The organism is Bradyrhizobium sp. USDA 3256 (genome assembly GCF_054058275.1).
Genome location: NZ_JBSSAE010000002.1, coordinates 731766 through 789436 on the forward strand (window position 1 = coordinate 731766; position 57671 = coordinate 789436).

Annotated in this window: 48 protein-coding genes, 4 pseudogenes and 1 riboswitch (1 of these 53 only partly in view); of the genes and pseudogenes, 29 read left to right on the plus strand and 23 right to left on the minus strand. The window is 59.7% G+C overall.

The window, feature by feature from the left end; genetic code table 11:
- Nucleotides 1-283: 283 nt before the first annotated feature.
- On the minus strand, nt 284-958 hold the full coding sequence (locus ACVWY5_RS05125; RefSeq protein WP_051376288.1) for a secretin N-terminal domain-containing protein: 675 nt from the start codon (nt 956-958) through the stop codon (nt 284-286).
- Nucleotides 959-1186: 228 nt separating this feature from the next.
- On the opposite strand from ACVWY5_RS05125, the gene ACVWY5_RS05130 reads away from it, so the two are divergent.
- From ACVWY5_RS05130 to ACVWY5_RS05200, 15 genes are all read left to right on the plus strand, one after another.
- On the plus strand, nt 1187-1696 hold the full coding sequence (locus tag ACVWY5_RS05130; RefSeq protein WP_160321708.1) for a nodulation protein NolB: 510 nt from the start codon (nt 1187-1189) through the stop codon (nt 1694-1696).
- 189 nt (nt 1697-1885) lie between these two features.
- On the plus strand, nt 1886-2839 hold the full coding sequence (locus tag ACVWY5_RS05135) for a class I SAM-dependent methyltransferase (RefSeq protein ID WP_321177042.1): 954 nt from the start codon (nt 1886-1888) through the stop codon (nt 2837-2839).
- Between the two features lie 411 nt (nt 2840-3250).
- Nucleotides 3251-3466, plus strand: a riboswitch (cobalamin riboswitch).
- Nucleotides 3467-3676: 210 nt separating this feature from the next.
- A complete protein-coding gene (locus ACVWY5_RS05140) occupies nt 3677-5509 on the plus strand; it encodes a ribonucleoside-diphosphate reductase subunit alpha (protein WP_321177026.1) in 1833 nt (610 codons plus the stop codon).
- On the plus strand, nt 5500-6573 hold the full coding sequence (locus ACVWY5_RS05145) for a ribonucleotide-diphosphate reductase subunit beta (RefSeq protein WP_028336676.1): 1074 nt from the start codon (nt 5500-5502) through the stop codon (nt 6571-6573). The genes ACVWY5_RS05140 and ACVWY5_RS05145 overlap by 10 nt, the downstream gene beginning before the upstream one ends.
- Nucleotides 6574-7467: 894 nt before the next feature.
- On the plus strand, nt 7468-7974 hold the full coding sequence (locus ACVWY5_RS05150; protein WP_028336675.1) for a nodulation protein NolB: 507 nt from the start codon (nt 7468-7470) through the stop codon (nt 7972-7974).
- A gap of 9 nt (nt 7975-7983) precedes the next feature.
- On the plus strand, nt 7984-8850 hold the full coding sequence (gene sctJ, locus ACVWY5_RS05155; protein WP_028336674.1) for a type III secretion system inner membrane ring lipoprotein SctJ: 867 nt from the start codon (nt 7984-7986) through the stop codon (nt 8848-8850).
- Nucleotides 8851-8861: 11 nt separating this feature from the next.
- Nucleotides 8862-9494, plus strand: a complete 633-nt coding sequence (locus ACVWY5_RS05160; protein WP_080667207.1) for a nodulation protein NolU — start codon at nt 8862-8864, stop codon at nt 9492-9494.
- Nucleotides 9491-10114, plus strand: a complete 624-nt coding sequence (gene sctL / locus ACVWY5_RS05165) for a type III secretion system stator protein SctL (RefSeq protein WP_028336673.1) — start codon at nt 9491-9493, stop codon at nt 10112-10114. Before ACVWY5_RS05160 ends, sctL begins: the two co-directional genes overlap by 4 nt.
- Nucleotides 10111-11466 (plus strand): type III secretion system ATPase SctN, encoded by a 1356-nt coding sequence (sctN, locus tag ACVWY5_RS05170; RefSeq protein ID WP_028336672.1) that lies wholly within the window; start codon nt 10111-10113, stop codon nt 11464-11466. Before sctL ends, sctN begins: the two co-directional genes overlap by 4 nt.
- Nucleotides 11442-11978 carry a hypothetical protein gene (locus tag ACVWY5_RS05175; protein WP_080667206.1) on the plus strand — a complete coding sequence of 179 codons (537 nt, stop codon included), beginning with the start codon at nt 11442-11444 and terminating at the stop codon, nt 11976-11978. The genes sctN and ACVWY5_RS05175 overlap by 25 nt, the downstream gene beginning before the upstream one ends.
- Nucleotides 11979-12034: 56 nt before the next feature.
- Nucleotides 12035-13093 carry a type III secretion system cytoplasmic ring protein SctQ gene (sctQ, locus tag ACVWY5_RS05180; RefSeq protein ID WP_028336670.1) on the plus strand — a complete coding sequence of 353 codons (1059 nt, stop codon included), beginning with the start codon at nt 12035-12037 and terminating at the stop codon, nt 13091-13093.
- Nucleotides 13086-13751 carry a type III secretion system export apparatus subunit SctR gene (sctR, locus tag ACVWY5_RS05185; RefSeq protein WP_028336669.1) on the plus strand — a complete coding sequence of 222 codons (666 nt, stop codon included), beginning with the start codon at nt 13086-13088 and terminating at the stop codon, nt 13749-13751. The genes sctQ and sctR overlap by 8 nt, the downstream gene beginning before the upstream one ends.
- A 2-nt stretch (nt 13752-13753) precedes the next feature.
- Nucleotides 13754-14029: an EscS/YscS/HrcS family type III secretion system export apparatus protein gene (locus ACVWY5_RS05190; protein ID WP_028336668.1), complete on the plus strand. Its 276-nt coding sequence runs from the start codon at nt 13754-13756 to the stop codon at nt 14027-14029.
- Nucleotides 14030-14039: 10 nt separating this feature from the next.
- Nucleotides 14040-14861, plus strand: a complete 822-nt coding sequence (sctT, locus tag ACVWY5_RS05195; protein WP_028336667.1) for a type III secretion system export apparatus subunit SctT — start codon at nt 14040-14042, stop codon at nt 14859-14861.
- Nucleotides 14858-15895, plus strand: a complete 1038-nt coding sequence (locus ACVWY5_RS05200; RefSeq protein WP_028336666.1) for an EscU/YscU/HrcU family type III secretion system export apparatus switch protein — start codon at nt 14858-14860, stop codon at nt 15893-15895. The genes sctT and ACVWY5_RS05200 overlap by 4 nt, the downstream gene beginning before the upstream one ends.
- Before the next feature lie 232 nt (nt 15896-16127).
- Here ACVWY5_RS05200 and ACVWY5_RS05205 read toward each other — a convergent pair whose 3' ends face one another.
- From ACVWY5_RS05205 to ACVWY5_RS05220, 4 genes are read right to left on the minus strand one after another with little or no spacing between them, the layout of a single operon-like run.
- Nucleotides 16128-16793, minus strand: a complete 666-nt coding sequence (locus ACVWY5_RS05205; RefSeq protein ID WP_028336665.1) for a CpaD family pilus assembly lipoprotein — start codon at nt 16791-16793, stop codon at nt 16128-16130.
- Nucleotides 16794-16803: 10 nt separating this feature from the next.
- Nucleotides 16804-18258 carry a type II and III secretion system protein family protein gene (locus ACVWY5_RS05210; protein ID WP_028336664.1) on the minus strand — a complete coding sequence of 485 codons (1455 nt, stop codon included), beginning with the start codon at nt 18256-18258 and terminating at the stop codon, nt 16804-16806.
- Nucleotides 18259-18286: 28 nt separating this feature from the next.
- Nucleotides 18287-18976: a response regulator gene (locus tag ACVWY5_RS05215; RefSeq protein ID WP_028336663.1), complete on the minus strand. Its 690-nt coding sequence runs from the start codon at nt 18974-18976 to the stop codon at nt 18287-18289.
- A 41-nt stretch (nt 18977-19017) separates the two neighbouring features.
- Nucleotides 19018-19323 (minus strand): hypothetical protein, encoded by a 306-nt coding sequence (locus tag ACVWY5_RS05220; protein WP_321177027.1) that lies wholly within the window; start codon nt 19321-19323, stop codon nt 19018-19020.
- 1744 nt (nt 19324-21067) lie between these two features.
- Between ACVWY5_RS05220 and ACVWY5_RS05225 the strand changes: the two genes are divergently transcribed.
- The gene (locus ACVWY5_RS05225; RefSeq protein WP_028336662.1) at nt 21068-21508 is read left to right on the plus strand and encodes a VirK family protein; all 441 of its coding nucleotides are present in this window, start codon (nt 21068-21070) and stop codon (nt 21506-21508) included.
- A gap of 182 nt (nt 21509-21690) precedes the next feature.
- On the opposite strand, the gene ACVWY5_RS05230 is transcribed toward ACVWY5_RS05225, so the two are convergent.
- The 3 genes from ACVWY5_RS05230 to ACVWY5_RS05240 all read right to left on the minus strand — a co-directional run bounded on the left by ACVWY5_RS05230 (nt 21691) and on the right by ACVWY5_RS05240 (nt 26104).
- Nucleotides 21691-22857, minus strand: coding sequence for an acyl-CoA dehydrogenase family protein (locus ACVWY5_RS05230; protein WP_028336661.1), 1167 nt, complete (start codon nt 22855-22857; stop codon nt 21691-21693).
- A 1361-nt stretch (nt 22858-24218) separates the two neighbouring features.
- Nucleotides 24219-24887 (minus strand): hypothetical protein, encoded by a 669-nt coding sequence (locus ACVWY5_RS05235; protein WP_321177028.1) that lies wholly within the window; start codon nt 24885-24887, stop codon nt 24219-24221.
- Nucleotides 24888-25048: 161 nt separating this feature from the next.
- Entirely contained in the window at nt 25049-26104 is a 1056-nt protein-coding gene (locus ACVWY5_RS05240; protein WP_038377795.1) for a hypothetical protein, read from the minus strand.
- A 513-nt stretch (nt 26105-26617) separates the two neighbouring features.
- Between ACVWY5_RS05240 and ACVWY5_RS05245 the strand changes: the two genes are divergently transcribed.
- The gene (locus tag ACVWY5_RS05245; protein ID WP_028336660.1) at nt 26618-27901 is read left to right on the plus strand and encodes an NAD(P)/FAD-dependent oxidoreductase; all 1284 of its coding nucleotides are present in this window, start codon (nt 26618-26620) and stop codon (nt 27899-27901) included.
- 140 nt (nt 27902-28041) lie between these two features.
- Here ACVWY5_RS05245 and ACVWY5_RS05250 read toward each other — a convergent pair whose 3' ends face one another.
- The gene (locus ACVWY5_RS05250) at nt 28042-28926 is read right to left on the minus strand and encodes a radical SAM/SPASM domain-containing protein (protein WP_028336659.1); all 885 of its coding nucleotides are present in this window, start codon (nt 28924-28926) and stop codon (nt 28042-28044) included.
- A 399-nt stretch (nt 28927-29325) separates the two neighbouring features.
- On the opposite strand from ACVWY5_RS05250, the gene ACVWY5_RS05255 reads away from it, so the two are divergent.
- The 6 genes from ACVWY5_RS05255 (at nt 29326) to ACVWY5_RS05280 (ending at nt 38274) form a co-directional block, all read left to right on the plus strand.
- Nucleotides 29326-29508, plus strand: a complete 183-nt coding sequence (locus tag ACVWY5_RS05255) for a hypothetical protein (protein ID WP_321177029.1) — start codon at nt 29326-29328, stop codon at nt 29506-29508.
- Between the two features lie 459 nt (nt 29509-29967).
- Nucleotides 29968-31209: a cytochrome P450 gene (locus tag ACVWY5_RS05260; RefSeq protein ID WP_051376287.1), complete on the plus strand. Its 1242-nt coding sequence runs from the start codon at nt 29968-29970 to the stop codon at nt 31207-31209.
- Between the two features lie 256 nt (nt 31210-31465).
- Nucleotides 31466-31837 (plus strand): hypothetical protein, encoded by a 372-nt coding sequence (locus ACVWY5_RS05265; RefSeq protein ID WP_321177030.1) that lies wholly within the window; start codon nt 31466-31468, stop codon nt 31835-31837.
- 649 nt (nt 31838-32486) lie between these two features.
- Entirely contained in the window at nt 32487-34763 is a 2277-nt protein-coding gene (locus ACVWY5_RS05270) for a hypothetical protein (RefSeq protein WP_028336656.1), read from the plus strand.
- A gap of 1629 nt (nt 34764-36392) precedes the next feature.
- Nucleotides 36393-37592, plus strand: coding sequence for an IS256 family transposase (locus ACVWY5_RS05275; RefSeq protein ID WP_028336654.1), 1200 nt, complete (start codon nt 36393-36395; stop codon nt 37590-37592).
- Nucleotides 37593-37668: 76 nt separating this feature from the next.
- Entirely contained in the window at nt 37669-38274 is a 606-nt protein-coding gene (locus ACVWY5_RS05280) for a helix-turn-helix domain-containing protein (RefSeq protein WP_321177031.1), read from the plus strand.
- Between the two features lie 471 nt (nt 38275-38745).
- On the opposite strand, the gene ACVWY5_RS05285 is transcribed toward ACVWY5_RS05280, so the two are convergent.
- A complete protein-coding gene (locus ACVWY5_RS05285) occupies nt 38746-38967 on the minus strand; it encodes an immunoglobulin domain-containing family protein (RefSeq protein WP_028352309.1) in 222 nt (73 codons plus the stop codon).
- A 200-nt stretch (nt 38968-39167) separates the two neighbouring features.
- On the opposite strand from ACVWY5_RS05285, the gene ACVWY5_RS05290 reads away from it, so the two are divergent.
- Complete coding sequence (locus ACVWY5_RS05290) at nt 39168-39473, plus strand: hypothetical protein (RefSeq protein ID WP_321177032.1); 306 nt, start codon at nt 39168-39170, stop codon at nt 39471-39473.
- A 321-nt stretch (nt 39474-39794) separates the two neighbouring features.
- On the opposite strand, the pseudogene ACVWY5_RS05295 reads toward ACVWY5_RS05290, so the two are convergent.
- The 3 genes and pseudogenes from ACVWY5_RS05295 to ACVWY5_RS05305 form a co-directional block, all read right to left on the minus strand.
- Nucleotides 39795-40012, minus strand: a pseudogene (locus tag ACVWY5_RS05295) (IS5/IS1182 family transposase); the annotation flags it as partial.
- 65 nt (nt 40013-40077) lie between these two features.
- Entirely contained in the window at nt 40078-40332 is a 255-nt protein-coding gene (locus ACVWY5_RS05300) for a hypothetical protein (RefSeq protein ID WP_321177043.1), read from the minus strand.
- 175 nt (nt 40333-40507) lie between these two features.
- Nucleotides 40508-41839 (minus strand): MFS transporter, encoded by a 1332-nt coding sequence (locus tag ACVWY5_RS05305; RefSeq protein WP_051376286.1) that lies wholly within the window; start codon nt 41837-41839, stop codon nt 40508-40510.
- Nucleotides 41840-42712: 873 nt separating this feature from the next.
- Between ACVWY5_RS05305 and ACVWY5_RS05310 the strand changes: the two genes are divergently transcribed.
- Both ACVWY5_RS05310 and ACVWY5_RS05315 read left to right on the plus strand, forming a co-directional pair.
- Entirely contained in the window at nt 42713-46114 is a 3402-nt protein-coding gene (locus tag ACVWY5_RS05310) for an autotransporter family protein (protein ID WP_321177033.1), read from the plus strand.
- Between the two features lie 463 nt (nt 46115-46577).
- Nucleotides 46578-46989: pseudogene (locus ACVWY5_RS05315) on the plus strand (Hsp20 family protein).
- A gap of 311 nt (nt 46990-47300) precedes the next feature.
- Here the strand turns inward: ACVWY5_RS05315 and ACVWY5_RS05320 are convergent.
- Nucleotides 47301-47519, minus strand: a complete 219-nt coding sequence (locus ACVWY5_RS05320; protein WP_051376285.1) for a hypothetical protein — start codon at nt 47517-47519, stop codon at nt 47301-47303.
- Between the two features lie 388 nt (nt 47520-47907).
- Between ACVWY5_RS05320 and ACVWY5_RS05325 the strand changes: the two genes are divergently transcribed.
- Complete coding sequence (locus ACVWY5_RS05325) at nt 47908-48132, plus strand: hypothetical protein (protein ID WP_321177034.1); 225 nt, start codon at nt 47908-47910, stop codon at nt 48130-48132.
- A gap of 691 nt (nt 48133-48823) precedes the next feature.
- On the opposite strand, the gene ACVWY5_RS05330 is transcribed toward ACVWY5_RS05325, so the two are convergent.
- The 8 genes and pseudogenes from ACVWY5_RS05330 to ACVWY5_RS05365 all read right to left on the minus strand — a co-directional run bounded on the left by ACVWY5_RS05330 (nt 48824) and on the right by ACVWY5_RS05365 (nt 54161).
- Nucleotides 48824-49261, minus strand: coding sequence for a hypothetical protein (locus ACVWY5_RS05330; protein ID WP_028336649.1), 438 nt, complete (start codon nt 49259-49261; stop codon nt 48824-48826).
- A gap of 303 nt (nt 49262-49564) precedes the next feature.
- Nucleotides 49565-50155, minus strand: a complete 591-nt coding sequence (locus ACVWY5_RS05335; RefSeq protein ID WP_321177035.1) for a hypothetical protein — start codon at nt 50153-50155, stop codon at nt 49565-49567.
- 128 nt (nt 50156-50283) lie between these two features.
- Nucleotides 50284-50733: an ATP-binding protein gene (locus ACVWY5_RS05340; RefSeq protein ID WP_028336648.1), complete on the minus strand. Its 450-nt coding sequence runs from the start codon at nt 50731-50733 to the stop codon at nt 50284-50286.
- 9 nt (nt 50734-50742) lie between these two features.
- Nucleotides 50743-51474: pseudogene (locus ACVWY5_RS05345) on the minus strand (Mu transposase domain-containing protein); the annotation flags it as partial.
- Between the two features lie 26 nt (nt 51475-51500).
- A pseudogene (locus tag ACVWY5_RS05350) lies at nt 51501-51641 on the minus strand (helix-turn-helix domain-containing protein); the annotation flags it as partial.
- 521 nt (nt 51642-52162) lie between these two features.
- Nucleotides 52163-52795 carry an eCIS core domain-containing protein gene (locus ACVWY5_RS05355; RefSeq protein ID WP_080667204.1) on the minus strand — a complete coding sequence of 211 codons (633 nt, stop codon included), beginning with the start codon at nt 52793-52795 and terminating at the stop codon, nt 52163-52165.
- On the minus strand, nt 52725-53192 hold the full coding sequence (locus ACVWY5_RS05360; protein ID WP_051376284.1) for a hypothetical protein: 468 nt from the start codon (nt 53190-53192) through the stop codon (nt 52725-52727). The genes ACVWY5_RS05355 and ACVWY5_RS05360 overlap by 71 nt, the downstream gene beginning before the upstream one ends.
- Before the next feature lie 738 nt (nt 53193-53930).
- Nucleotides 53931-54161 (minus strand): hypothetical protein, encoded by a 231-nt coding sequence (locus tag ACVWY5_RS05365; RefSeq protein WP_028336644.1) that lies wholly within the window; start codon nt 54159-54161, stop codon nt 53931-53933.
- Between the two features lie 13 nt (nt 54162-54174).
- On the opposite strand from ACVWY5_RS05365, the gene ACVWY5_RS05370 reads away from it, so the two are divergent.
- Both ACVWY5_RS05370 and ACVWY5_RS05375 read left to right on the plus strand, forming a co-directional pair.
- Complete coding sequence (locus tag ACVWY5_RS05370) at nt 54175-55086, plus strand: hypothetical protein (protein WP_028336643.1); 912 nt, start codon at nt 54175-54177, stop codon at nt 55084-55086.
- Nucleotides 55068-55673, plus strand: coding sequence for a hypothetical protein (locus tag ACVWY5_RS05375; protein WP_028336642.1), 606 nt, complete (start codon nt 55068-55070; stop codon nt 55671-55673). Before ACVWY5_RS05370 ends, ACVWY5_RS05375 begins: the two co-directional genes overlap by 19 nt.
- Before the next feature lie 506 nt (nt 55674-56179).
- Here ACVWY5_RS05375 and ACVWY5_RS05380 read toward each other — a convergent pair.
- Nucleotides 56180-57671, minus strand: partial view of a PAS domain S-box protein gene (locus tag ACVWY5_RS05380; RefSeq protein WP_028336640.1) — the 3' portion only. It continues 1199 nt past the right edge of the window; 1492 of the gene's 2691 nt are visible here — the last part of the coding sequence; its start codon lies beyond the right edge, outside the window — the gene reads right to left on this strand; its stop codon occupies nt 56180-56182.

A 57671-nucleotide genomic window follows, 5' to 3' on the forward strand; every position in this document is an offset into this window, starting at 1 on the left:
GAAGCCCGTTTACTCCTGACAGCGGAACGTCTCTCATCCTTCGACGAATTTCATCCGCATGACGAATCTTGGAGAGCAATTCGCATCAGGAATAAATCCGCAAGCCGCAATCTAGAATGCCGCTTCCTTCTAGCTCGGACAGCTGCTGCTCGGAGCCTGTAGCGTCGTTACGATACGCGACTGCTTCGCCGTTTCAACACCGGCGCGCTCATACCGGGCAGCACCAGCTTTCTAAAAGCGGAGACGCACTGAATTTCTTCGCAAGCGACTTTTTGTGATCGAGTCATTGTCGGCCAGAGTTGGTCGCATGGACCGGGCTGTCTTGATGCGGTGCCTGCGGCGAAGCAGTGGCATCCGGTCGTCCGTCGCGAATGACCGTGCTTGAGGATCCCCGAAACAGCATCAGAACCGACTCGTGCGGCGACCTATCGACACCGGCCGTACTCTGCCGTGCCTGTGTCTCCGCCAGCAGTCCTTTCAGCGTTTGCTCCACAAGTGTGATAAATCGAGGCGGACCATAGGCGAAGACGAGACCATCTCCTGGTGCAGCTCTCACGATATAACGCTCGTCTGAGATGTTGAGTGCATCGAGTGCCGTCTTGAATGCATCGAAGCTTATCGGATTCAAGACCAGTAGTCGGCTTTGCGCCTCGTGGGCATCGGATATGTAGAGCACCAGCCCATCGTAGTACCATTGAAGGTTATAAAGATGGATCAAGCGGTCGAGAAACCCTCGCGGTGGGAGCTCCGGTATCCGCCCGCGAATCCGCCCCTTCACCTCAGTACTTACATTGACCCGGATATTCAGATTGTTGCCGAATTCCTGCAGTGCGGCCGCGAGGTCCTGATCCAGAACCGTGTAACTGTAAGGCGTCGATGGCAGCGTCAGCGGCGCGCCGAGCGTCCTGCCGACGTTCAAGCAGATGAAAACAACAGCACATAGCACTTTCTTCAAGATGACAGCCTCCGAGATCGGATGAGTATTCCTGCGATTTTTTCACGACAGGATCGACACCAAAATTCGTTCCAAATTTGGAGATCGATGCTTCTTCCTAAATGGAAGCCAACCGTGATCATCAGGTGACGAACGCTCGTCAGGTTTCGGTCAGCTCGCTTCTCTAGGGTACTGGCCCATTCGCGCTCACGAAGCTGCCAATCTCATCACGTGACAAAAGCGGTCCTTCTCATGTTGCCTGCCGTTGCCTTGATCGCTCTCAACCCGGCCGAATGTCTCTCCAGCGGCTGTTCATCGGTGCGGGACCAGTTTCATGATAGTCTTGCGCAGGCGGCTTCGAAGCAAGGTGCAGCTTCTTCGGCAGCCGATCGCCCGCCAGCTCCGGCGCTGTCGGAGGTTCAGCGTACGATCACGCCGGCGAGCCCGCTTGGCGATCGCGTCCTGCAGAATATTTCTGCAATCCACCGGCGCAAACCATCTTCTCCGGGTGCGGTTCCGCCGACGCTTGTCACTGAGCCCGCTCCTGCGAAAAGTCTTCAGCTCGGGCCGGCCGCGCAGCCGCTGTTGCGCTCGCAGCAAGTCGAGGTGTATCCGGCAGGTAAACCGGAAGGTGGGGATCATTTCGATTCGGCCTTGACGAACCTACGGGATGTTTACGATCGCGTCATTCAGGTTTCGCTCATCTCTAAGGGCGCCGGCGCCGTCAGCTCATCTCTGAACAAGCTTCTATCGGCGGGCTGAACGGGCTGATGGGTTCTTCATACAACAGCAGGATCGCTCACGGCGCGACGGCGGGACGGTGGTTTGATGCTCTTGTCCGCTCGCCGCTTCTGCTATCGCATCGGCGGATGTAAGACCGATCTATATGCCCTATATATCAAAGTGCGGGCGAGTACGAAGGCAACAGCCGTCGAGTCGCTTGCAAATGAGATGGGAGACATTGCGTTGCGGATAGAGTTTTCGCGTATCAATCGGTCTAAAGCTATATTCCACGATATTTATGCTTCGGATGATCCGAGGGCATATTTCTCGGTCCTCGGAGACTTGGATTATATGATACCGGACGTGGCTGAGCCAGTTGTACGCCAAATCCTGGCAGCGAAAGCTTCGGCAACCGGCCTTAAGCCCATCGTGCTCGATGTTGGTTGTTCATACGGCATCAACGCAGCGGTGCATCGCTTTCCGCTGACCTTCGGGGGCTTGCGTCACCGCTACGCCCGGCGTGAGATGAGAGCGATCAGTTCTGAGACACTCGTGAGTCTCGATCGCAATTTTTATGCAGCCTGGCCTGATGTCGGGTTAGCGAGCTTTATCGGCCTCGATGTGTCGGCACGGGCGGTCAGCTATGCAAAGAGTGTTGGCCTCTTGGAGCAGGGCATTGTCGCTGACCTTGAAAAGGAGACGCTATCGACCGACAGCGCGCGCATTCTCCGCTCCGTGGATGTTATCATGTCGACCGGATGCATCGGCTACGTTACCGAGAAGACGTTCAGCGAGATTCTCGATGCGACAGAGAAGCAACCATGGATCATCTCCTTCGTGCTACGAATGTTCCCATTTGAGGCGCTGGCCGCGACGTTCGCAAAGCGTGGTCTTGTGACAGAACGTCTTACCGGCGCGACGTTTATCCAGCGTCGCTTTCGCGATGCTGAAGAGTTTGAAAGTTGTTTGGCCAGCTTGGTGGCCCTTGACGTGGATGCCACCGGTCTCGAATCGGAGGGGCTGTTTCACGCTGATCTGATCTTGTCTCGCCCCGAGGCGGATGCGCGCGCCACGCCTCTGGAAGACGTTGTCACCGTCGCCAGCGGCAGGGGACGGCCGATCGGACCGCGTTACGTTCATGTTGAAAGTAAGGAGGGCTTGCAGGTCGCGCTGGAGCCGTGACAGGTTAGGGACCACTGGGCAGCGCGCGAGTCTCTTTGGCGCTGGATCAAGACGTCGAGAACGAGGCCATTCTGGTCGCCGGCGCGCCGGAGCTGATGTTGTTCGCCCGCGTGTGGATAACGACTCGTCCAGATGCCATTTGTCCCGGCGAGCGGGAGCGCTGCGCTTCAGATCGGAGAGCGCCTTGCCGAATTGCTTCTCCACTGACGCGCGGTTCGTAGGTCGCATCAATGCGACGCGCGGGCCAGAATTTCCTTGACCATGCGCAAGCTTAACGGAAACCGGACATGCCGCCAACGGCATCTCACCTGCAGCGGAAGCGACAGCGGTGATAGAGTAGGCCGGGCGGTCAGCATGGTTTTGCCTTATAAATTTTGATCTCTCCGGTTGACGAATCCCGGCGAGTGGTGCCTATGTCTAGCCAGTCACGGTCTTCCGTTCCCCACATCTTGTAGGTCGGAAGCTAAGAGGGAACCCGGTGCGCCGAAACGGCTACTCCGGGGCTGCCCCCGCAACTGTAAGCGGCGAGCGGGTGTCATCATGGCCACTGGCGCGAAACAGCGCCGGGAAGGCCGACAGCCGTAGCGACCCGCGAGCCAGGAGACCTGCCGCGACTGAACGAAAGTCCTCGGGCGGGGTGCCCCGGTGGGTCGCTTGCAGCCGGGGACATTTGCCAACTCTCCTCGCAAGTCGTCCGCGCGGGCCCCAGCGTCTAACATCGCGGGGTTGCCGATGTCGCCGTCTTACGATTTCGATCAGCATGGTCATCTCGTCGCGCCGCCGAGTGTGCGGCCGCGCCTAGCGCAGGCAAAGCCTACCGCGCCTGAGCCGTGTCTGGTGCCCCTTTCGCCATCGCCGGCTCCGCTGCCGCGGCCCCTCGCGCCATCGCCAAAGCCGGCCGACCTTACGCTCGATCCGTCGCGCGACGACCTATTGACGTCGTTCGGCAAGCTGATGTTGAGCGACCGGTATCTGCTCGCCGGCGAAACTTACCAGGACATGTTCGCGCGGGTGTCTTGCGCTTTCGCGGACGGTGTTGCGCATGCCCAACGTCTCTATGATGCGATGTCTCGGCTGTGGTTCATGCCGGCCACACCGGTGCTCTCCAACGGAGGGACCACGCGCGGCCTGCCGATCTCCTGCTTCCTCAACTCGGTGTCGGACTCGCTCGAAGGCATCGTCGGTACCTGGAACGAGAACGTCTGGCTTGCTTCCAACGGCGGCGGCATCGGCACCTACTGGGGCAATGTTCGCTCGATCGGCGAGAAAGTAAAGGGCGGGGTCACCTCAGGCATCATCCCGTTCATCCACGTCATGGACGGCCTGACGCTGGCGATTAGCCAGGGCTCGTTGCGGCGCGGCTCGGCGGCGGTCTATCTCGATATTCACCATCCCGAGATCGAGGAGTTCCTCGAGATTCGCAAGGCGTCCGGCGACTTCAACCGCAAGAGCCTCAACCTGCATCACGGCGTCAACGTCACCGATAAGTTCATGCGTGCCGTGGGCGCCGGCACCGCGTTCGCTCTGCGCAGCCCGAAGACTAACGAGGTCGTCCGCGAGATCGATGCCCGCCAGCTGTGGCAACGCATCCTTGAGAACCGGCTCCAGACCGGCGAGCCTTATCTCTTGTTCATCGACACCGTGAACCGCGCGCTCCCCAAGCATCAGCGCGAGTTGGGCCTCAAGGTCTCGACCTCCAACCTGTGCAGCGAAATTACCCTGCCGACCGGCATCGATCATCGCGACGAGGAGCGCACCGCGGTCTGCTGTCTGTCGTCGCTCAACCTCGAGACCTGGGACCAGTGGAGTGAGGAGCCCATCTTCATCGAGGATGTCATGCGCTTCCTCGACAACGTGCTCAGCCACTTCATCACGGTGGCGCCGGACGGCATGAAGCGTGCCCGCTACGCCGCCCTGCGTGAGCGCTCCGTCGGCCTCGGCGTCATGGGCTTCCACTCCTTCCTGCAGGCCAAGGGCATTCCAATGGAAAGTGTCATGGCCAAGTCTTTCAATCTGAACATGTTCCGAAAAATCCGTCGCGATGCCGACGCGGCATCCGTGACGCTCGCGCGCGAGCGTGGCCCGTGCCCGGATGCCCTGGAACGCGGCGTGATGGCGCGCTTCAGCCATAAGATTGCGATCGCGCCGACCGCCTCGATCAGCATCATCTGCGGCGGCACCAGCGCCTGCGTCGAGCCGATCCCGGCCAACATCTACACCCATAAGACGTTGTCCGGCGCCATCTCGGTGCGTAATCCGCATCTCACCAGGGTGCTGGCCGCGAAAGGCGTAGACACCTCGGCGACCTGGCATTCGATCATCGCGCACGAGGGGTCGGTCGCCCATCTCGACGTCCTGTCAGAGCACGAGAAAGCGGTCTTTCGCACCGCCTTCGAGATCGACCAGCGCTGGGTCGTCGAGCTTGCCGGCGACCGCGCCGCGTTCATCTGCCAGAGCCAGTCGATTAACCTCTATCTTCCGGCTGACGTCGACAAGTGGGATCTCCACATGCTGCACTGGACGGCCTGGAAGCACGGGGTGAAGAGCCTCTACTACTGCCGTTCAAAATCGATCTCGCGCGCGGCGTTCGCCGGCAGGATCGGCGACGGCGACAAGGCCGCGCCACCGCGGCCGCGCACCGACTATGAGGAGTGCCTCGCATGTCAGTGATCGATCTCTCGTCCGTCGATCCACGCACGCTGATCGGCAAGGGGCGCGTCGGCCTTCTCGACTCGGCCGGCAGCTATGACGTCGATCGCTACGCCTGGGCTTACGAGTTCTGGAAGCGCCAGCAGCAGACCCATTGGATGGGCGAGGAGGTGCCGCTCGGCGCCGACCTCAAGGACTGGGCGTCGGAGCGCGTCACCGCCAGCGAGCGCGCGCTGCTCACCCAGATCTTTCGTTTCTTCACTCAGTCGGACATCGAGGTCGGAGACAACTATCTCAAGCGCTACATCCCGATCTTCCAGCCGCTCACTGTTCAGATGATGATGGCGGCCTTCAGCAACATGGAGACGGTCCACATCGACGCCTATGCGCTGCTGCTCAAGACGCTCGGCATGCCCAAGACCGAGTTCGAGGCATTCCGCGGCTATGACGAGATGCGCGCCAAGGCTGACTACATGCACGAGTTCGGCGTCGATAGCGTGGCCGATGTCGCTCGGACCTTGGCGATGTTCGGCGCCTTCACCGAAGGCATGGCGTTGTTCGCGAGCTTCGCCATGCTGCTCAACTTCCCGCGCCACAACAAGATGAACGGCATGGGACAGATCGTAAGCTGGTCAGTGCGCGACGAGAGTCTGCATTGTGAGGGTATCATCAAGCTGTTTCACGAATGGCACCGCGAAACCGGCGCGGTGACGCGCGCTGTCCGTGACGACATCGTCGACGTCGCGAAGACCATGGTGAAGCTGGAGGAGAACTTCGTCGACCTCGCCTTCGGCCTCGGCAAGATCGAGGGCATGCGAGCTGAGCAGATCCACGCCTACGTCCGCTATGTCGCCGACTGGCGACTGACCCAACTGCGGATTGACCCGGTCTTCGGCTTCTTCGAAGCCAAGGAGGGCGGATTCACCCAGCTCAAGACGCATCCGCTGCCGTGGCTTGTCGAGATTCTCAATGGTGTCGAGCACGCCAATTTCTTCGAGCAGCGCGCCACGGAGTACTCCAAGGCGGCGAGCCGCGGCAGCTGGGACGGCGAAGACGGAGTGTGGGCAGCTTTCGGCCGCATGTAGGCAGCCGGAACAGCGCTTTGGTGCGTCCGCTCGTACATCCCGGGCGTTCGCGAAAGGAGGCTCCGCCGCTGCTTGCGGGGGGCGCAGCGGACATCAGTGGCATGATTTACGCCGCTCGAAATTATGATGGGTGGGCATCGGCGTTCGGCATCGATCGGCCAAATTGGAGGCGGTGAGCACCATTTAACGGTTCCACCAGTATCAGAGCTTATCACAAGGCTCTCGGCGGGATGAGCGGAGACGCGCGGTATAGGGCAACCGATCGAAGAAAACTGCGTCCGTTGACGTGCCGATGTGCAAATGCACTCAAGCCCAAGTTGCGTTCGCTTGAGGTGCAGGACGTAATCGATGTCGAGGCTGCTTGCATCGAGGCCTGCGATGCGGCTTGGGAAGGAGGGGTTGCACGCTCGCCGTTTTTTTGAGAAGGGCCGACGGAACAGCTTTACGCATCTTGGCCAAAGGCTTCGCGGCCCCGTACAAACGCAAGGCGGAGAGGCCAAAAGCGAGAAGAGGGCGGACTGGTGATCGTTCGTCAGGTTTTCGCCGTCCTTGCCGAGGCACGGGCTATGGTCGCTAGCGGGTAGTCCGATCTTCCCCAGAGTCTGCGGGTCGATCTTCAGCGGGATCTTCGGGCTAAAGGGTCGGGTCCAGCTACTCTGTGATACGAATGAAGCCCTCTTCTCCATTCGGATCTTGGGGGACAAGCATTCCCGAAGGCCTTCCGCCTGAGAATCAACCTGGAATTTCGTTCCAGCTTGGAAGTCAACGCAATCTTTAGAGGACGCAACCAGCGCAGTTTTTCGTCAGGTTTTCGTCAGCTCACCAATCTACGATCTTGATCCGTTCATCGGTCAACAACGCCTAGTCTCATCAACGAGCACAATGACTCCTTATATGATGTTAGGCGCAACGCCGATCTCTCCCAGTCCAGCCCACTGTCTTTCCAATGCCTGCTCGCCGGCGGCTCCCGGCGAGCAGGCGCGCTTTGAGCAGTCCCTTGGGCAAGTGGCCTCCAATCAGGATGCCGCCTCATCAGTTGCAGATAGAGCCGCAGTGGTTCCGACGGTATCGGAAGTGCAGCGCGCGAGCACGCTGGCGAGTCCATCGGGTGACCGCGTCCTTCAAGCCCTTTCCAGCATGTGCCACAGCCATGCCGTTGCTCCGGCGGCCGGCAGCGCGCGGTCTGCGCCGAACGGCATGCAGCCTGGACCTGCCGTGCAGCCGCTGTTGCAACCGGTCGACATCGGCGGGCATGCGGCGGTTAAGCCGGTGGATGCGGATTTCGATGCGATGGTGGTGAATCTGAGGGATGTCTACAGGGGGGGCGTTCAGGTTTCCCTCGTCTCCAAAAGCACCGGTGCCGTCAGCTCGTCATTGAACAAGCTGCTATCGGCGGGCTGAGTGAAGCTGATGACTGGTGCGATGCGCAGCGGGGGCAACGGCGGTCGTCAATCTTGGCGGCAGCTTCGCATTTGCCTTGCTCTGCCGCTTCTTCTTCCGTTGATCGGCTGCAAGGCTGATCTCTACAGCAAGATTCAGGAGCGTGAGGCCAATGAGATGCTTGCGCTTCTCTTGGGCAAGGGTATCGATGCCGTTCGTGTTGTCGCCAAGGACGGAACCAGCACGATCCAGGTCGAGGAAAGGCAGCTCGCATATTCGATCGACTTGCTAAATATTGAGGGGCTGCCGCGCCAATCTTTCAAGAATCTTGGCGAAGTGTTCAAAGGATCGGGTCTCGTTGCCTCCCCGATCGAGGAGCGCGCCCGTTACGTTTATGCGCTGAGCGAAGAATTGTCGCGCACCATTAGCGATATCGATGGCGTCCTTTCCGCCCGCGTGCACGTGGTTCTGCCGAAGAACGATCTGTTGCGGCAAGATGCGACCCCGTCTTCGGCGTCGGTTTTCATCCGGCATGGCTCGAATGCGAAGCTCTCGGCGCTGTTGCCTCAGATCAAGATGCTCGTCGCCAACAGCATCGAAGGGCTGTCTTACGACAAGGTGGCGGTGGTCTTCGTGCCGGTTGAGCGGGCTCCACTTGAGCAGCCGGCGCCGCCGGCAGCCGCTTCGGCTCAATCAGCAAAGTCGGCTTCAACTCCGTGGCTTGCGCTCGGGGTGGGGGGCGCCGGCGCCACATTCGTCATTGCATCTTATGTGTTGCTTGGCGCGCGTCTTCGTCAGTTCGGGCAATCATCGCGCAAACTGATCATGTTCGGCAGGCGTTCGAATGTGCCCGCTGTCCAGGCTGCTGGTAAAAAGATCACGTCTGATGCGGCATAGCTGGGACGCTCATGTCGGCATCAATATCACCCACCGAACCCAATCGTTCGTCCCCGCTAGCTTCCGATCGGCTGCGCAAGTTTGTTGCCGCGATCCATCCGAGCCGTTTTGCTGCGGGTCTTGATCCGCTGCTTTCGCCTTCGACATTACTCCGACTACAGCAGAGTTCCAGGCTGCAGCCAAGACTGGCCGAACTGCTGCTCGGCAGCGAAGTGGATGTGAGCGGATCTGGCTGGAATGACGACCTTCTGCTCGGACATGATCCGCGTCGGGCTGCCCTGCTCGCGGGCAGTATCTGGCATGCACGCTCCGTCCTGAAGCTGGTTTCAAAGCGCGATCTTTCGATTTTGGTCGAGATGATCGGTGCTGAAGCGCATGCATTCGCTATCCGGCAACTATCCACGGCGGTTGCAACGACGCCCGTTGCCGATCCGGAACAGTTGTCGCGACACATTGAACACGATGGACATGCCTGTCTCGGCGCCTGGCTTGACGAGGCTCCGGCGCTTGACCGTATCCGCGTGCTTCTACGTCTGCCTATTGGGACCGCCGTGGACAATCCCGCGGCTGAGCATCGCAGTGTCGCAGCTCCACTGCTTTCCCTGGTCGTTTCCCATTTGGGGATGGAGGCTGCCGCGGTATGACAGTCGACGTCCCAGCACTGCCCGTGGCGCCGCAGATCCGCCCGCTCGGCCCCCTGATTCCGGCGGCCGAGCTCAAGATCTGGCATGACGCCGTACACGCGCGGGCCACTGCCGAGCGGCATCTGCAGCGCGTTCGAAGTTGGGGGCGCAAAGCATATGAGCGCGAGCGGGCGCGCGGCCATGCTGAGGGCGTAAAGGCGGGCGCAGAGGAGATGGCGCGGTTGATTGCGCAGGCTGCTTGCGAACTCGCGCAGCGAAAGGCCGTTTTGGAACGGGAATTGCCCGAACTGGTCATTGAGATCGTGCGCGATTTGATTGGCGCCTTTGATCCGGGCGAGATGCTCGTGCGCAGTGTTCGTCATGCGATCGAGCAAAAGTACAAAAACACAGAAGTTTACCTTCACGTATCCCCCCTGAAAGCCGATCTGCTTGCCAGGGAATTCGCCGCCTATAACGGACAGGACGGTCGGCCCAAGGTCCGGATTGAGCCGGATCCGGCGCTGGCGGCGGACCAATGCGTTTTGTGGAGCGAGTTTGGCAATGTCGATCTCGGACTTGCCGCACAGCTCCGCGCGCTTCGGCTGGGGCTTGGCCTGTCTTCGCAGGAAGGTGAGCCGTGACCACGCAACGACCGACCCACGATGCCACGGCTGAAGAGGGGGCTGTCCACGCCGCACTCTCATCCTTAAGATCTTCCGCCACGCATATCGATACGCGTGCCGTCCGGGGGCGGATCACGCGGGCGATTGGCACGCTGCTCCATGCCGTCTTGCCGGAGGCCCGGGTCGGGGAACTATGCCTCTTGCGGGATCCCCGCAGCGGATGGTCGCTCGAGGCCGAGGTGATCGGTCTATTGCCGGACGGGGTGTTACTCACGCCGATCGGCGACATGGTCGGGTTGTCCAACCGGGCGGAAGTCGTCACGACCGGGCGAATGCAGGAAGTGCCAGTCGGCCCCGACTTGCTCGGCCGCGTGATCGACAGTTTCGGCCGCCCGCTCGATGGTAAGGGCCCAATCAAGGCTGGCGAGGCTCGCCCGCTGCGCGGCAGGGCCCCCAATCCCATGAAACGGCGCGATATCGAACAGCCTTTTCCGCTCGGCGTTCGTGTCTTGGATGGGCTTCTGACCTGTGGAGAAGGCCAGCGGATCGGAATCTACGGCGACGCCGGTTGCGGCAAGTCGACGCTGATGTCGCAAATCGTCAAAGGCGCAGCCGCCGACGTCACGATTGTCGCGCTGATCGGCGAACGCGGCCGAGAGGTGCGTGAATTCATCGAGCGTCATCTTGGCGAGGCGCTCCGCCGTTCAGTCGTCGTCGTTGAGACATCCGACCGTTCGGCGATGGAGCGGGCACAATGCGCCCATATGGCGACGGCGCTTGCCGAGTATTTTCGTGATCAGGGACTTCGCGTCGTCCTGATGATGGACTCTTTGACGCGCTTTAGCCGCGCGATGCGCGAAATTGGCCTTGCCGCAGGAGAGCCTCCGACCCGGCGCGGATTTCCGCCCTCCGTCTTTGCGCTACTGCCGGGCCTGTTGGAGCGCGCCGGCATGGGCGAGCATGGCTCCATCACGGCCTTCTATACCGTACTTGTCGAAGGTGATGGTACGGGCGATCCAATCGCAGAAGAATCACGCGGCATTCTTGACGGCCACATCATTCTCTCGCGCGCGCTGGCCTCGCGAGAGCATTTTCCGGCGATCGACGTGCTGTCGAGCCGAAGCCGCGTCATGGATGCGATCGTGTCTGTGCCGCATCGAAAGGGGGCGTCCGTCTTTCGTGATCTGCTCTCGCGCTACGCGGAGGCGGAGTTCTTAATCAAGGTCGGCGAATACAAGCAAGGCTCCGATCCGCTGACCGACCGGGCGATCGCCTCGATCGAGGAGTTGCGGGCGTTCCTGCGGCAGGGCCAGGACGAGTCATGCAACTTTGAGGAGACAGTCGCATGGATGTCGCGTCTGACCGCCTGAATCTCGTTCAGGTGTCGAAATTGCGGCTCGTGAAGGATATGAGAGAGCGGAGTGCCCTTCGTGAACTGTCCAGCATGGAAACCAAGCGCCGCGTCGCAGGTGAAGCCGTCGAACGAGCTTCGGAGCAGCTTGCAAATGCCGAAAGACACCGTGCAAGGGTCGAAACTGAGCTTTATCGGAAGATGTTATCGGCCGATGCGATATCCGTCAGCGAACTCGAGCGCCGCCATCATCTCATCATCGGGCGGCTCACAGAGGACATCGCGGCGGCGCAGCGGGTTCTTGACGAGGCGCGCACCGCTCAAGATCAAGCCGAGGCAGCGGTCCTTGAGGCGCGGACGCTTTGGGCCAAACGTTCGGCGGCGTGCCACAAATGGCAGGAGATCGGGCGTGACGTTGAGCGCATCACCAATGCTCATGTTGAAGCCGCGGCGGAAATCGAAGCCGATGATGAGATCTTGCTTCGCTATCGGAGCGGCGCGCCCGCCCAAAGGGGAGGCGAGCCGAGCTGATGGCCGATTCTCCTTTGCCGGCGCGGACGTGCCGTGATGGGCAGGCGCCGCCTGCGATGCAGAGGCCGGGTGGATCCGCACCATTCAGACCGGCGCTGAGCCTCTCTCATGCTGTGGTCTCGTGGCTCAATGAGGTCGCAGCTTTCCGCGGACCTCTGCAAAGCCGTCTCGGTGATAAGCCGCTATCGCTGCGTATGAACCGGCTTGTCTGGCAAATCGAGCCGCCTGAGACATCGATGCTTGACTGCGTCTTTGATGCTGGCGGCGAAAAGCTCGTCCTATCCTTACCTGGTCCGCTTGCCGAAGTGCTGATTGCGACCGTGCAAAATGGCCTGACCTTACCTTCCGAGCCGACGCGTTCGCTGGTCCTTGAACTGGCGCTAGAACCGTTGCTGTCCTCGCTGGAGAGACTAATGCGGCGGCATTTGCAGCTTATCCGCACCGATGAAGCGACGAAATCAGGCCCATACCTGGAATTCGACGTCGCCTATGGTCTGCTCACGAGCAAGGCGCGCCTGCTCCTATTCTCGTCTCTCGACGGTCCAGTTCCGCCCGCGTTCACCGCCCTTGGGGAACTGCTTGGCCGATTGCCGCGACAGACGCCCAAGCTTGGTTCTGAACTCCCTGTCATCGTTGCAGGCGAGATTGGCTCGCTCCGGGTCACAATCGGCCTTGTTCGTCAAGCTCGGCGAGGCGATGCGCTGCTGCCGGACGAAATTCCCCTAGCCCGTGGCCGAGTCATCCTCACCGCCGACCGATTGTGGGCCCCTGCCGAGATTGCTGGCGACCGGCTGGTCCTGCGGGGGCCATTCCGCTTGCAAACCCACCCCCTGAAAAGTGGACACATGACGACACAAACCGAAGCGCAGCAGCTCCCTTCCGAGGCCGATATTGACGCTCTCGAGGTCACACTCGTATTCGAATGCGGCCGCTGGCCGATGCCGCTGGGAACTTTGCGAAGCATCAACGAAGGCCATGTGTTCGAACTTGGCCGGCCGCTCGACGGCCCCGTCGATATCCTTGCCAACGGCCAACGTATCGGCCGCGGCGATATCGTGCGGATCGGCGAGGAACTTGCCGTCAGGTTACGCGGCAGGTTGGCGGTCAATGACTGACATTCAACCCAGCATTCTCGCGCTTCTTGCGATCACGGTCGGCCTCGGCCTGCTCGCCTTCGCAGTCGTGACAACGACCGCCTTCATAAAGGTCTCGGTTGTTCTTTTCCTGGTGCGCAACGCCCTCGGGACCCAGTCGATACCGCCTAACATCGTCCTGTACGGCGCTGCGCTGATCCTGACCGTCTTCATCAGCGCCCCGGTTTTCGAGCAGACCTACAAGCGCCTGACGGATCCGCAACTTCGCTACCAAACGTTTGATGACTGGGTGACGGCCGCCAAGGAGGGGCAGGAGCCGCTGCGCGCCCATCTGAAGAAGTTCACCAATGAAGAGCAGCGCCGGTTTTTCCTGTCCTCGACCGAGCATGTCTGGTCGGAAGAGATGCGCGGCAGCGCCACGGCTGATGATTTTGCCATTCTTGTGCCGTCGTTCCTGATCTCGGAGCTCAAGCGTGGCTTCGAAATCGGCTTTCTTCTCTATCTTCCCTTTATCACCATCGATCTGATCGTCACGACGATTTTGATGGCCATGGGGATGTCGATGGTGTCGCCTACGGTGATATCTGTCCCCTTCAAGCTCTTTCTGTTCGTCACCATCGACGGCTGGTCACGTCTCATGCACGGCTTGGTGTTAAGCTACGCGACGCCGGGAGGCTGACAATGGACGAAGCCAGCATCCTCATGCACCTGAGCCAATCGCTCGTGCTTTTCATGATCTGGGTTCTGCCGCCGCTCCTCGCAGCTCTCATCTCGGGATTGATCATTGGCCTCATCCAGGCGGCAACCCAGCTCCAGGATCAAACCTTGCCCCTGACGGTGAAGCTTCTGGTCGTCGTCGCCGTGCTCGCCGGGTTTTCTCCGGTGCTCAGCGCCCCACTCATCGAACAAGCCGAGCGTATTTTCCGGGAGTTTCCTGCACTCACCTCAAGATACTAGCAGGGCTTGGATGGCTGGCTTGTCACCCTCAGATGCGCACGCTCTTGTCCAGGGCGGAATCGAACTTGTCGCCGCAACCGGCCTGAGCGCGGCCCGCGCCTTAGGCATCATGCTCGTTCTTCCCGTCTTTACCCGGCCGCGTATCAGTGGCCTGATCCGCGGAAGCCTGACGATTGCGATCGGACTACCGTGTCTGGCGCAGATCAAACTCGGCCTCCAAGCGCTGGACCCGAACACGCGTCTGGTCAGCGTCACCATGCTCGGTCTGAAGGAGGTGTTCGTCGGCCTTCTGCTCGGCATCCTGCTCAGCATTCCCTTATGGAGTATCCAGGCAGTCGGCGACATCATCGATACCCAGCGAGGAATCTCAAGCCAGGTCGCGGCGGAAGATCCTGCGACGCGCAGCCAGGCGTCGGGAACCGGGCTTTTTCTCGGTGTCACTGCGGTCACGATCTTCGTTCTGGTTGGCGGCCTCCAGACCATGGTGAGCAGCCTTTATGGCAGCTATCTGATCTGGCCCGTGTATCAGTTCTTGCCTGCGGTGACGGAACAAGGGGCAATGGAATGCCTCACCCTTCTCGATCATATCATGCTCACGACGCTATTGGTCGCCGGGCCGGTGCTGGCTCTGCTGCTGCTGATCGACATATCGGTCATGATGCTCGGCCGCTTCGCATCGCAGCTCAAACTGAACGATCTTTCGCCTACGATCAAGAATGTGGCCTTCGGCGTCATCATGGTCAGCTACAGCGTCTATCTCCTCGAATACGCGGGAGCTGAATTCCTCACCTCGAACAATCTGCTCGAGTATTTCAAGAAGCTCTTGAAATGAGCAGCACGAGCGAGGAGAAAAAGCTTCCTCCGACCCCCAAGAAGCTGCGCGATGCGCGCAAGAAAGGGCAGAGCGCGCGCAGCTCCGATCTGGTGAGCGGGGTCAGCGCCTGCGCCGGCTTTTCCTGTCTGTGGTGGAGAGCGGGGGCGATCGAAGACAAGTGGCATGAAACGGTCCGGCTGATCGACAAACTGCAGGAGCAGCCCTTCTCGAGTGCGGTTCCGCAGGCACTCAACGGCTTACTGGAACTCTCGGTTGCGGCGGTCGGGCCATTGCTTGCGGCTGCCGTGGTAGCAGGCCTTCTGGCCAATGTTCTGGCCAATGGCGGCTTCATGTTTGCTTTGGAACCGCTCAAACCGCAACTTGAGAAACTGGATCCGATCAAAGGCTTGAAGCGGATCGCATCGAAACGTTCGGCCATCGAGCTTGGCAAGACGCTGGTTAAGGTGATGCTCCTGGGGACGTGCTTTTTCCTCACCGTGACCGCAAGCTGGAAAGCGCTGGTGTACTTTCCTGTCTGCGGCATCGGCTGTCTCGCAATAGTCTTCAGCGAGGTCAAGCTGCTGGCAGGAATCGCTGCTGGGGCCTTTCTCGTGGGCGGATTGGCCGACCTTCTGATTCAGCGCTGGTTGTTCATGCAGGAGATGCGCATGACCGAAACCGAGGCCAAGCGCGAGAACAAGGAACAGCAAGGCGATCCGCAGGTGAAGGGTGAACGACGGCGTCTGCGCCAGGTGTCGGCGAACGAGGGTCCGCTTGGCGTCAATCGCGCCAACTTGATACTGAGGGGGGCCGCAGCTTTGATTGGGCTGCGCTATGTTCGCGGCGAAACCGGCGTGCCGGTTCTGGTCTGTCGGGGTGAGGGCGAAGCTGCTTCCAGGTTGCTTGGCGAGGCGCGGGCGCTGCGCCTCAAGATAGTGGATGACGACGTCCTGACGCGTCAGTTGCTCGGCAAAGCAAGACTCGGCAATCCGGTTCCGTCGCAATATTTCGAGTCGGTCGCAAAAGCGCTTTACGCTGCCGGGCTGGTTTAGAGCGGTTTCCGGCGAAGTGGACACCGGTTGTCGCGAAGAAGACGCGTCAAAACAAGAATCTAGAGCTCCGTTCCGATTCAATCGGAACGGACAAGGCTCCAGGGTGTTTTCGAGTGAAGTGGGGTACCGGTTCGCGGAAGAAAACGCGCCAGAACAAAAATCCAGCCTGCGATTCAATCGGCACGGAAAAGCGCTAGATCGTTTTGATCAGACGGTAGCGATGCAACTCCCGTCATCGAGGAGGCTGTACGTCCCTCGTTGCCACCGCGGGGGCTTCCGACGCGGCCCCACTGCTCTGTCCGCCATCTCCGTTGCTCTTGTTGCCTGGGCCAAACGTGCCATAGCTGGCAACCGGTATGGCAGCGCGATCGCCTTTGCTCGTCATGACCGACCGATTGTCCAGCAAGTCGATCGGATCGTTGACCATGACTGCCAGATTGCTTCTGGTCGAGCAGCCAAGCGTCGGGTCGAACGAATTATCGTTGACCGCAGGCCCGACGATGGAAAGCGACGGACAGACAGGAGAGTGGGCTTCAAAGGTGATCGCCTCGATCCTTACCCCGAAACGGGAGGGCAGATCGAGAGCTGAGGCGGATAGCCGGATATTATAGGGGGCAACGCCCATGGCACGGGCCTCATGGGCCACCTGTGCAATGAGCCGGGGCGAGCCGGTGACATCGACATGGAGTGCGTCCCGCCGGCCGCCACTTGCACTCGCAATGAAACTCCGCAGCCGATGTCTTTCCGAGCCACGAAGGCTCTGTAGGAACAAAACGCTGTTCTTCTGCTCCACCTGGATCGCCTGTTCAGCCGGCCCGGGAGGGATCGAAGCACTGTTTGCGCATCCGCCCAATGTTGCCGCAACAACGACCAAATGGCACAAACGTCGCAAGGTCATTTTACGATCCTCATTCGATGATAAAGCCGGCGCTGCCGGTCAATCCTGGTGCGCTCGTGCGGGGAGCATCTCGGTCTTTTGGTGGCCGCGCCAGCGTGTTCGTCAAGATCCGGCCTGTGTCTGAGGGCGGTGCTATGCGGTCGGTCGGCGCACTCATCCGGGTCGGGTTCGATCCCGGCCGCACGATGTAGGGCGTGACAATAATAACCAGCTCGGTCTCGCGCTTTTGAAACGATGAGGAGCGAAAAAGGGCGCCGAGGATCGGCACGTCGCCGAGCCAAGGAAACTCGCCAATGTCATTGTTGAAGTTGCGCCTGATGAGCCCGCCGATTGCAAAGCTCTGACCGCTGGCGAGCTCGACCACGGTGCTGGCCCGCCGGGTTGAGAGAGCAGGGACTTCCATGCCATTGATTTTGACTTGGCCTTCGCTCGACAGTTCGCTGACTTCGGGCTTCACACGGACATTGATCTGATTGTTGTTAAGAACCGTCGGGACGAACTCGAGGCTCACGCCGAACTGGCGGAACTGAACCGACACCTGCCGATTATCCTGCATGACCGGAATCGGAAATTCGCCGCCGGCCAGGAAGCTCGCGGACTCGCCGGACATTGCCGTCAGATTCGGCTCAGCCAGGATCGAGGCGAGGTGCTCGCTGGCGAGTGCGTCAAGAACAGCGCTCAGGTTGGTATTGCCGGCGCTAAACCCGATGCCGATCGTGCCGCCGCCGCCGCCCGCGCCGGACCCGCCATCTTTGCCGCTGATAAGGAAAGCGCCGTTCGGGCTAGATGCGGTGAAGTGGATATTGAGATCCTTGACGGCGCTGCGGGAGACTTCTGCGACCCGTACGCTGAGATTTACCTGCAACGAGCCGGCCACCTGGATCTTGTTGACGACCAGCGCCCCCGCGCCGAGAAACTGCTCGGTCACCTTCTTGGCAGTCTCAACAACCTCCGCATTGGGCGCCGTACCGCTCAGGATCGCCCCGCGCGGGGTATAGCTGACCTGGATCGGATAGTCGCCGACCTCGGCTCGAAGCGTGGCCCGCAGGTCCTCGATCGGCTGTGTGACGACCACGCGCAGCTCGGCGAGAGCCTCGCCGTTTTCGTTCAGGGCAAAGAGGCTTGTCCGTCCTGATTTCTTGCCAAACACGAAGATCGTCGTATTCGACGGCGCCTGATAATCCGCAATCGTCGGGTCGGCAACAAAGATGCTCGCCGCCGCAGCGGTCAGATGGATCGTCTTGCCCTGGGAGGAAATCAGGTTCAGCGTGCCGGAGGTGCTGCCGGGCGCGCTCCGCGGCGGTTCTGCTTTGCCATCCCGCTTGCTCTCGGCTGCTGCAGCAAGTGGAAATAGCAGTGCAAGTCCGCACAGGACGTAGCATAGGCGATGCAAAACAGCTGAGCGAGCCGCCCCAGCGACCATCCACGGCTCATCAGCGCCGGCAGCATTGTAAACGACCGTCAAGGGATTGTTGCTTTCAAGCTCGATTCAGTTAGGCGGCCGATGCCGCGCCAATGAGTTCAAGGGTGTAACCGACGCCGCGCGCGGTCTTGATCCTGAGCGTCGCTCCCGACTGGTTCAAATGCGTGCGCAAGCGATAGATCCCGACCTCCAGCGCATTGGTCGAGACCTCGTCATCGAACGCATAAAGGCTATCCTCCAGCGATGCGCGCGGCACGGTGCGGCCGGCGCGGTTGAGCAGATGTTCAAGAATGCACACTTCGCGGCGGGCAATCCGCAGTACCCGACCGCCGACCGCGACTTGCCTCCCGATCGGGTCGAAATGCAGATTGCCGAATGTCACGACCGGCGCCGTCATTTGCGTCGACCGCCGCAGAATGGCCCGCATGCGCGCGATGAGTTCGTCGGTCGACACAGGTTTAGGGAGGAAATCATCCGCTCCCGCATTGAAAATCGCAATCCGCCGGCCGAGGTCGTTGAGACCGCTCATCATCATGGCCGGCATTGAGCGTCCCTCGCGTCGCAACTGCTTCAGCCAGTCCAAGCCGTCTCCATCAGGCAGAACCAATTCGAGCAAAAGAATGTGGTAGTTGGCGCAATCGAGCGCGGCCGCCGCCTCATCGAGCGTGCGCGTCACATCAACAGCGAACCCGCAATTCAGCAGCGCCTCCTTCACAGCACGGACAAAGTCCGAATGATGATCAATCAGGAGAATTCGCATTTCGTTCCCTTTCGTCCGTCCACGTCAAGACCTTAAGCGCGTCACGGTTGACCAAAAGGTTCGACGAAACGGACAGACGTCCGCTTTGGCGTGAGCGCCAAAGTCCGACAGCGCTGAAGCAGAGCAGGATGGCGGGCGATCAATCCAAGTGATTTGCTTATCGTTGGATCGGAATATGCGATGGTCTGCCGGTGACTGCATGCGTCGCCGGCGATGCCGAGCGGGCCCCTTGTGCCGGGAAGAACCGCGAAATCATTCACGAGGTCGAAAGCAGACGCAGCAGAGTGACGCATGTGAGCGTCGATCGCAGCGATGTCTGCACGAGCTGAGTAGCCGCCGTCGGTCATGATAGCGCTAGAGCACGCAATCGAAGCGCAAGCGCAGGAGCGAGCGGATGGATTTGTGGCTGAACAGCGTAGCGAAATCGACATTCTGGAACTCCCCACTTTGCCCAGTCCCGCGGTCAGTCTCGCTATGCTGTCGGGGCTGTAGCGGCGCCACGACAAGGCAAGTGTTTCCGCTTGAAAGACAGTCTCACGTCACGCATCTGGACGGTGCTTCCAGAGCGGCGATGCGCGACGAACAGATCGATGCGCCTCCCGACTACGAAGAAAACGGGTCCCTAGCCGGTGATAGACATGAAGGAGGCCAACGATCCCGACGTTTTGTCGCGTCCGATGCTGCGCCCCCTCGGCGGCAGCGAACGAAGGGCGGATAGGTGCGCTGCTCGTCAGGAGCACAACGGATCTGATTGAGGTCATTGCGCCAGCTGCATCCCATCTTGGATGAACGATCTCGGAACGATCGAAGCTCGAATCTTAGGTTACGTGGCGCGCGGAAAGCGCGAGATAAACAGAGCCTGCGTTCTGCCCGGCTGCCAAATCCTGCTCCAGCTGCAACGGGGGGGGCGTTGAGGCCTCCGTGCTGCACGCGAGCGGTGTTGAGGACACGCCGTCGACAGGAGTGATCTACCCGCGTGACGGAGCGGAGCGGGGCGGCGTTAGGTTTAAGAGACTTTCGCAATTCTTGCTACCTGTCAGGAAGTGTTCGCGCGAGGGAGGTTCTGTGTCGCGAGCTGTCGCAAATCCTACAATCTGACGTTAGGAGAGTTTCAAGTCTCTTTGACAGTTGGCCAATGCAAACGCGCGCGCGTCTTGAAGCGACGACGACACAGTCTGGACACGGTCATGGCCTTGAGGATCGCGGTCGATCTCACTTTCTCCTACGTCGTGAGCATTTCGTCTGTCCAAATCCGATGATGTACAGCTCGAGCCGCGGCGATGGCGTCGTGTGAAGAGTCAGTCGTTCTTGCTCGCTCTAGGGCAAGCCATAACGCGTGGTCGTGCGATTACCTGATCGCCGCACACGTGGCGATTGGATGCAGACGCGCGATTGCCCAAATCGAATTGCCCTGCAAGGGCTGAAGATAGAATCGATTGTCACACCACATTATGCTGCCTCCAAAGATCGAGGCTGACTATGGAGGCGTTGGGCAAGATCAGCAAAATCAATTGTTTTGATGGAACGCATTCAAGCGGCGGATAGGCCTAGCGTGCGTCGCCGCTTGCCATGGCTAATGCCGAGTCTACTGGGCGGCTTGGTGATGCGACCGCATGTAGCGGTCTTCTGGCCAAGCACGGGCCAGCCTAAGACCGAGCCAGCCCTGAGTGGAAGCGGCTGTCTGGGTCTCGTGCCACCGAGCCCCTGACGAAGTGACTGAGGCGATCGAAGGGATGCCAAGCAGTTCTCCGGAAAAGTCGTTCGCGTACACTTCAGTGCGTGGCGCAGCCTCTCGATCTTACCAGCGCTGTTGGACCAGGCGACCGTTGCCATTGGTCGCCTCTAGGTCGCCCGCGCTCGATCAATGCTCGGGCGACGATGCAAGGGAAAAACTGGCTTAGCCAAACCTGACCTACGAGGTTGTGAGGTCGGATTAGCCCTCGTGACCACTTGCGCCCGGTTGTGACAAGTTGTTGTTGTCGCAAACGCGACCGCGCTTGATGTCTGGAAGCAGCCAATCGGCTTGAGAAGACGTCATCATGCGAGTGTCAGCTTGGGCGATCTGTGGTTCTTATGCGGAGAGAAGATCATATGAAGTGTATTGGCAAAAACTTGGCGATCCTGTTGTCCCTGCTTTCGGTGGCAAGCGTGAGCACGAACGCCAGAGCCGATGAGCCCTCGCCGAAATACACCGAGGTGCTCAATGCCCTGCAGACCGGCAAGAATGTGAAGCTTATACTGGACATGAGCCGCTGTACCCCCGCGGAGGGTGGCAAGCCGGCGTCGGCGACGCAAGCCGGTCTGGTCATTAGTGCCTTCAGGGTCACTGCCCAGAACGGCATCAGTTTCGCTAATGCGCACCAAACGGTGGATAGCACGGGACATGCCGTGACCGAATACGTTCGCCATAGTCTCAGCCGCGAAGGTAAGCTCACGGTGCGTGCCTCCAAGCTTGTCGTCGGGACGACTGAACTCGTGAAACAGGGCGAGTTCATCTGCGACCTCCCTGATGGCGCAAAGTTCATCTGGTAAACGAAGAGTACCGCGCAGGGGATGTGCTTCGAAACCGCGATCCCTTAACCGTGTGGATCGGCTTTGCAAGCCATGACACATGGTCTGGCTCGTGACGACGGCCAGATTGTTTCTGGCCGTTTTTGAAGGCTCGCGGCTCTTTTCGCGGTGGTTCGTGCGAAAATGCTCGTGGATGAACCAGTTCATGGAAAGCCCGGCTGCGCAGGACCTCCGAGCAGGAACTGGCCGGCACGCTGAAGTGTTCCCACATTCAAAGCCGCATGCTGCGCAACCACGAAGCTGTCGCACATCGCACGCGCCAGATTGCTCGTCGTGTACAGCGAGCCAGTTCCGGCGAGGCTGCTCGCGATCTTGCAGACCTCGGCGCTTTGTAGTGCGGCGTTGGTCGCGGCGAGCCGCATCAGCGTCGCCGTGTTCGGATTTATGGCGCCATTGAGCGCCTCGTTCCACAGCTCCTCGGTAGCCTCATAGAAAAAGGACCGCGCGGAGCGCAGTTTGGCTTCGGCTCTGGCCGTCTCCAGTTGGATGTAGCCACGCTCTCCCATCACGGGCGCTCCAGTGATCGAGGGACGGCTCCTGCTCATCGCGATCACCTCGTCCAGCGCGGAGCGCGCAATACCAATGCCAACGACCGCATGCGCCTGGGCGGCGAAGGCCACTGACGGATAACGGTAGATCGGCCGGTCGAGTGTCGGCGAACCGCCGCGGATCAGGGTCCATTCCTCCGGCACGATGACATCTTCGAAAACCACGTCGTGGCTGCCGGTTCCCTGCAGGCCGATGACATCCCAATTGGGGCGGATAGTCGCCTTTTCGGCCGGCACTACGGCTACACGCGGAAGGCCACCGGTAGGGTCGTCTTCCACAGTGATGCCGACGCCGATCAAAGCCGCGCCGGGCGAACCGCTAGCGAATGGCCACACGCCGTTCACGACAAATCCGCCGGTGGTTCGCCTGGCGGGCTGCAGCGGAAAAAACGCGGCTGCGCACACCACGTCGGGTCCATTCGCATAGATTTTGCCGAGCGTTTCTTCGGGAAGAGCGGCGAGATTGCAAGCCCCATCGCCGAAACTGGCGACCCAACCGGCCGAGCCGTCCACCTCGGAAATGCGCTCAATCAGGCGGCAAAACTCGGCCGGCGTTCGCTCCTCGCCGCCGAAGCGCTTGGCGACCATAGCCCGATAGACGCCAATTTGCTTGAAGCCCTCGATTATGTCGTCTGGAATTTTCTGCGCGGTGGCGAACTTGTTTCGACGAGCGCGGATCTCAGTGAGCAGCGGTGGGAGGTTATCCCCAGTGACAGGCTTGACGTCAGCTTCTTGCGGGATCATCTCTGGCGAAGCGTTCATAGTTGTCCTTGGTGCCTATACGAGCGCTAATGCGCGTCATTGATGAAGAGCGGATATCCTGGCCACATCGCAAATGCGGCGGATTCGTCTTCTAGAAAGCGCAATCATTGCGCTGGATGACATATGAGAAGGCTGGAAGAGCGCATTGTGATATTGCGTTTTCTGCGGGTGACCGCGGTGCATGCTTGTCATGGTCTTCTCGAATTAGGGGGCTGTCACCTTCGTTGCCAGGTCAGACAGCCTACGTCTGCGAACTCCTACCTGGCGATTCAAGCGAGCGGCACGCTGTGCCATCTCCCCAGCAATCCACGTGCCAATGAGACATGTCTACCGCCTTTGTTAAAGTGAGTGAGACTACGTGATCCGCGCCGCGCTTCGTGGCGCCCTGTCCGATTTCAGGCATAGAACGTTGTCAAACGAACGCGGTGGTCTGAGCATGAGCAGGACGGAAGTGGGCGTTGACTGCAAGCCATTCCAATTTCGATCGCTCGGAGTTTCAAGTGATCCCGCGGGAAAAGCTGTCATTGCAGATTTTATAGCGGTCTAGGTCAAGCAATTGTTGATGGTGTCTCGACCACCAGATCAACGAGCGACTGTGTGCTGGAATCTCTTTGGCTGGCGTATAGCAATAATCATCCATATGACTTTTGATCGATGTGGGGCGACTTCCGCTCAACACCCTAGACGTTGACCCGTTATACCTGCATCCTGCGGGTCGATGCCTGTGACTCGTAAGACAAGGCTCTATCTCGCGGGACTTCACCCCAAAAACTGGGGATCGGTGTGTTGGGTCTATGCGCAGCGCCCGTTCTTCACTATGGTTCGATTTCGAAGAGAGTGCGCGTCGCAAGGTCACCGGCAAGAAGGAGATCTCGCTCTCTCCCATGCGATGGAGGTCGTGCGACAGTCCCCATTGATGGTGGGCGTGCCGGGAAACGCATTCAGGTTCGGCAGACGCTGACCCTACCTCCAATTGAGTCCTTCAGTTCTACATGCGAGTAGCTCGCCAAGCTGTCCCTGCAAAGGCATTCAGCCAGCATCAGAACCCCTGAAAGTGTCGTGCTGCCGCACGCGGCCACAATGCGATTGATACATCCACCCGGAGATCATGCTGGAACCTCTAGCGTCGTTCGGATGTAGTTGCAGGATCTCTGGAAAGCAAAAGATCTGACGTGGTTTCGGGTGTGGTCGCTCGAGCCCAGCTGCCGAGGCATCCCTCGCTCAGCCAATTTGCGGCCGATGGAAGAGAAGAACGCGGCGTCCGGGTAGGGGTTCGGCCGTGTAGGATTCTCCGTGGATCAAAAAACGGGTCATTGGGACATCCTGGCTCGGCAGAAGAGCCAGGTTTTTGAGCACGTCGATCACGACAGGCGAAGCCTCTCGGAGGCCGTGCCTCCAGTCATCGCCGAACAACTGTCCGAGTTCAGGCACTTGCGGGGGCGGCTAATGGGCCGATGCCGGTGCGGCAGACGGCAGTGGAAGGTTGGTGCAAGCGACGAAGGAGCGTCCTTTCGCAATAAGAACGACAGGCGCGGTTCAAACCCTGCCGCAAGAGTGCCGTAGCGATCTGGGGGAACCGTCGGCGTCGTAACGGCGGCGTCACCCAGCAAAGCGAGCCGCGGGTGATGAATGAGTTGAACGTCGTTGGATCCTCTCGGTCCCAACGCAGCCGTGTAGCGTTCGCCGCCAATCTGGTAGTTCATGACCGGATATTCAGCGTCAGGCAAGAAGTCCCACTTCCCCAGTTTGGACAGCATCATGTCGGGAGCCAGCTGGGTGCGGTGAGAAAAGTCTTTGGGAACGGCGAACGAAACATCAAATGTATCGCCGACAGCAGGAGACTTCAGATGGATGAGCTGAACATCATCGCGCCCTTTTGGTCCTAACACGGCCGTATAGCGTTCACCGCGAATCTCGTAGGTCTTTACCCGCTGTGTTGCATCTGGCAACAGACCCCAGCGGCTCAGCTTGAAGCGCATCATATCCGGCGCGGGCTGGCTGCCATGGTAGAAATCCTCGGGAACGGCCAAGGAAGCATCGAATCTCTCGCTGGCTGCGGGGGACGTCGGATCAAGTGTGGCCCGGAGCTGCACCATCCCGACCATCATCCGTCCAACGTATTCTTCAGAGCCGGGATTCCGCGGCAGCGAGCTGGGCTGTCGGGTTGTGGCATCGAAAAGCTCCTCCTGAGTTACAACTTGCACAGGCGAGTGGGCGAGCGAACTCGTTGTTGGCCAAAGCGCCGGTGCATTGAAAGGCGCGGCTGGCAGCAGACCCTCGCGATCCGCGGTCTCGAAAAGCGCTTCCTGGGCGAGGGGGTGGCGGAACGCATTTGCTCTGGCGCATCGAAGCTGGCACCCGGAAGCATGCTGCTTCGGGCCATAGCGTCGAAAACCGTTTCCTGGGTGACACGTTGCGCGGGCGAATAAGCGGCTAAACCCATTCCCTGCCAAACCTGCGGAGCATTGAAACCATCGGCCCGCAATGGGGCGCCCCGATCCGCGGTGCTCCCCAAAGGCGGCTCATGATCGAGAAGCTGCGCGGGCAAATCGGCGGCCGGCTGAGTCGGCAGACGCAAGGTGCTTCCTTCGCCACCCGAATTGTCTTGCCCGACGATTGCGCGGTAGTCGCGCAGCCTATTCAACGCGTAGATGAGTTTCTTGTCATTCGGAAACAAGGTGTCGGCATGGCCAAGCAGGGTGTCGTGACTGAGCTTAGCAATCGACAAGGGTCGGAGTGCCTCCGCTAGCTTCCGAAGATTACTAGCATAACTTCCGGCATTTCTTCCGTCCATCGGTCGACCAAAACCTGCCTTGGCGGCTTTCCTGATGAACTGGTCGTCTTCCTTGGATGGACGGTAATGACTTGTGATGGGCCGAGCGGTGGGGTCAGGCTCGCGAAATTGGCTAACCATTGATAAAGCGGGGCCGATGACTTTGTCGTTTGGCAGCAGCTTCTTGGCGTCGTCGAGCAATGTATCGTCATCGAGCCTGGCGATCGATTGGCCAGACTGCTTGAGCGTCTCGGCCAGCCTGCGAAGCCGGCGATCATAAAATTCGACGGTGGTGGCATTCGGCGGTGGCCCTCGCTCGAGGGTAGCGCCAGACGCCGCCTGGATGAGGCGATCATCTTCCTCAGTGATATCATAACGATCCCTGTGAGGATATGTCGGGCCAAGCTGTCGCGTTTTCTCCCAGGTGTTGCTCGAACGCCGCTCGTGGCTGTTGCGGCTGTTCCACGGTGGCATCGGACGCGGCGGGACCTTTATCGGCTGGGTTGATCGTGTTGAATCGGTCCATAATCTAGTCCGCTGGCAGCATCGGTCGCTCGTTCTCTCGCTACTCACGTTAGCTTTCCAAAACCTGACGTGGCCGAGCGAAAGTAGGATGAATGATAGCCGGCAAGTGCCTTCTTCTCCGAGGCGCTGCAGCATCGCTCGCTCATGCCGCCAAAGAAAGCGCCGGATGACAATTGAGTGTCTTCAACTGAAGGCTTAAGCTGCAATGCGTGGTGTGTGCTGCGCCGAGGAAGCCTATGTACGCCGCTCGCTGTCCTTGATTTGCGTCAAATCGATCTTAGGAGGCCGGTCGATCAGATTGAATGACATCATGAGAAACGGAAAGTTGGGCAATGCTCCTGTTGCGTCACAGGACGCCCTTTGAGGGGTAAATCGAGTGCACAATTTTTGAGTTGCCTTCTGCGGCTGTCATGATGTGTAGGCCGATGTCATTCATGATCATGGGCAGGACAAGTTCGTCGGATGCAGGGCGATCTTAAATCGCACGGCTTGTGGGAGCTGACGGCACCAGCGCCGCCGAATACGGGTCCTCTCGTGGGCGATGCGCGAGTCGACGTCGTTGTCATCGGCGGTGGATATACTGGGCTCTCTGCGGCTACTCACCTCGCGAAGGGTGGCGCGCGCGTTATCCTACTGGAGGCATCCGAAATTGGCTTCGGTGGTTCCGGGCGCAACGTCGGGCTCGTCAATGCGGGCATGTGGATCATGCCCGACATGCTCTCAGGAACGCTCGGCCCTCCGTTTGGAGAGCGGCTCATCGAATTACTGGGTGGGGGACCGCAAGAGGTTTTTGAACTGATCGAGAGACACGACATCGACTGCGAAGTTGAACGCGCGGGGACACTACATTGCGCGGTTGGCCGCAGGGGCTTCCAAGAAATCCAGATACGTGCTGAACAGTGGCAGAAGCTCGGCGCTCCGGTCGCGGTGCTTAATGCGGAGGAGACGCGCAGAAAGATTGGCGGTGGCAACTACACCGGCGCGCTGCTAGACAAGCGCGCCGGTACAATACAGCCATTGGCCTATGCGCGCGGCTTGGCACGCGTTGCGCTTGCAGCGGGCGCGAAGATATCCACCCAGACTGAGGTCCTCACAGTGAGCGACATGGGTTTGCGCTGGAGGGCAGGCACAGCAATGGGATCTGTATGTGCTGATTGGGTGATCGTCGCCACCGACGCCTACGGCAAAACCCCTTGGCCTCAGGTTCAGCGGGAGCAGATCCGCCTACCTTATTTCAATTTGGCTACGCGGCTCTTGTCAGACCATCTAAGGGCCTCAATCTTGCCGGAACGGCAAGGAGCATGGGACACCAGCGAGGTCCTTTCCTCGTTTCGCTTCGATCGGTCGGGCCGTCTGGTGTTCGGCAGCGTCGGCGCTCTGGAGGGTGTCGGCGCCTTGGTTCACCGCGCCTGGGCGGTGAGGTCGCTAGGTAGGCTGTTTCCGCAGCTCGGTGACCTCGAGTTCGAAACCGGCTGGTTCGGGATGATCGGGATGACTTCCGACCACCTGCCGCGCTTTCACAAACTCGACCGTAACGTGGTCACGTTCGGTGGTTACAACGGGCGCGGGATCGCACCTGGGACCGTCTTCGGCCGTGTATTGGCCTCCTACGTCCTTGGCCGTCTTGCGGAGAAGGATCTACCACTTCCAGTTGCGCCAGTTGAACATCGGCGCTTTCGTGCCGCCCGTGAGGCCCTCTACACAGCAGGCTCTCAACTGGTTCACCTCGTTGAAGCGCGGCTCTGATCCGTCTGGTGTCAGTTGATATCCGATCCGGCGGTTTCCCATCGGTATGGCCATTTCCGGCAGGTGACGAGCGAATTGGCTACGGGTCGCGTGTCATTCCACAGAGAATTCTTGACGTCTGCTCTCGCGCGGTCCTGTCCTCACGATTGTTGGTCGGCGTCCATACAGCCTCCCGACGTCTGCGGATTGGCATACTCACACATCCTGCAGAGCAGAAAGCCGTCCATTCCGTTCATGCGATCGACGACTTCCCGAAAGACTGGTCCCTCAAAGAGGTCTTCGTATTCGTCGCGCAGAAGGTTGCCCAGTACATGACGCCGCTCAAAATCCATGCAGCACAGAGTAACGTCGCCGTTTGGGAGAAGGACATTCCGATATTGTTGTTTGCCAATACACGTCAAGGTTCCGACGATCGGCTGTCGTGGTTTGATGGTATTCAGATCAAGCCGTCCTCGCCGGCTACTCAGCGGCCGCAAGCGCTCCAACGCTTTGGCGGGAATGATGTCCGCGAGATCGGGATGGACTTTGCCCAGGACGACGAATCGAATTGACGGAATGTTCGCTTCAACCAGCCGGCGCATGACATTGAGATAGGATTTTCCGACGAGGCGGCTGTTCATGTAAGTGCCGTCATCAGGAACGTGGACGACGAAAGCGCTGAGCTGAAGCATTTGCAAGCGCCGAACGTCACTCCCGTTCATTCCGACAAGGGTCGTGAAAATCCGGATATCATGGCCGCGTGCGTAAACATGCTCAACCATCCTGGTGCACTCCGGATGCAGCCAAGGCTCCGAGTAGCCGGCAAAACTGATGTCGGTATCCGTTGGTAGGCGTGCCAGACATCGCTCGAAATCTTGAAGACCCAGGTGCTTGGCTTGAGACACGGGTCTTTGGCGATCGGCGAACTTGTCCTGCGCGCAATAAGAGCACCGGACGATGCATCCTGCGGTCGTGGTTATCTCCAGTACCCGACGACCAGGATTGGCGGCGCGTAAGCTTTGTAACACCATGGGATATGCCGTCATTCTGTCTGGTCCTTTCAGGTGCCGGAGCAAGAAATTGCTGGGGAAGGAGCCCAGCGTTCGCTGCGCGGCGGCTTGCTTTGCTTCTCATGGATTACAATTACACGATAGGCGCGTTGGCGAAATGACCTAGACCATGCTAGCTCATCGCCAACAATGCGCCGGGTTCGATAAGCCGCTGCCGAAGGTGGGACCAGTCTGGCGTGTCGACTTCCCCCTCTCTACGCGTTGACCGCCGCTCAGCACAGTTGGCTTTCACTAACATCCTCGTTTTGTGTCAGCACACAACAGATGCTGGGCTCGGTGTCCTCGCTAGATGGGTTGCGGAGGTGCTCCCGTAGCCGTGGCGACGCGGAACCTGCATCTAACCGGAGGCATCCTGAATGCCATCCCGATGGCGGCATGGGTTCCGGACCTTTATTGCTACGTGTGGCGCAGGCGATAGCCCTCGCGAACGGTTCGGGCGTCATGAACGCGATGGACAAGCGATCGAGCATCGCAGCCCTTGCCGGCGATCGTCCGCAAAAGTTCCTGTCGCGCTCAAATGGCAAGTTGCTGGTCAGGACGGCGGATGAAGCAGGCTAGTTGCCATATTGAAGAACATATCGGCTTTTCTCGGCGGAGCGGCGGTGACCGATTTCGTCGACGACGATCAGCGCGGGTGGTGGTCCCGCACGATCCTGCGGCTAAGCAACTCCTTCAAATGCGGCCGTGAGGAGCGAAAGACGTTGCATGCGCTATCTTAAAGGAGTGGGAAGCTGAGGTCACATGGCGTCCTGCCTGGTGGCTCGAACAGCGATGTAGCCACCGTTAGGCGACGTCTGTGTAGCGAGGATGGTCTCCTCGATCCTCTGGAGCAGCTCGAGTGAGAAAGTCAATGCGATCCTTGCCTGCCCGAACTGGTAGGGGTGACTGCCCACGCTTTGGGATACTCTGTTGGGGCGACGACCCGCTCGCAACCAAAACGCCACGGCAGCTCGAAACTATGGATCGCGACCTGTGGATCCCTAAGCTCTTGAGAGAGCAAAATCTGCGGAGACGATCATGAAAGCGCGATTGGCAGACTATAGGCCCGATCATTTGTGCGGCATCCCGCTATGCAATCTGGATGTAAGCGAAGCCAAGCGCTTCCAGGATGACAGCATATGGGGCTGCTTCGAGCGGCTGCGAAGGGAAGACCCCGTTCACTACTGCCAAGACAGCCCTTATGGCCCATATTGGTCGGTAACGAAATACCGAGATATCGTAGAGGTAGATACTAATCACAAGACATTCTCGTCGGAGCAGGGTGTCACCATTGTCGACGTGCCTGACAAGCACTGGACTCAAAGCTTCATCAAGATGGGTCCTCCTAAGCATCGCGAGCAGCGTGATACGGTAAGTCCGATCGTGGCGTCGGAAAACCTGACGAAGCTCGAAAGCTTGATCCGCCGTCGCGTCACGACGATTCTGGACGGCTTGCCGCGCAATGATGCCTTCAATTGGGTGGATAGGGTCTCCATCGAGTTGACGACACAGATGCTCGCTACGCTATTCGACTTTCCATTTGAGGATCGACGGCTCTTGACCTACTGGTCGGACGTAGCTGTTGCAATTCCGAAAGCTGGCCAGCCCATCGACAGCTGGGACAAACGAAGCGCGATCTTGTCCGAGTGCTTGGCGTGTTTCGCGCGGCTTTGGAACGAGCGCATCAACGCCGAGCCGCGTCTCGACCTGATTTCCATGATGGCGCACTCGCCTGCAACTCGACACATGGAGCCGAGTGAGTTTCTCGGCAATCTGATTCTGCTGATCGTAGGTGGGAATGACACCACCCGCAATTCGATTACCGGTGGGCTCCTGTTCATGAACCGGCATCCCTTCGAGCTGCGAAAACTACGTGATAATCCCAAGCTGGTCTCGAGCGCTGTGTCGGAGATTATTCGGTATCAGACGCCCATCGCACATATGCGGCGCAACGCCGCTGCCGATGTCGTGTTAGGCGGGAAACAAATCAGGAAGGGCGACAAAGTCGTCATGTGGTACATCTCTGGTAACCGGGACGAAGAGGTCATCGAGAACGCTAGCAGCTTCGTCATCGACCGCAAGCACGTACGCCAGCATCTTTCGTTTGGATTCGGGATCCATCGCTGCGTGGGGCGGCATCTTGCGGAGCTACAGTTGAAGATCCTCTGGGAAGAGATCTTGAAGTCACGGCTGGAGATCAAGCTTGTCGGCGAACCCGAGCGAATTGCGTCCAACTTTGTGCATGGCTATTCCGCTCTTCCTGTGCAGATTGCAGCTTAGGCTGTGATGCTCCGGCTTGGCAGGCGCCCGGAGCTACGCGGTTTCGTCTTGCTCTTTGATCTCTCGTCGGGGGGACAGCAGAGGGTTGATCGGCGTGAGGAATGTCTTCATCGCGGGAACTGGACAGCGTTCAGCAGGCGTTGAAGCGCCTGCGAGGAGCGATGAACAGTGGTGCCCGGCCAAGGGCCTTTGCATTTCCAGCTGTCAACGGCAGCCGAGAGATGAGTCCAGTACTGGAAGTTACCTTTGACCTAGCATGTTCGATACGTCGGCGATGAGCTTAACATTGAAGACTGTAGCGGTCGGAGCGATTTTCTTTGGAGAAGCGCTTTCGATCATCGCAGAGTTGATTGCCTCAAAGCAGTTTGGAAAGGCTGGCGGGGACCTGGCAACGCTCCTGCCGATGTTCCTGCTGATATCCTTCGGCGGCGTTCTGCTCGTCGTCGGATATGCACTGGGATACATGCATCTTGAGAATATCTGGATAATTATCGCGATATCGGTGGGAGCAATTTTAGTGGTGGAGCCGGTTCTCACGCTTCTGCTGTTTCGAGACGTGCCGACGGCAGGTTCGCTGATCGGGTTGACGCTCGGTGTGCTCGGCACGCTCGCTGCGGTATTTTTATGATCGTATTCTGCATACACTTAAATGACGGCATCTTCAGCACACAATTTCGAAATGAGTTGCGCAACAAATCGGTTCTGCTCAATTCGAATGCGAAAACAAGAGTCTGGCGGGCGCTCCACATCCAGCCAGGATCCGCGGATCGTTGGATCCGCAAACTCTTCGGTCGAAGGCCAGTATCTTCTTCCCGGACAAGACGCTTGCGGCTCCCGAAGGTCCGCAAATCGACATCCGCCAGTACGTTCCTTCACCACAATCCTCCAGTCCGCTCCACGATGGAGGCGTCCTTGTGGCGGCTCTTCAGTACTCGGAACGGCCCTCGGCAAGGCGTTCGATAGATAGAGCCGCCAGCATCGGCCGAGTTCTTGAGGATCGCCGGCACGATCGATGCAGGCGCAGCCTGCCAGCGCAAATCTCCATGGTGGTCAAGGCGAGGCAGCGCCAGGCTGCGGTCATGCAGTGCGCTGACTATCCTGCAGCTGTCGCGGTCTTTCCAGCGTCGGTCTCCGGCACCACAGCAGCTTCCATGGAATTGGAACCCGGGCGGCTCGGGTTTTCTTGTGCGTCCGGAGGCCGCCCTTCGTCAGCCAATCGTCAGCCAGGCGGTCTATCCAGTGAGGCTGCGCATTGTTGACCCTATGGGAGACGGAACATGACGGGCATTGGCCGACCCGGCGAACCGCACGTTGGAGCTGCAGTAGCCGATAGCACGTCGGGATCGAGCAGTTCGCGCGCGGAACCCGGCCTCATCCCATCGGAAGGCAGCCAGTTCTTCGACTCCGTCGTGGAGCGGATGCGCTCTGCGCCTGAAGATGGAATGGCGATGTTCGCGAGCCAGCCGTCAGGTTCGGGTGTGGCAGTCCCCTTTTCCTCAAGCGATGAGGGGATCAACACAGCGAAGCGGAAGATGAGCCGCCTGCTTGAGGAACTTGATGCTTGCCGCATTGCCGCCATGCAGGCCCAGAACCCGTCGGAGGTGCAAGAGCTGATCGATCAGCTCGTCAAGGCAGGCTCGACAGTTCTGGATTACTTCGCGAGCTTGCCCCCAGATGTGGCGCGCAGCGTTCTGGCCGACGATCAGGCTCGCCGAGTTCGCGACGAAACGCTCGATGCGGGGGACCAATGCAACGCGCTGGCCACTCCCACGATCTACGCCCTCGAGCAGAGCAGGAAGAATGCAGGAAAGATACTCGAGCGGATTCGCCAGTCCAGCGCTCCCCCCGACCAGCTTAGTCGAGCGGCTTCCAGTGTGGCGAAACATTATTTGGCCTGCGTGGAGTGGTGGGGGAAGAAGGCATTGCGCTCGGAGCGGATGCAGTCCGTCTGCGCAGCCACTGCGAATTTGCCAAGTACAACGGCCGAGATACGACAGGCCGACCGGGCCGCACTGCGACTGCACACCGGCTGGGCACTGTATACGAAGTGCATGCATCTGCAATCGCAGGTCGCACTCGCGCGGGTCATGATTGAGGCGCAGGCGAACACGCTCGAACCGGCCGTCAGGCAAATCCTCATGGGTGAGAACGGTCGGACACGTCTACTTGGAACCTTCATCGAGGATGTTGTTCCGGCGTTCCTTTCGACGGGCGACGCTGTTCTAAACAGCAAAGGACGAGCCCTCGACGCAGAGCACTACGCCGTTCTGGAAGGGGTCATGGAGCGGCTATCGGAATTTGCATCGGCGTTGCCCGACGTCGTTGCCAAGTTAAGGAATGAAGGAGCAGGTCCCGCGCTTCCATTGGAGCTGTTGGATCAGATCGTGGAAGGCGCGTGGGTCACTGCGCGTGAGGTGATGCGTCTCCTGACAGTGCAGCCGAAGACGCCAGCCATGATTGAGCCGCCGGCCGAGGCTGGTCCGGCGACACCGGCGGACACAATCGGCAGTGCTGTAGCGGCCGAACGCCCTGCAGCGCGCAGGAAGGGGAAGGGCAAGCGCAAGCCGGCCGCGGGCGCCGGCAGTTCGGCGGCCGCGCAGCCCGAGCGGCAAGTCTCTACGGCAGACACCGGTATGGCGCCAGCAGCCAAAGTTATCGTGCTCTCGGATCTGGGCACGAAGAAACTCGCGACCGCCGAGGAGGCTCATGCGAGGCCTTCATCGTTCGCGACGGGACGCTTGGAGATATGGCAGGCTCCGCCATCGAAGGCGGCACTGACACGATCGCTTGAGCGATTGGACGAACTTTTGCAATTCGATCTGGGCAGTCAGCAACGGGCCGTCTCGCAAGCGCGCCACATGAAACCCGAAGATGCCGATCACGTGGTGGACACCGTCGTCGAGCGGCTGCTGAGCCACACCGCGGAGATTGAGGCCTGTGTAGCCGCGCTGCAGGAACCTCGTCGACGGGGCCTGCTCACGCCCGTGCAAGTGCCCCAAGTGCACGAAAAAATAGTCCGCCTCGAGGCGATGTTGTCCGAGGTTCAGGGGCAGGCAAACGCTTTGAAGGCGCGAAAGGCTACGATCGAGATCGATTGCATGAAGACCTACGCCTTCCCCTCACAAAAGTACCTTGAACAATTGCGGGCGGCCGAGGAGTTGGCTCCCTTGGAGCCACCGCGCGCGTTGAAGGGCGAGCCAGGGACGCTGTTCGAGATCAAGTTGCAGCCGAAGGCGTTCGGCAATGGTGCAATGCCGAGTCCGATGTGGGTGCACATCCATACGACGCGGCCGGTATTTGCATGGCAGCTCGCGACATTGGATGACGCCGAGTTCGCCGCTTGCCACGTGAAATCCAATGAACAGCGCGGCTACAATCGCCTCTGGCAGAATGCTCGAGCTGCAACGGGCCACGAAGACGTCGTGATCCACCGCGGCAAGCTCACGCCTGCATTCTGCAAGTCCTTGTTAGGCGCCGCTTTTAGGGGCTACCCAGAGTATCCTTTTGCCGAGAGGGAGCGCGGTGCGACGCAGGTCGCTCGATACGGGACTTAGTCAAGGTGGGTGCCGCTTGTGGTGACGACATCAGTCACACCTCCGAATCCGGATCTCGCAGGTCCGATGAACCGCACTGGGGCCCCGCAGGCTCCAACTCGTGGGAGAATGGAGCGGCGGGAAGAGAGTACGCGCTATATCTACAGAAGCTCGCCAGCGATCCGTCTTCGATCACGGGGTGAGCAAGCCGCACCGTGAGGCGATTCGATCGATTGCGACGAAGACCGGCGCTCGGGTGACAAGCGGCTCCACTTGGTGCTTTAGTAGGTGAGGACCACTTGCCCGGTGTCCACGGCGATCCGTTCGGATGTCATCGCGCTCGGCGTGAAAGGCCTGTAGGTCCCCCGCGAACTGGATGGCAAAGCTCCGGCGGGATCTTGGATGATCGGGATGCCCGGGAGATAAGTATCCCGAGGCAGTTTGACGAATCGAATCGGCGATGCACAATGAGGTTGCCTATCCATCTGCTACTCTCGGATAAGGCGACGATGGCCCCAGCATCCCGGCTTCCACGGCCCCCAGAAGGTGCTGGGGCTTTTCGTTTTTTAGCCTTCACCAGGCCTAGCTCGTTCCCCTCTTGCAGGATCGTCACATAGGTCCCGCTCTCCAAATATTCGAGCCGCTATTGTTGTTCGCACCGCCAATGTCCGGCGGGCGACGCTTTATCGGAAAAGCATAGCTTGACTGATCTTCTCGATTAAGATCGGGCCATCCTGAACAGTACTCAAAGGCTCGAGCGTGTTCCGCGTGTCTTGCAAGCGGCCCTTTCCGGCGGCCGCCCAGCGGAGGTCTTCTTCCAGTTTACGCATTGCTCGCTATCGCTCTCCCGGCCACCAAGTCTATGGCGGCTTGAAAGGGGCCGACTAGCTGTGGCAGCCTTGGTCCCCTTGTTTCGGACGCTCAGTGGACGAGATCCGCTGCAGCGGCGCCATTTGCGGCCGGGTCTGGTCGATTACCTCCTCTTGTTGCTCTCTCTCATCAGAACGCTGCTGGCGCCTCTTCACGATGAGGCCAACCAGCAATAGCATGAAGCCAGCAGCAATCATGAAGACTGCGATAACTTTTCCCATTCGAAGGCCGAAGCACTCATGGTTGCATGACCACCATTCTATTTTCCGAATTAACCAGAAACGCCTCTGCGAAGTTGATCTCCTCTCCCAATCCAGCCGCGAGCTTCACGCGGAGATGAGGGAGTAACTCGTGCTTCGGCCTCCAGCTGGGTCCTTGACGAGGATACCTTAATCCACCAGACCTGAATCCCGCAGAGAGGTATCGGGCGAGCGCTTCTCAATCGCCGCCCACTTCGTCGATGTCAATTGCCTTCGAAGCCATCCAATAGCCGGTTGCGCTGCCGTTCGTTGATCACGGCCATGGCATGCCGCTTCCAGAAGTGCGCTTTTCTAAGCACGGTTACGAGAAGGTTTCGGCCCCGCTGAAGGCGCGCCCGAGGCAGCCCAGGAACCACTCAAGCCGGTCGTGTCCTCGGAAGTGGTGTAGCTCGGTAGAGCAAAGCCGCCCGGACGCGCGCCCTCAAATAGCGCCGTAGCGGGCGGGCGGCTTTGCGGTGGTCACCGGCAGTTCTCCGGTAGGATCGGGTTGCGACACGCCAACGCAACCGAGGAACCACCGATGACCGACGATATGATGGACCTGCGCACGCTCGTGGAGAAGACCCCTGATGCCGATCTGTTGCGCGAGATGATTGGCTTTGCTGCCCAGCGCCTGATGGAGCTGGAAGTCGAAGGCCAGACCGGAGCGGCCTACGGCGAGAAGAACCCCGAGCGTCTGGCCCAGCGCAACGGCTACCGGGACCGGATCTGGGATACCCGCGCCGGCGCGGTCGAACTGCGCATTCCCAAGCTGCGTAAAGGGTCCTACTTCCCCGGCTTTTTGGAGCCGCGCCGGATGGCCGAGAAGGCGCTCACTGCCGTGGTTCAGGAAGCCTATGTGCAGGGCGTCTCGACCCGCTCAGTCGATGACCTGGTGCAGGCGATGGGGATGAGCGGCATCTCCAAGAGCCAGGTGAGCCGACTCTGCGCCGAGATCGACGACAAGGTGAAGGCGTTCCTCGCCCGTCCGATCGAGGGCGACTGGCCGTATCTGTGGATCGATGCCACCTACGTGAAGGTGCGCCAGAATGGCCGCATCGTGTCGGTCGCGGTGATTGTCGCGGTCGGCGTCAACAGCGACGGCCGGCGCGAAGTGCTCGGCATGGACGTCGGCCCCTCCGAAGCCGAGACGTTCTGGACGGCGTTCCTGCGCAAGCTCGCCCGCCGTGGCCTGCGCGGCGTCAAGCTGGTCGTTTCCGATGCCCACGAGGGCATCAAGGCCACCGTCGCCAAGGTGCTCAACGCCACTTGGCAACGCTGCCGCGTGCACTTCATGCGCAACGCGCTGGCCCATGCCGGCAAGAGCGGGCGGCGCGTCGTCTCCGCCTTCATCGCCACCGCCTTTGCCCACGACGATGCCGAGGCTGCCAAGACGCAGTGGCGCAAGGTTGCCGACCAGCTCCGCCCCAAGCTGCCCAAGCTCGCCGGCTTCCTCGACGAGGCCGAGACCGATGTGCTCGCTTATATGGCGTTCCCGCCGCAACACCGGACGAAGCTGCACTCGACAAACCCGATCGAGCGCCTCAACGGCGAGATCAAGCGCCGCACCGAGGTCGTCGGCATCTTCCCCAATGAAGAAGCCATCGTCCGCCTCATCGGAGCGATCCTGCTCGAGCAAAACGACGAATGGGCTGTCCAGCGTGCCCGCTACATGACGCTGGAAACCATCGCGCCGTTGAGCGATGATCCCACCGTCAGCCTTCCGGCGATCGCCAGCTGACCAGCCCGGCTCTCGCCGGCGAACGCGGTGACCCGCCGCCACCTACACCACGCTAGGGGACACGATCCTCAAGCCATTGCGTGACGTCGAGGTCTCCCTTCTGGGTGGTCTCCAGCATGTCATAGTAGATATTCCGCTCGCTGCGTATCCGGGCGAACATGTTGCAGAAGCGAAGCGGATTCCTTCAGAGCGGGCAAGCGACATAGCGGCAATGGCGCGCGTGATGCGTCCATTGCCGCAAAGGGATCGATCGTCACGAACCACAGATGTGCGCAGCCAATCATCACCTTCATGGCCGACGCCGTCACCGGCACCGTCGAGGAACTCATTCGAACCTGCCACGCATTGTCGAAATTCCGAATTCTGGCGGGAGCGCCGCAAATTCCGCAAGGGATCGACGGCGGCGCGCGCTCTTGACGAATTTCATCACTATCCGGTTGTGACAGCCAAGCGGCTCGCAGAGCTCCTTGAGATCAGTCCTCCGCAAGCTCATCAAGCGATTAATCAATTGGAGGACGCCCGCATCCTCAAGAAGCAAACCGGCTATGCGCGAAATCGTGTGTACATAGCTTCCGAGGCGCTCAGTCTCATCAACCGCCCCTTCGGCGAAGAGCCCATTCTTCCCGAGCAATTCGATCCGCGCGAAATTTCGGATCGGAAGATCCCAATCGACCGTGAATGACAATTGCGCTGCCCCGGGAGCTCAGCGCGGCCGCAAATCAGCGAACCTCTCGGGGGACCTCGGCATCGGCATCCCCGGCGCGCCGCCGGATCTAGGATCTCGGACGAACTATGTCGTCGCGCCAAGAGCTCCCCCTTTGCGTGACCGTGATCGACGCAGCTCGACGTAACCAGTATGTCGCGTGACGCATTCGGCTCCGATCCAGCGACTGGCCAGCGACCGCGAAACCCTTAGCGCTCAGATGATGGTCCATCGGATGCCTTTGTCGTCCTCTTTGCAACGGGGCAAAGGTCTATGCGTCGGTCAAATTCCGCAGTCCGGGCAAGTTCATTGGCCTTGTGATTGACACATTGGCGCCCGGATAGCTCGAGGTCGGCGGCACTGCAGTCATCGCAGGTTGCTGCCGGCGCGCGTGTTACTCACGTCTTCCGAAACGGTCACAGCAGCTCCGCTTCCCCACTCGTCATACACCTAGCGCTCTATCAGCCCCATCAGAATGGCTTTGGCGCGCATTGAAACCGCCATGTAGTGCTGTGCGGCTTTTATGGACCTATAGCGCCCCGGATCATTCTGAGCGATGTTAGGATCAGATAGCAGGCGCTGAAGTCGCTTCCGGCGCCATGCCTGCACGCGGCGAAGGCGCGGCAGGATCGCCGATTGCTCTTCAACGCTGATCCGTTTCTCGATCGTCAACTCGGCCTCCTCTGAAGGTTGTAAGCTTAGCTTGACTCGCGAAGCCGAGGGAAGAGCTCCCCGGGATGCTACGGGATCAGGTGCGATCAATGGGTTCAAAATCTTCGATAGTATGCTTGCGGGCATCAATGATGCCTGGGTTGCTTAGCGGTGGCATTTGCGCGGCGCCGGATCGCGAGACGTGAGAAGGATGACCACAATTGCAATGGATGATCTCGAACGCGGACTTCAAAAACTGGCATCGGATTGCCTCAGAAAAGAGGAGCCGTTTTCAGCTTTTAAGGCGTTCCGGAAGCGGGCAATTGCTCGTTTCGGAGATGACGCGAGACCACTACTGGAACCAACCCTCGCCAAAGCGCAGCGGGATGCGCTCAAAGATTCTGCGCGTCACTCAAGCCCAACGCACAAAACGAAAGGCCCGGGTTGATTTCCCGGGCGTCTTCAGTCAATTGATGTGCTCAACGGAAGTAGATGCGGATCACGTGCCGCGCCATGCCAAGCGCTGAAGCGGAGGCAAGTCACTAAGTTTCTCCTCCATTCGTGAGAAAAGGAGCGCGCCTCGATTGGTGAGGCATGTGAACTGCGTACACGCCTATATTTTATGCCAGTACGAGGCGTTTTCCAACTTCGCTGCTCGTGAGTCCGATGCCTTGGAATCCCAAGATTCCATGCTTTCCTGCACCCTTAGTTGGCAAGCGATCTCGCCGTTGTGCCGAGCGCGCCGGTACAAGGTATCTATTTTGGAAGGGGTACGTCATTGGAGCTGCCAGCACCAAAAACAAGGCTGCTCACGCGATCTACTCGTTCTTGGCAAAGCTGAGCTAGGGTCAGTTGATCCAATAGGTGACGATGGCAGCGAGGTACACGGCAACCAAGAATTCTCTCGCAAGTTTGTCGTAGCGAATTGAAACGGCCCGGAAATCCTTGAGCCGGCAAAGCAGCGCTCCATGACATTGCGTTCTCCGTAGGCGCGTTTGCTGAAGCTGTCGAGGGGCAGTCCGTTAGATGTGTTTGGAATGATAGGTTTCGCACCGCGATGGATAGGGCGCCCGGCAATGGTGATGACTACCGAATCTAGTAAGTTTGTCGTTGTCCGGCCTGATCTAGTGGTTAGAGCCGTTTTGATAGACGCGCCTCGCGCAGTAAGCGCCGGGACAGGAGAAACTCGATGAAACTGGCCGCGCCGCGCCGCACCTCTCTTGCGCTGATCCTGTTTGCCTGCGGCGTAATGGGGAGCGCACGGGCCGACGATCCGCCGCCATCCGCCCAGGTCACGACGCCGGCCAGCCAGAAGGGTGGCGCCGGCCAAAAGTCGAGTATGCCGTCGGCGGCCGATCGGCATCGCTTGCCGCCGGACTCCAGCACCAGACACTCGCTTGAGCAGCTGCACCTGGTGCCGAACCATCGCGTCGCGGAGGGCCTCGTTGGCTCGCGGCACTTGCTGTCATTGCATCAAAGGCGGCGACCTAGATTCTTGCCGGGCCGCGTGAGGCGGCGCGCGATATCCTCCGGAAGTAGCCCATGATCACATTGTCCAGCGCTATGGCGGGTCTTGCTTATTCACGGCCCACTGAATTTTGAGCGGTGCGGTCTCGGGCATCATAAGCATGGCACAGAGCCCCGCCGCGCTAGCGACAAGCATATACCAGGCGGGCGCCAGCGCGCTCCCGGTCAGGTGGATCAGCCAGGTGACGAGTGGTTGAGCTGTGCCTCCGAAGATCGTTATTGCAAAAGCGTAGATCGTCGCGAAGGTGCCACCTCGAATGTTCTTGGGCAAACCTTCGGCCATGCTCACATAGAAAGCGCTATACGGAATCGTTCCGATCAGGGTGAGCGCGCCGAGGCCGCCGAGAAGTGCGACGGCACTGCGGCTCTCTGAGATCCAGAAGAAAACCGGATAGGTCATCAGCAACGCAGCGACCTGCGGCCAAATCATGACGTGCCGGCGGCCCGCCCGGTCTGCGAGCCAGCCGCCCAGCAGTGCGGCAGCAATTCCTACCGTATTGCTGATGAGCGTGGCGCCAAAGGCGAGAGGCGCGGAAACTTGCAGGGTATTCAGCGCATAGGTGGTCATATATCCCGTGACATAGGTGACGATCGTGCAACTGGCCAAAATAACAAATCCCAAGCCCACGATGCGGCGAGCGGCAAGCGACCTCCTTACGGGCTGAACGCTGGGAACCGGCTCTTCGGGGCAGTGCAACGTTTCGGGCAGGGCGCTCCGCAACCAGAGCCCGAACGGCAGCGTGGCGGCGCCGAGCAAAAGCGCAACCCGCCATCCGTACGCATTGACTGCCTCCCTTGTCATGGTGAGGGAGAGTATTTCTCCGACCAACGCGCCGGCCGTCGCGGCGATCTGTTGACTGGCAGGCTGAAACGAAACAGCAAGACCGCGCCGTTCGGCCGCGGCCGCTTCCAGCAAATAGGCGGTCGTCGGACCAACCTCACCGCCGAGCGCGAAGCCCTGCACCAAACGTGCAAAAATGACCAGCAACGGAGCGGCGATTCCTATTGTCTCGTACGAGGGCGTAACCGCCAACACAAGGATCGCGGTACTCATCATTGCAAAGCTGGCGGTCATCGCGGGCCGGCGGCCGGCCCGATCCGAGTACGAGCCGAGCAGGATGGCCCCGATCGGTCTGGTCACAAAACCCGCGCCGAAGGTTGCGAGCGACAGCATGAGGCTGGCGAACGGGTCGCTCGCCGGGAAGAACGCTTGACCGATCTGGATAGCGAAAAAGCTATAGGTCCCGAAGTCGTAGAATTCGAGAATATTGCCGATGGTTGCGCCCCACACGGCGCGGCCGGTCAAGCGCTCGTCTGCCGGAACGGAGACCGGCTGCGGCTTCTTGCGAGCCAATTGCCCGGCCATACTCGATCCGTTCTAAAGCGTAATCGCTGGCCTGAACATTTCGATCAGTCAGCCCGCGCGCGTTGTATTCCACTTGCGTTACATGTCGCCTAACTTGAGGCGGCCGGGCCACGCACCCCGCTGCTCCACATCTGCCTCACGCATGGCAGGACGAGCTCATGGCGATGAGTGCAATAAAAATGCCTGTCTGCTGCAGCCCCATTCAAACCTTGGACTGATCGCGGCAATCGCAAGCAAACACGACTAAAGGAACGCGCTGCAAGTTGTCGGGTCGGTCCGTCGTTGTGCTCCTGTGCAATGGCGGGTTTACGACAAGATTGGCGGGCGCCGAACAGGCGGCGCTCGTCTTCGCATAAAACGGCCGCCGCCCGTGGATGCTGCGTCCAGCTGATTGCGCGTGGACGGACGCATCAGGCGGTTTGGCCCGGCTTTTGCTCCCTACTTGTTAGTTGCGCGCGGCTGCCCGCCCTGTCGGGATTGGTACGCTGCAATGCAGGATCTTCGTGCGATCAACAGACAATAGGAGTTCGCATTGCCCGCAGGCATCAGGCGGTCATCTTCGGTTTGGCGAGCAGCGGCTCGGCGGAGCGCAAATGCAAGCGTGATGCTCCAATTCTGAGCTCCAGGAATTTGAAATCGAAGTCACCAGCAATGGGGGTACGCCTCCTTGAGTGGACTTGGTTCCATCAAGGCCGACCCAGGGAAATAATCTTCCTTTCGTATTGAAGTGCTGCCGTCAGGTTATGGCACGCGAACTGTGTGCGGCCGATGTCTGACCAATGACGGCCGTGCTTCGCTCGCGCATCTGCGTGCACCCGCGCTCGAAGTTGGATGGCAAAGCACGCCTGCAATGCCTCGAATAGAATGTGTAGTATGAAGACGAAGACAGTTACGACCATCGTACTTGCGGTTAATGCGTTGCTGGCTTCGCCCAGTAGGGCCGTTGAAACTTTCGATGTCACAGACACGAACGGCCTGCCCTTCATGCGAGCGCAGATATTCGGTCCCGGTGACGGCCCTTATTGGGAAGGTGACAAGGGGGCAACGCGGAATTTGCCGCGATCGGAAATAGATCATTCACTGGCGGCGATTCGGTATTGGGCGGAAATCATCAAGGCTACACCGGGTCAAGCGCCGGCCATTGTTAACTTCGGTGGGAATAGCGAGGAAAACGCATCTGCCTATAGTGGTATGTCCCCCGGTGGTGGCACCAAGGTGCAGGCGGCACTCACGGGCCAGGATCCAGGCGAGCTGCAATACGGCGCGCATGGGATGGTTACAATTGGCCAGATGGGATTTTCATCCGAAACATACATCCCCTCGCAATTGCCGACGACTCCAAACATTGGTCTTACACCCGTAGTGATCCATGAGCTCGGCCATGCGCACGGTATGCTCAGCACTATCAGCTACGAACCATCTCCGTACTTCCCTGGGTCGATATCAACGTTTTTCCCCGAAAAGATAAATGCCTGGACGGAGCATTTGCACGACGGCAATGGCAAACAAGCCAAGCCTGGACAGACGATCTATTGCTCCGTCTGCACGAACCAGCCAGCTGACGACGTTTTCGACCTGCGCCGCGATCGGGGCTATTTCGCCGGGAAGCATGTGAGTGAGGTGCTGGCCGGTGCCATGCCAGGTATTCCGGTGCGAGTGATGGACGAGCATGGTCAACGGCGTGATGTACCCTTCGTCTCGCATAGTGAACTTAAGAACAGCCTGATGAGCCACCAGAGATACCGGAACTACACTGCCCTGATGGAGGCGGAGATCGCCGCGTTTCAGGATATGGGCTACGGCATCGATCGGCGCAATCACTTCGGTTACTCCATCTACGGCAATGGTCAGAATCTGGTCAACGACAATCCCTTCTTCGCTCGTAATGCTGACGGTACCGCCTATCTGCCAAATACATACAATACGGCTACGCTCGGACTTGGGCTACACGTCTATGGCAGCGACAATACTGTGGTCCAGCGTGCCGACCTGCTTTCGAAAGGCGCAGGGGGTGCTGGCATCCGCGTCGATGGCGTAAACAATCAGATCATAATCCCGCCTGGGACTAGCGTATACGCCGACGGCGCCTATGGGCGCGGCGTCATGTTCGCTTATGGAAAAGATCACACGTTTACTCAGCGCGGAAACGTGCAGGCGCTCGGCGAGCAGGGCATCGCAGCAAGTTTCGATTTTGGCAACAATGCGATGGGGAATGACGGTGAATACCGTGGCTCATATATTCGCACGATTGACGATCACGCGGCCCCGATGCTGAACGGAATCGACGGCCCGCTCGTCAGCGCGTTCGATCTGACCGGGCGACTGGCTGGCAGTCATGCAGCGATTTACATGTCGAACAATGGTTATGTCGGCGAGATCAATGTGATGCGTGGCGCAACGCTGTCAGGGGACATCCTGTCTGATTACGCCCAGCTTGACGCGAACGGTGCTCCGCGCCTGACCAGATTGACATTCGGCATGACGCCTGATGCGGACGGTCACTCAACGGAGCAGCCCGACGCAAGCTTTGCAACCCGCTATGAAGGGAATATCGTTGGACGCAACCTGTCGCTGCAGTGGTCGGGTGGCGTCACGTTGTTTACCGGCAATCACGAAGTGTATGACGCAACTGTCGCGCAAGGCGCCACCTTGTCCGGCAATGGCAGTTATCTGCTCAGTACTGACGGCCGCTTCGCCAATGGCGGTTCGGTCGCGCCGCTCATCGGTGGTGTTGACAACAGCATAAAAGTGAAAGGCGACTATCAGCAGACATCGACCGGTCGCTTGCAGGTCGCGTTGAATGATAGCGGTGCGTTCAGCCGCCTGGTGGTGAACGGCAATGCGACGCTCGACGGCACGCTCACGATCACCCCGCAGCGCGGCTGGTATGGCAGTGGCTTTAGCTTCTCGTCCAATCAGTGGCTGAACGCGACAAATCTCACCGGCTCGTTCGCCAACGTGGCAACATCGCTGCAATCGCCGACCTTGCTGGCGAGCGCTACTGCCGAGGGCGACAACACCTATGCGTTGACACTCTCCCGATTATCCGATGCTTACTCGCGATATGGGGCCGATGCCAACAGCCGCCAGGTGGGCGCGGCGCTCGATCAAGTCGCCGGCCACGCTGCGTTGGCGCTGCACCCGCTCGTCACGGCACTCGACTTCTCCGCATCAGACGGCACGGCGGTAACATCTGCGCTGCGTCAGCTTTCGCCGTCCGCCTATGCGTCGGAGCAGGGCAGACGTGTCAATGACAGCTTCTATGCGCGATCGGCAGTTTACAACCGTCTCGAACAGGCGCTTGGCGGGGCGCCATCATCACCGATGGCGGTGATGGGGTATGGTCCTGAGCAGGGGCGAGGCGACAATTCAGCGTCTGCCATCGGCGCGGTCGCCCCGGCCACCTTGGGCCTGCCATCTTCTGACCTGCAGGGTTATGCCGCGTGGACTTCTGCATTTGGCGGCTGGACGGCCCAATCAGGTGACAGCAATGCCGCAAGCACGAGATCCACGATCAGCGGCTTTATGACCGGTATCGACACGTCGGTATTTGATGACTGGCGCTTCGGTGTTCTTGCGGGCTACAGCCGTTCCACTTTCAAGGCTGGCGCTGCTTCTTCGTCAGGCCGCAGCGACAGCTACACTTTCGGGACCTATGCCGGCACCGAGTGGACCGTGCCGGAAGGAGCCATCGCCTTCCGCTCAGGCATTGCCTACACATGGCACGATCTTGAGATGAGCCGCAACGTTAGGTTTCCGGGGTTCAACGACAATCTGATCTCGGACTACGACGCAGGCACTTTCCAGATCTTTGGAGAATTGGGCTATAAAGTCCATCTCGGCAAGTATTCCATAATCGAGCCTTATGCCAATCTCGCCCATGTTCGTGTCGCGACGGATGGCTTGAGCGAGAGGGGATTGAACGGGGCGGCGCTTGATATTTGCGCTAACACGATGGATACGACGCTCTCCACGCTCGGCGTCTACGCGACCACACGTTTTCAGCTTGGTCAGATAGCCACAACTGCGCGAGCCGATATTGGCTGGCGCCATGCCGTTGGTGACCTCATTCCGTTTTCGACAGCCAGCTTTGCTGCTGGTTCTAGTGCTTTTGCAGCTTCGGGCGTATCCATTGGCAAGGACGTCGCGCTCGTCGAATCCGGTCTGAACTTCCGGCTTTCGAGCAACAGCATCCTCGGGATCGCCTACCAGGGCCAGTTCGGTTCAGGCATCACTCAGAACGGACTGAATGCCACCTTCAACGTGAAGTTCTGATATGCATGGTCAGTCGATTTCGGATCGGCGCGCGCGCACTGGAACCATGTCGGTTTCGATCCACATCTCGCGGACAAGAACCTGGCGCCGGCGATCGAGGTTGGTCTGCCTGAACGCCGGCGCCGGCGTCTAGGCGCGATGTCTGAGCGAGCTCGCTGAAGGTCAAGCAGCCTTTTTGTTAGCGCTGACAACCTATCCGACATCGTCTAACGCGCCTCAAGTCCGGCGGGATCGAGCGGCTGCTTCGCCGGGCACTCCGATTTCTCGTCCGACTTGGGGGCAGACCAGAACGGGCCGCGGCGGAAAGGCCTCCCGTGAAGCCGGTGAAACCGAGGCGCTACCAAAAGCCGGCGTGAGGAGGAGGGGTTATAGCCGAATCCGAAAAGAACAGCGGCTCTGAAAGACCGAGCGCCTTTCGGGAGAAGCCCACGCAACTGGATCGCGGACGGCGCGACAAGTCACGATTGGATTCGATCGCCTTCTTGACGTTCTCGACGAGGTCCAGCGGACCGCCGAAGAGGCCTATCCCCCTACAACGTCGAACGTCTCGACGAGAACCACTTCCAGATCTCGGTCGCGCTCGCCGGCTTTACGCCCGAGGTCACACTCGCCGCCGAGCAGAACGTCCTGACACTCAAAGGCCGCACGAGCGAGAGGAAGGCAAGACCTTCCTGCATCGCGGCATTTCGGCCCGCAACTTCAAGCGCCAATTCACGCTGGCCGACTACGTCGAGGTCAAGGGCGCCCGCTTCGAGAATGGCCTTCTTGTGATCGATCTGCAGCGGGAGATCTCCGAAGCGATGAAGCCGCGCCGTATCGCGATGAACGGCGCTGCAGCCAGCAAGGTGGCCCAGATCGAAGCCAAGGCCGCCTGAACCGAATTGGACGGCAGGTTTGGTCGAAGTCGCGCGGGTTGTCCCGCGCGACTCTCGCCCGTTCGTCTAAAGAAAGGAGGCGGCCATGCGGCCGGCGACCTCACTCGGGAGCACCGTAGTCGACGTCAATACAATCCTTCATGCCGGCGCCATTATCGAACATCCCCGGGATGTGATTCCCATGCGCGCCTCACCACTCCGAGAAGCGCGCCATCTTGGCGTCATGGGTAGGCCCGGGCGCACCGTCCCGAGCTCGATGGCGACCGGAATTGCGGAGCCCGTCACCTCAGACCTTTCGCCACGCCACAAGCTCACCAATCGAACCGTACCGCATACCGCTGCTTCAGCCTCTTGGTGGTCAAGCTGACGGCATACTGGATGCGATCGAGATCGGCGCCGTCGCGGGCTATTGCCGTCATTACCCAATCGCTGCCAGCGGGTTCGACTTCGACGTGACAGACGTACTCTCCGCCGGGGAAGCTGCGGATTTCGCGCAGAGCGATGAGCTCAAGATCCTTCGCGGCTACCATTGTTATGGGCACCGGAGCGTTCCTCGCCTTTTCAGAAGTCAATCGGGATCGATTGGTGCTGTTCCTAAGCTGAAGGGCAAGAGCGAAGCGGGATGACACACGAAGCAGCAGCACTCGGCCCTTTAGGGTGCGATCATGCGTGGGATCGTAGTGCTCGACGCGCTCGGCGACTCCGAGCTCAAGTTTCAGCGCGTATCGCAGGTCTGGAACCGGGCGACGTCCGATGCCGTCTGTCCCACGGCTACAACGAGACCCGCGTCCGAATCGCCGACGGCTCGTGAGATCGCCCAGGCTGAGACCGTAACCGACTGGCTAGCTTGGCTAGGACACCACCACGGCGGCGTATGGGCGCACGATGACCCTATCTGGCGATGGCTGAGCGGGAGCGATGCAGCGAGCGGACGATCCACAACCGGATCGACAACTCGGTCGCGTTGATCCTGAGCATTTTCGGCGGGGCGGAGCTCAGCATCGAGATGGTCGACGAGCCGGCTGGGCGCATTTGCCGAACTTCCTGGCCGAACGGGCCATGGCCGGGGTTAACCCGGTCGTTAACCCACACGGCAAGGTGTGGATCGGCGGCGTCGGCTGGATGAAGGATGGCATGCGCTGAAGCGACGGCAGCGATAGGGCGGCTCGATTTGAGGGGCGCCGATGATCGACCGTGTCGACCATACCAAGCCGATCCGGGACCAACCGAAGCGCGGTGGGTTTCGCCTGCGTCTATGTCGCCGGCATCGACAGCCCGAAGGCCCGCCGTATCGGCTACGCAGAAAATTTGGCGCCAGCCGTTGCGAGGCTGCGGCGCTCAGCGCCGGCAGCGGTCACCATCGAGAGCGCACTTTGGGTACCTGATCGCGGTATAGCCACGACAAGCGCCAAGGCCGTTCAGTGCGACTTGGCCCTCACGCCAAAGGCCGGAGGGGGGGCGTGGTTGAGGCTGAAACGGCCACGGCAGCCGTAGAGCTGGCCTCAGTGCGTATTTTTGGCTCGCTCGCGGCCATGGCGTGGCACGATCAGCTGATACGGCAACACCGGGAATAGGAACAATCCCCTAGCAGGTAAGTTGATGGCCTGTTCGGTGCCGACCGTCATCGGCGTTGAACGAGGGATGATGGTACTCGGTCTCGGCACTTGCACCCCTCGTGCTGAGACCTTTTTCTTTGCGCTCAGTGTCGCGACCGGAGAATCCGCATGACCCCCAGAGAACGCCGTGACATGCCATGGATCATTGGGGCCGCTGCACTGGCTTTTGTCCTATCGATCGTTGTCGGCGGCATGACGTACTTCCGGTAGCCGCGGGGCTAGCGCGGGCGAATATCGGGACCATTCGCGAGTTGCTTCTCTAGTTGGGAAGCGCGATTTTCCAAGTCGTCCATCTCGAGCCGGATTTTGAGAGCTAAATCCGTGTCCTTGCTTTGCCGAGCCAGGGCAAGGTCCGTCTCCAACTCGCTGAGGTCCATCAAAACGTTGCCCAATTCCACGCTTGTTGCGTAGGTCGGATCATTTTCAAGGTGGGTGTACCGGCCGCCGAGCGCTGTAGGGGGGCGGGCCGCATCACCGCGTTCGGGGTCGACGATTGCGGATGGATGGTTTTGCGGGCCAGCGTTCGCGTCACGTTCATCGGGGATATCTTGTCTTTGGCTATAGCGCTCACGCCGGCTTTTCCTCACAAGCAGGTAAACGACCATCACGGCGGCTAGGCCGATGACGAGCACAATAGCTAGACCGGTGACGCTCATGTTACACCCTCATCATTCTCCTCAGGTCCGGACCACGAATTGACTTTTGCAGCGACTAGCCGATTTGCGCCCGCAAATCAGCTTATGTGAATAGATGCGCCCGCCCGGCACCGCCGCGGCGGGTTTTCGTTTGCAGCGTGTTTTCAAACGAGCACGGCAGAAGACGTTCCAACGTAGAGAGAAATAGATGGCGCCCGGGATCAAGATAGGGGGCAGGACCGATCATTCGCTGCAAGTGTCTCCCTGGTGGTTGAGGAGCGCTAGATATCGCGATGGCCGGCTGCATGCATACAAAGACAAGGTTTATTCCAAATAAGGCAGAGCATAGCGCCGGTGCACGACGTGATCAGGTATGCACGGCTGTCCGGCCGGTCCAAGGATGTGTTCGCAGAACGCCGGTTCGCCGGCAGCAACATGCAGCCAGTCTCGACGGACAGCGGCATGTCTGCGCGCTGTGAATGAGACGATCGTCTGCACAAGCGCGCCAGAAATGTTCTTCCCATAAATCAGGTAGATCGCAACGTTCTTCCCACGACGCGCGGGAAGACCGACAACGTATTCCGATCTTTCGGAGCGCCATTGCGGGCCGAACGCGCTGGCTTCACCTCCAGCACCGCGTGATTGCCGTCCATGTCGCTGGGTTTGTGTACGAGCAGGTCGGGCTTGCAGCCGTCGGGTCGCAGTTCCATCAGCACCGGATGGCCGCCTTGTCGACTTCGCCATTGAGCAAGAAAGGAGACAGCCGCCCAGCCAGCGCTTACGCATCTGGTGATACAGCTCATTGCAATAGACACGCTCGCGATAGACGGGCAGGCCGCCATGAACACTCAAGCGGAAATAACCTGGTTCAATCGCCGCTGTAGCCTCGGACAATAGATCGGTCAATTCCTGCATCGCGCGCCTCGCGAACGAGCCTAGTCAAACGTTCCGGCAGGGCAAGGCGAAATCTGGGGCGCGTCCTTCGGACCGCCGCTCTACGCGCTGCGCTTACCAAGCCGCTTTCAGCTTCTTGGCCCTTCGGGTCACGATCCCTCGCGCAAGCAGCACGGCCTGCCGAACTTACTGCAGGCCTCCGCAAGCCTGCTGAGCTTTATGAAGCTGCTTTCCAGAACGGCGCTGCAAATCGGTCGATTGGCGCCGCACTGCAGTTCGGACAGCGCCACATACTGTCTGCCATCTGCGATGCGGGGACGCGCCGTTGCAGTGAAGGAAATACCACCTGCTCGCCACAATCTTTGACAATGGGTGCTGCGCATTGCCGTCGGCGTCCGGCTTCGTCGAGCGCCGAGGCCAAGACGAAGCGCCAGGCGCCGGTTGTTACGCCAAGTCGCCTCATGGGCCAGCAGCAGCGCCAGCCATTCGGCGTGAGCGAGACCCTGGGCCTCCTCGTTGTCGGTGAGGCTCGTGAAGGCCTCGGCCATGCCGGTAAGGCCGAGCCGGGTAAGCAGGTGGAGTGTGGGGTGTGTCAGCATTTTCTCTCCTTAGTGGTAATAGTTCGAGCCTCTGATGTTGGTGTGTACGATCGGCTCGCGCTCGGGCGACGCAGGCGTTGGGACGCGATCGAGGCCCTTCTCGAGGATCGATTTGACGCTCGGGTAGTTGCGAGCCTGGATCTCAAGCGCGCGCAACGCGGCCGCCTCGAGGCGCTCGGCGCCAAAGCGCTTCTCGAGCCGGATGATGCCCAGGCACGAACGATAGCCCTGTTCGGGATGCGGCCGATCCTCGATGATCCGGTCGACCAGCTGGCGCAGCATCGGGCCGATGCGGCTTGCCTCGCTGCGGATCTTTGCCGGCGTCCACTCGCCATAGCGTCGGTGGCTGGAAGGCATGTGGGCGCTGATCGTCGTGTGCCGCCCGTTGCCACTGCCGCGCATGTGCGCGGCGATACGCTCGCCCCCCCAGGAAGATTTCAACGGTTCGCGCGCAGATCCGCGCTTCTACCTCTCGACGGGCGAAGCGATAGGGCACCGAGTAGTAGTGTCGTTCGATCTCGACGTGATAGTCGAGGCCGACCCGGCATCGGCGCCATTCGGCATGGACCCACGGCTCGCCGGAAGCAGTTTAAGATTCGGCGCGTCAATTTCCTCGAACAGCTGGCGCCGTGTGCGGCCATACTGGCGCAGCACCCGTTCGTCATTGAGCTTGGCCAGCCGCTCGGCGATTGCACCGTTGAGTTCGGCCAGGCTGTAAAAGGTTCGGTTGCGCAGCCTTCCGGGACTGGCCATGCCAGACCCGCGCGCGCAAATCGCTTCAGCGTGTCACGTACCGTCGTCGGCCCGATGCCGACCCGCTCGCCAACCACGCGCGTCGAGAGCCCAGCCTCAAGACTCAACCTCACAATCTCGCGCACCTGGCGCATCGTAACCCTCCTCGTCGGCATCCAATCCTCCCAGCTGCTTCCAGCCGGAGAATTGGCCCAACGATCAGGCCTCACACCATCCGAAACTGCGCGCGATCAAATCGGAATGCTGCGCGGAGAATGATCGGAATGCTGCGCGCGATCATTTCGGAACCCTGCGCGCCATCAAGTCGGTACGGTGCGCACCATCATCTCGGAATCCGCAGCTGGGCCGCTTGAGCTGACTTCTCATCTCCGCGACCGAAGAGGAGCTCATGATGATTTCGCGGATCCTGAGTTCACGTTGAAAGAGCTCTCTTTGTATTCTCGTGTTGCGTTCGATTTCGTCCTCCGCCTCTTTCCGGCATTGCTGGTATGAGGTCAGATAGGCGCCTCCCACGGTTACGACACACAGGGTCAGGAGCCAGAGGAAGAAACCGCTATTCAAGATCGAGACAAGCTTGCTCTTCTTCGGTTTATCGGGCGCGGCGAGAACGCGCTTCCTGAAGATGACGTCGCTTGTGGTTGAGATTCTTTGGATCCGCTTATTTCAAGGCAGCCACTCAGTTGCAGACGTAACCATAGGCTTGACCTCCTGTCGGACAGAATGCGGGACATCCGGCAATTCGCACAGCCTGGCTTGCGCACTGAGGTTCGGGCGCGGACATGGGGGGAGACGGGCCCCAGCAACCGCACGCAGTCATCGGGGTACCCGCCCGAAGCCCGACTGGCATCGATGAGGCGATATTCCGTGGAGGGGGGACCACCGAGCCTGTCACTGGACCTGCTGGCGTGCCGCACCAGCATGGTGTGCCGGCGGGCGCAGATCCAGGCAAACCGCACATGCCGAGAACCGTGCCGCAGATGTTCGAGACACCCGCTCCAGCAAACTGAGAGACCGGTTGATTGATCTGGTTCGCATTGACGGGACCGCTGGTAACCCCGACTTGATTCGCATTTCGTGTCGCAACCCAAGCGGCATAACGGGTTTCGGCTTCGTAGGCTGGCCGTTCCACGTCGGCATAGCTGCGGAGATATCGGACCGCGAAATCGTGGATCCCCCAGCTCTGATATTGCCCCACATGGGTGAGTTCGTGCGCCCAGAGCGTCGGATTGTACAACGCATCATTCTGCTCTTTGAAAATGATGACGTAGTCCAAGGTGATGGCTGCAGCTTTCGCCATAGCGGATCGCATTAACTTGCAGGGTCAGGTCGCCGCCACCTTTGACGCGATAGCGTGCTGCATTGAGGATGTTCTCGGGAATAAATCCGCTCAAGTTGGCTCGGATGTCCGGCGGAATCGGAAAAACGCCACCTCGCAAGGCGTCATCGCGCGATCGCGCGATGAGCTCAATCAGCGCCGGAGCCCCGGCTTGAACAAAGGCCTCGTTGACCGTGTGGGTCGCACCCTCTTCGAGCGCCTTATAGGGCGGAATGGCGTTCTTGATTTGCCGGTGGGCATTGTCCAGCGCCGTTCCGGCGCCGGGCACTACGTTGTTGATGAGGTCTCCAAGGAGACCTCCAGCGTTCGAAGCCGGAACGTTGGTTATCGAAATAAAGCAGAAGGAGATGAAAGCTGTCTTGAGATTCATGAAAATACCTCCATCTGAAATCGAAAGTCACTGTCAATCACGCCCTCGATCGTGCACTGACGGTCCCTCTTCGCGCTTCTTCGGCAGAAGCCAATCGAGCCGGTTCTCCAGGTTGACGATGGGGGGCGCTGGCTCGGCGCGAACGGCTTCCAGCCAGTCGATAGGCCGCCGCGGCAGCGGCCGACCGGCCGTCGCGCCTGCTGATGTTAGTGACGTGCAGATGGTAGATCGCCATCGGCGCGTCCCGGACGCGACTCCTTCCGGCCACGGCGTATTGCTGAGGAGATGTCGATAACGATTTCCGGGCCATTGAGTTTGGGCCTTACAGCCGTTTGATCGTTCTTTCCAGGCAGCTAAACGAACAGGGAGCCAAGCTCCCATGCGCAGCTCAAATTTAAGAGCACGACGTCAACGAAAATGGTCGATCCCAATCGGTTGAATGATTCGAGCTCAGGTTGTGATTGTCAAGAATAACCGTAGCTAGTTCAGATCCGGGATTGTGTACGAACCGGACGGACGGAGCTCGCAACCCATCTATTGAGAATCTGCGTGATGACGCCGAAAGGCGCTGAAGGGCTGTGCGATCTGCGCTGCATATAAGGACACCAAGTCACCAAGTCGCCCTTCCGATTGGAAAAGGACCCTTCGAGAGCAGATTCCAAAATGAAAGATTAATTGACCTTGACTCATGGGCGAGCAACGCTCATCTAGCGTATATTGCAACCACATGTTGTCTGACTATTGCGACAGAAAGCGGATGACCGGCGCCTTCCTTCCGGCCGGCACTCCCGCTGACTTGGAAGACACTTCTCCTCCAAGCAATTTCTTCAGACCGAGAACCATCAAGTACCAGTTCGTGTGGAAATGCCTCCTGTGATACGCCCGGTAGGCCCTTTTCGCCTGCCGGTCTAATTCGCTATCGGAGATGCCCTCTGCTGGAATCAGACCCTGATCTAGGATCAATCCCATCGTCACGCGGATCGTGAAAGCGCCTCGGCTGAACCCTGCAGCGCTCGCGGAAACCAAGCAGGCGCAGGATAAAGACGGCCGGCTATATGACTCCCGCGCTGGCGCGGCGAGTTACTACCGCTACGGGCCACGGCGCATATCCCGGCTGACCCGGCAGCGCTTCTCCTGGACGACGGGTGATGAGGTGTATGTTGAGAAGCCCAAGATCCACGAGACGGTATTAAGGCGCATAAAGAACAACGCCCATGTCTATGCGCCGATTGGAATTCCACATGACTATGATGTTGTCTCGCCAGAGATAGCCCAAGACGGCAGCGTCCGCTTCAGAATCGATAGCCTGCCGGACAGCGCGTCAGGACCGACAATCAACACGCCGGAAACCTCGCAACAAGCCCAGGCGCGCGTTATCGCCGAGCGCGAGGATGTCTGGCCGCTCGTCTACACCCGCGCGGCGCTATATTTCCTCACGTTGGCGGCGACGGTGGTATTTGTCGTATTTCCGTTCACCGGGCGGAGTGATCCGCTGGGTGAGAGGGTCAACGCGCTCAAATGGGTTTCGGACTTTATCCGAATGCTGAGTGGGTTCCTGCCTTCGTGGATATCCCAATGGCTGGCCTCCTATGCGCAGTATCCCGGGACGTTCCTGATCCTGGTGAGTATCATTGGAGCGTTGATCGTCGGCGGTAGGCGCGTTGCTTCGGCGATCGACGACCGAATGACCGCGCTTTGGCACAAGGCGTTCGCGGGAAAGCTTCCAGCGCCGAAGGCGGCTCCCAGCTCCACGCCAGGAAGTCGTGAACGTGTCCTCATGGGTGTCCGTTCCGGATGGCGCTACTATCTGGGTCCGGCGCTTTCGGCCATTGTTATTGCATATCTGGCGCTCACGGTCGGCGACCGCCTTCGGCTGTGGACCAGGCGGGGCTGATTTGCAAGCGAACGGACAAGCTGGAGTACATTCCGGATGCCGGAACGCTGGTCTCCTTTCAAACGTCCGACCCGTGCTTTGCCACGGGTTATAAGGTCAGCCGCCTCGAGCGATACTACATTTGGACCAACCCGGACCCGACAACGCTGGCCCGTCAGTATGAGAAGTATTCGACCAGCAAAGACACATGCAAACTAGCCGCGGGCGCCGGGGAAGAGCCCTTGATGAATGGCAACGTTGAAACGGACGCGCGCGGATATTCGACTTTCCATAATCCGGAGGACGGCACTCAGCTGTCCTGGACCGAGACCGCCATCCACATTCTCGCATCACCGCTGCGGCGATACTATTTCCAGCCCTGGTTTCAGCCGGTGGCGCGCTATGGCTCTCTTGGCAGCGAAGTGGACTTTCTCGAACCTGACCCGGACCGGCGCGTAAAGAAGATTTCCGAGTATGTCACGCCGAAGGTAACCGATGAGCTGTTCTTTTACGTGAACGACGCGGTCCTCATCCTCCCGCGCACGTACCAATGGCTCTACAACGACAATAGGGGTTGCATCTCATTCTTCATCAAGCCGTCGAAGTAGCGAAGGTCATGTCGAGGGCCTGATGGAGCTCCATCAAATCTGTGTCGAGATGAGTGCTGGTGGTCAGTATCGCTTTTGCTCGTTCTGTTGTCTGATGCCACTAGATTTGCGAGTGTGATTGATACGCTGGGCCTCTGTTCGTGCGGTGACCGGCATTCTCGGGCGGACGGCGCCGCGCGCCCGAGGCGCGCGGCAAATTTTTTGACGGCATAGAGCCAGGCCGCTTGCGCAGCCCGGATTCCCGATGGTCAGCAAGCGACTAAGCCGGCGGTGCTGCATCCGGGCCTCGGCTTCGGCAACCGCCGTCATTTATGACTCGAGCGGCAGCATCGTCCACCGCGAAGCGTCAAGCCATGGCACGTCGTCGTTCTGGTCGATAGGGGAAATTATCGTCACTTCATGGGCGAGCGACCGACGCATCGAGGCGTCATCCTCGACAACGAACACGGTCGCACCTGTCGGCTGCGCCGCCTTCCTGTTTTCTCGCGGTGAGTCAAAGCGCCCAATCACGATACAGCCTCCTCGTGCAACGGCAAAACGAATTGAACGGTTGCGCCCGGCCCTTGCTTCGGCACGACTGACAGGTGCCCTCCATGGGCTTCCACAATGGAACGGCAGATCGACAGGCCCATTCCAAGGCCGCTCGCCTTGGTGGTGAAGAACGGATCCAATATGCGGTTCGTATCATCCTCGGCGATCCCGACGCCGCAATCAGTCACCGAGAGTTGCACCCGGCCCATATCATCCAGGAATGACTGAATCATGAGTTCGCGGGGGCGGTCGTCAACCGTTTGCATGGCTTCGATCCCGTTCATCACGAGATTAATGATCACCTGCTGCAGTTGAACTCGGTCGGCCAGAATCGCGGGTAGCGTCGGCGCCAACTCAGTCCGCAAGGTGACTTGGTGATTGGCCAACTCGCGTGTCACCAGCGCGATGGCGTCTTTGACGACGTCGTTGATACCGATTGCGACCATCTCGATCTCGCCTTTCTTCGCGAGTGCCCGGATGCGGCGGATCACTTCGCTCGCCCGGATCGCGTCTTCGATGATCCACTCCACCGAGCTGCGCGCAGCAGGAAGGTCAGGCGTGTCGCGACCCAGCCAACCGAGGCACGCATCGGCGTTGCTGATGATGGCGGCGAGCGGTTGGTTTACTTCGTGGGCGATGGACGCTGTCAGCTCCCCAAGCGTCGTCACGCGTGTCACATGAGCTAGCTCCCCTTGAGCTTTCCTCAGCTCTTGTTCGGCCTGATCTGCCCGAATCATCGCGGTGATGTCGGTGCTGACGCCCCTGTAGCCAAGAAAGTTGCCGCTTCCGTCAAAAAAGGGCTTGCCGCTGGTCCGGACGTAGGTCGGACAACCGTGCCGGTTGACGGTACGGTAGATCAGATCTCGAAATGGGAGATGTGCGTCTAGCGTCGCCTGATGTTGTCGCCACTTCTCGGGGTCTTCTTCGACGTCGCGCGCAATTTCTCGGCGGGGCAGGCCGATGACCCCTTTCGCCACGACGCCCGCGGTGCCGGCGTGCTCCAAGAATTGGGTAAGCAGATGGTCTGGTCCGGTTTCCCATAGCCAGTCGGAAGCCGTTTCGGCGTAGTCACGAAAGCGCTGCTCGCTTTCGCGCAGCGCGGCAAGGGTGCTTTCTAGCCGTTCCCTGGCTGCGTCTTGCTCGGTGACATCCATATGCGTTCCGATGAGCTCGACGGTCGTGCCATCGCTTCCCACCACGGCGTGCGCAATTGCGTGTATGTGCCTTATTGCGCCATCAGGAAGGCGGATTCGGAAGTCATATTCGAAGTTCCCTGTCTTTTGTTCGATAGCTCGACGTTGCACTTCCTGCTGCAGCGCCAGATCGTCTGGATGGATTCGCGACCGGATGGCCTCAAGGGTCACACGCTCTTCCGGGGCGAAGCCAAACAGTCGGCTGACTTCGGCGGAGCGATACGCAAAACGGCGATGGTTGCAGTCCCAGGACCAGGTGCCCGTATGACTGAGT

Coding starts and splice junctions, on each gene's coding strand:
- ACVWY5_RS05200 (WP_028336666.1), top strand. CDS start 14,858: ATGAGCAGCACGAGCGAGGAGAAAAAGCTTCCTCCGACCCCCAAGAAG.
- ACVWY5_RS05135 (WP_321177042.1), top strand. CDS start 1,886: ATGGGAGACATTGCGTTGCGGATAGAGTTTTCGCGTATCAATCGGTCT.
- ACVWY5_RS05335 (WP_321177035.1), bottom strand. CDS start 50,155: ATGCAGGAATTGACCGATCTATTGTCCGAGGCTACAGCGGCGATTGAA.
- sctL (WP_028336673.1), top strand. CDS start 9,491: ATGACAGTCGACGTCCCAGCACTGCCCGTGGCGCCGCAGATCCGCCCG.
- ACVWY5_RS05325 (WP_321177034.1), top strand. CDS start 47,908: ATGCAGCGAGCGGACGATCCACAACCGGATCGACAACTCGGTCGCGTT.
- sctR (WP_028336669.1), top strand. CDS start 13,086: ATGACTGACATTCAACCCAGCATTCTCGCGCTTCTTGCGATCACGGTC.
- ACVWY5_RS05190 (WP_028336668.1), top strand. CDS start 13,754: ATGGACGAAGCCAGCATCCTCATGCACCTGAGCCAATCGCTCGTGCTT.
- ACVWY5_RS05245 (WP_028336660.1), top strand. CDS start 26,618: ATGCAGGGCGATCTTAAATCGCACGGCTTGTGGGAGCTGACGGCACCA.
- ACVWY5_RS05215 (WP_028336663.1), bottom strand. CDS start 18,976: ATGCGAATTCTCCTGATTGATCATCATTCGGACTTTGTCCGTGCTGTG.
- ACVWY5_RS05310 (WP_321177033.1), top strand. CDS start 42,713: ATGAAGACGAAGACAGTTACGACCATCGTACTTGCGGTTAATGCGTTG.
- ACVWY5_RS05240 (WP_038377795.1), bottom strand. CDS start 26,104: ATGCCACCGTGGAACAGCCGCAACAGCCACGAGCGGCGTTCGAGCAAC.
- ACVWY5_RS05220 (WP_321177027.1), bottom strand. CDS start 19,323: ATGACCGACGGCGGCTACTCAGCTCGTGCAGACATCGCTGCGATCGAC.
- ACVWY5_RS05175 (WP_080667206.1), top strand. CDS start 11,442: ATGGATGTCGCGTCTGACCGCCTGAATCTCGTTCAGGTGTCGAAATTG.
- ACVWY5_RS05145 (WP_028336676.1), top strand. CDS start 5,500: ATGTCAGTGATCGATCTCTCGTCCGTCGATCCACGCACGCTGATCGGC.
- ACVWY5_RS05265 (WP_321177030.1), top strand. CDS start 31,466: ATGTTCGATACGTCGGCGATGAGCTTAACATTGAAGACTGTAGCGGTC.
- sctQ (WP_028336670.1), top strand. CDS start 12,035: ATGCAGAGGCCGGGTGGATCCGCACCATTCAGACCGGCGCTGAGCCTC.
- sctT (WP_028336667.1), top strand. CDS start 14,040: ATGGCTGGCTTGTCACCCTCAGATGCGCACGCTCTTGTCCAGGGCGGA.
- ACVWY5_RS05130 (WP_160321708.1), top strand. CDS start 1,187: ATGTTGCCTGCCGTTGCCTTGATCGCTCTCAACCCGGCCGAATGTCTC.
- ACVWY5_RS05260 (WP_051376287.1), top strand. CDS start 29,968: ATGAAAGCGCGATTGGCAGACTATAGGCCCGATCATTTGTGCGGCATC.
- ACVWY5_RS05160 (WP_080667207.1), top strand. CDS start 8,862: ATGTCGGCATCAATATCACCCACCGAACCCAATCGTTCGTCCCCGCTA.
- ACVWY5_RS05355 (WP_080667204.1), bottom strand. CDS start 52,795: ATGCGATCCGCTATGGCGAAAGCTGCAGCCATCACCTTGGACTACGTC.
- ACVWY5_RS05305 (WP_051376286.1), bottom strand. CDS start 41,839: ATGGCCGGGCAATTGGCTCGCAAGAAGCCGCAGCCGGTCTCCGTTCCG.
- ACVWY5_RS05275 (WP_028336654.1), top strand. CDS start 36,393: ATGACCGACGATATGATGGACCTGCGCACGCTCGTGGAGAAGACCCCT.
- ACVWY5_RS05270 (WP_028336656.1), top strand. CDS start 32,487: ATGACGGGCATTGGCCGACCCGGCGAACCGCACGTTGGAGCTGCAGTA.
- ACVWY5_RS05250 (WP_028336659.1), bottom strand. CDS start 28,926: ATGACGGCATATCCCATGGTGTTACAAAGCTTACGCGCCGCCAATCCT.
- ACVWY5_RS05205 (WP_028336665.1), bottom strand. CDS start 16,793: ATGACCTTGCGACGTTTGTGCCATTTGGTCGTTGTTGCGGCAACATTG.
- sctJ (WP_028336674.1), top strand. CDS start 7,984: ATGACTGGTGCGATGCGCAGCGGGGGCAACGGCGGTCGTCAATCTTGG.
- ACVWY5_RS05225 (WP_028336662.1), top strand. CDS start 21,068: ATGAAGTGTATTGGCAAAAACTTGGCGATCCTGTTGTCCCTGCTTTCG.
- ACVWY5_RS05340 (WP_028336648.1), bottom strand. CDS start 50,733: ATGCTGACACACCCCACACTCCACCTGCTTACCCGGCTCGGCCTTACC.
- ACVWY5_RS05320 (WP_051376285.1), bottom strand. CDS start 47,519: ATGGTAGCCGCGAAGGATCTTGAGCTCATCGCTCTGCGCGAAATCCGC.
- ACVWY5_RS05255 (WP_321177029.1), top strand. CDS start 29,326: ATGGGTTCCGGACCTTTATTGCTACGTGTGGCGCAGGCGATAGCCCTC.
- ACVWY5_RS05360 (WP_051376284.1), bottom strand. CDS start 53,192: ATGAATCTCAAGACAGCTTTCATCTCCTTCTGCTTTATTTCGATAACC.
- ACVWY5_RS05330 (WP_028336649.1), bottom strand. CDS start 49,261: ATGAGCGTCACCGGTCTAGCTATTGTGCTCGTCATCGGCCTAGCCGCC.
- ACVWY5_RS05230 (WP_028336661.1), bottom strand. CDS start 22,857: ATGAACGCTTCGCCAGAGATGATCCCGCAAGAAGCTGACGTCAAGCCT.
- ACVWY5_RS05150 (WP_028336675.1), top strand. CDS start 7,468: ATGATGTTAGGCGCAACGCCGATCTCTCCCAGTCCAGCCCACTGTCTT.
- ACVWY5_RS05365 (WP_028336644.1), bottom strand. CDS start 54,161: ATGGGATTGATCCTAGATCAGGGTCTGATTCCAGCAGAGGGCATCTCC.